Source organism: Allokutzneria oryzae, assembly GCF_042429765.1.
Lineage (GTDB): Bacteria > Actinomycetota > Actinomycetes > Mycobacteriales > Pseudonocardiaceae > Allokutzneria > Allokutzneria oryzae.
The window spans coordinates 467,463-525,133 of the sequence record NZ_JBHLZU010000027.1 but is presented as its reverse complement, the minus strand read 5'-3'; the positions used below and the strand labels follow the sequence as shown (position 1 = coordinate 525,133).

At 71.0% G+C, this 57,671-nt stretch carries 46 protein-coding genes (2 of these 46 cut by a window edge); 13 read left to right on the top strand and 33 right to left on the bottom strand.

What is annotated here, in order from left to right:
• The 13 genes from ACFFQA_RS32715 to ACFFQA_RS32655 all read right to left on the bottom strand — a co-directional run.
• A protein-coding gene (locus tag ACFFQA_RS32715; protein WP_377860681.1) for an SdrD B-like domain-containing protein crosses the window boundary here: on the bottom strand, positions 1-385 show its 5' end (the start). It extends 5,234 nt beyond the left edge of the window; 385 of the gene's 5,619 nt are visible here — the first part of the coding sequence; its start codon is at positions 383-385; the stop codon falls past the left edge of the window.
• Between the two features lie 211 nt (positions 386-596).
• Positions 597-1,817 (bottom strand): lytic transglycosylase domain-containing protein, encoded by a 1,221-nt coding sequence (locus tag ACFFQA_RS32710; RefSeq protein ID WP_377860679.1) that lies wholly within the window; start codon positions 1,815-1,817, stop codon positions 597-599.
• A 202-nt stretch (positions 1,818-2,019) separates the two neighbouring features.
• Positions 2,020-2,712, bottom strand: a complete 693-nt coding sequence (locus tag ACFFQA_RS32705) for a hypothetical protein (RefSeq protein WP_377860677.1) — start codon at positions 2,710-2,712, stop codon at positions 2,020-2,022.
• Positions 2,709-3,953, bottom strand: a complete 1,245-nt coding sequence (locus ACFFQA_RS32700) for a right-handed parallel beta-helix repeat-containing protein (protein ID WP_377860675.1) — start codon at positions 3,951-3,953, stop codon at positions 2,709-2,711. Before ACFFQA_RS32700 ends, ACFFQA_RS32705 begins: the two co-directional genes overlap by 4 nt.
• A 201-nt stretch (positions 3,954-4,154) precedes the next feature.
• Complete coding sequence (locus ACFFQA_RS32695) at positions 4,155-5,588, bottom strand: GH1 family beta-glucosidase (protein ID WP_377860673.1); 1,434 nt, start codon at positions 5,586-5,588, stop codon at positions 4,155-4,157.
• Between the two features lie 10 nt (positions 5,589-5,598).
• The gene (locus ACFFQA_RS32690) at positions 5,599-6,468 is read right to left on the bottom strand and encodes a carbohydrate ABC transporter permease (RefSeq protein WP_377860871.1); all 870 of its coding nucleotides are present in this window, start codon (positions 6,466-6,468) and stop codon (positions 5,599-5,601) included.
• Between the two features lie 10 nt (positions 6,469-6,478).
• On the bottom strand, positions 6,479-7,387 hold the full coding sequence (locus tag ACFFQA_RS32685; RefSeq protein WP_377860671.1) for a carbohydrate ABC transporter permease: 909 nt from the start codon (positions 7,385-7,387) through the stop codon (positions 6,479-6,481).
• Positions 7,387-8,661, bottom strand: a complete 1,275-nt coding sequence (locus ACFFQA_RS32680) for an extracellular solute-binding protein (protein ID WP_377860669.1) — start codon at positions 8,659-8,661, stop codon at positions 7,387-7,389. Before ACFFQA_RS32680 ends, ACFFQA_RS32685 begins: the two co-directional genes overlap by 1 nt.
• Before the next feature lie 124 nt (positions 8,662-8,785).
• On the bottom strand, positions 8,786-10,579 hold the full coding sequence (locus ACFFQA_RS32675) for a DUF5107 domain-containing protein (protein ID WP_377860667.1): 1,794 nt from the start codon (positions 10,577-10,579) through the stop codon (positions 8,786-8,788).
• Positions 10,579-11,415: a carbohydrate ABC transporter permease gene (locus ACFFQA_RS32670; RefSeq protein ID WP_377860665.1), complete on the bottom strand. Its 837-nt coding sequence runs from the start codon at positions 11,413-11,415 to the stop codon at positions 10,579-10,581. The genes ACFFQA_RS32675 and ACFFQA_RS32670 overlap by 1 nt, the downstream gene beginning before the upstream one ends.
• Before the next feature lie 91 nt (positions 11,416-11,506).
• On the bottom strand, positions 11,507-12,451 hold the full coding sequence (locus ACFFQA_RS32665; RefSeq protein ID WP_377860663.1) for a carbohydrate ABC transporter permease: 945 nt from the start codon (positions 12,449-12,451) through the stop codon (positions 11,507-11,509).
• Positions 12,451-13,752, bottom strand: coding sequence for an ABC transporter substrate-binding protein (locus ACFFQA_RS32660; protein ID WP_377860661.1), 1,302 nt, complete (start codon positions 13,750-13,752; stop codon positions 12,451-12,453). Before ACFFQA_RS32660 ends, ACFFQA_RS32665 begins: the two co-directional genes overlap by 1 nt.
• Positions 13,753-13,874: 122 nt before the next feature.
• A complete protein-coding gene (locus ACFFQA_RS32655) occupies positions 13,875-14,660 on the bottom strand; it encodes a DeoR/GlpR family DNA-binding transcription regulator (protein WP_377860659.1) in 786 nt (261 codons plus the stop codon).
• 114 nt (positions 14,661-14,774) lie between these two features.
• On the opposite strand from ACFFQA_RS32655, the gene ACFFQA_RS32650 reads away from it, so the two are divergent.
• From ACFFQA_RS32650 to ACFFQA_RS32635, 4 genes are all read left to right on the top strand, one after another.
• Positions 14,775-15,677, top strand: a complete 903-nt coding sequence (locus ACFFQA_RS32650) for an SIS domain-containing protein (RefSeq protein WP_377860657.1) — start codon at positions 14,775-14,777, stop codon at positions 15,675-15,677.
• A 1-nt stretch (position 15,678) separates the two neighbouring features.
• Positions 15,679-16,518, top strand: a complete 840-nt coding sequence (locus tag ACFFQA_RS32645; RefSeq protein ID WP_377860656.1) for a class II fructose-bisphosphate aldolase — start codon at positions 15,679-15,681, stop codon at positions 16,516-16,518.
• Positions 16,515-17,426: a 1-phosphofructokinase family hexose kinase gene (locus ACFFQA_RS32640; protein ID WP_377860654.1), complete on the top strand. Its 912-nt coding sequence runs from the start codon at positions 16,515-16,517 to the stop codon at positions 17,424-17,426. The genes ACFFQA_RS32645 and ACFFQA_RS32640 overlap by 4 nt, the downstream gene beginning before the upstream one ends.
• Before the next feature lie 111 nt (positions 17,427-17,537).
• Entirely contained in the window at positions 17,538-18,926 is a 1,389-nt protein-coding gene (locus tag ACFFQA_RS32635; protein ID WP_377860652.1) for a Gfo/Idh/MocA family protein, read from the top strand.
• 130 nt (positions 18,927-19,056) lie between these two features.
• Here ACFFQA_RS32635 and ACFFQA_RS32630 read toward each other — a convergent pair whose 3' ends face one another.
• The 4 genes from ACFFQA_RS32630 to ACFFQA_RS32615 form a co-directional block, all read right to left on the bottom strand.
• Positions 19,057-20,643, bottom strand: coding sequence for a S8 family peptidase (locus ACFFQA_RS32630; protein WP_377860650.1), 1,587 nt, complete (start codon positions 20,641-20,643; stop codon positions 19,057-19,059).
• 807 nt (positions 20,644-21,450) lie between these two features.
• Positions 21,451-24,471 (bottom strand): AfsR/SARP family transcriptional regulator, encoded by a 3,021-nt coding sequence (locus tag ACFFQA_RS32625; RefSeq protein ID WP_377860648.1) that lies wholly within the window; start codon positions 24,469-24,471, stop codon positions 21,451-21,453.
• Positions 24,472-24,626: 155 nt separating this feature from the next.
• Positions 24,627-25,322, bottom strand: a complete 696-nt coding sequence (locus ACFFQA_RS32620) for a CHAP domain-containing protein (RefSeq protein ID WP_377860646.1) — start codon at positions 25,320-25,322, stop codon at positions 24,627-24,629.
• 148 nt (positions 25,323-25,470) lie between these two features.
• Positions 25,471-26,685, bottom strand: a complete 1,215-nt coding sequence (locus ACFFQA_RS32615; RefSeq protein WP_377860644.1) for an NAD(P)/FAD-dependent oxidoreductase — start codon at positions 26,683-26,685, stop codon at positions 25,471-25,473.
• 141 nt (positions 26,686-26,826) lie between these two features.
• On the opposite strand from ACFFQA_RS32615, the gene ACFFQA_RS32610 reads away from it, so the two are divergent.
• Both ACFFQA_RS32610 and ACFFQA_RS32605 read left to right on the top strand, forming a co-directional pair.
• On the top strand, positions 26,827-30,639 hold the full coding sequence (locus ACFFQA_RS32610; protein WP_377860642.1) for a type 1 periplasmic-binding domain-containing protein: 3,813 nt from the start codon (positions 26,827-26,829) through the stop codon (positions 30,637-30,639).
• A 216-nt stretch (positions 30,640-30,855) separates the two neighbouring features.
• Positions 30,856-31,875, top strand: a complete 1,020-nt coding sequence (locus ACFFQA_RS32605) for an ArsR/SmtB family transcription factor (RefSeq protein ID WP_377860640.1) — start codon at positions 30,856-30,858, stop codon at positions 31,873-31,875.
• A 95-nt stretch (positions 31,876-31,970) separates the two neighbouring features.
• Here ACFFQA_RS32605 and ACFFQA_RS32600 read toward each other — a convergent pair whose 3' ends face one another.
• Both ACFFQA_RS32600 and ACFFQA_RS32595 read right to left on the bottom strand, forming a co-directional pair.
• The gene (locus ACFFQA_RS32600; protein WP_377860638.1) at positions 31,971-32,651 is read right to left on the bottom strand and encodes an HNH endonuclease family protein; all 681 of its coding nucleotides are present in this window, start codon (positions 32,649-32,651) and stop codon (positions 31,971-31,973) included.
• Positions 32,652-32,741: 90 nt separating this feature from the next.
• On the bottom strand, positions 32,742-33,110 hold the full coding sequence (locus tag ACFFQA_RS32595; RefSeq protein ID WP_377860636.1) for a hypothetical protein: 369 nt from the start codon (positions 33,108-33,110) through the stop codon (positions 32,742-32,744).
• Between the two features lie 280 nt (positions 33,111-33,390).
• Here ACFFQA_RS32595 and ACFFQA_RS32590 point away from each other — a divergent pair, with 280 nt between their 5' ends.
• Complete coding sequence (locus ACFFQA_RS32590) at positions 33,391-34,314, top strand: CHAD domain-containing protein (RefSeq protein WP_377860634.1); 924 nt, start codon at positions 33,391-33,393, stop codon at positions 34,312-34,314.
• Between the two features lie 358 nt (positions 34,315-34,672).
• Here the strand turns inward: ACFFQA_RS32590 and ACFFQA_RS32585 are convergent, their stop codons facing one another.
• Positions 34,673-35,137, bottom strand: coding sequence for a MarR family winged helix-turn-helix transcriptional regulator (locus ACFFQA_RS32585; protein ID WP_377860632.1), 465 nt, complete (start codon positions 35,135-35,137; stop codon positions 34,673-34,675).
• 48 nt (positions 35,138-35,185) lie between these two features.
• Here ACFFQA_RS32585 and ACFFQA_RS32580 point away from each other — a divergent pair, with 48 nt between their 5' ends.
• Positions 35,186-36,280 carry a serine hydrolase domain-containing protein gene (locus ACFFQA_RS32580; protein WP_377860630.1) on the top strand — a complete coding sequence of 365 codons (1,095 nt, stop codon included), beginning with the start codon at positions 35,186-35,188 and terminating at the stop codon, positions 36,278-36,280.
• Here the strand turns inward: ACFFQA_RS32580 and ACFFQA_RS32575 are convergent.
• Genes ACFFQA_RS32575 through ACFFQA_RS32565 form a run of 3 tightly spaced genes read right to left on the bottom strand, consistent with a single transcriptional unit; the run spans position 36,262 to position 39,076 of the window.
• On the bottom strand, positions 36,262-37,128 hold the full coding sequence (locus ACFFQA_RS32575) for a tetrahydrofolate dehydrogenase/cyclohydrolase catalytic domain-containing protein (RefSeq protein WP_377860629.1): 867 nt from the start codon (positions 37,126-37,128) through the stop codon (positions 36,262-36,264). The genes ACFFQA_RS32580 and ACFFQA_RS32575 overlap by 19 nt on opposite strands.
• A gap of 56 nt (positions 37,129-37,184) precedes the next feature.
• On the bottom strand, positions 37,185-37,841 hold the full coding sequence (locus ACFFQA_RS32570; RefSeq protein ID WP_377860627.1) for a response regulator: 657 nt from the start codon (positions 37,839-37,841) through the stop codon (positions 37,185-37,187).
• Positions 37,838-39,076, bottom strand: coding sequence for a sensor histidine kinase (locus tag ACFFQA_RS32565; RefSeq protein WP_377860625.1), 1,239 nt, complete (start codon positions 39,074-39,076; stop codon positions 37,838-37,840). Before ACFFQA_RS32565 ends, ACFFQA_RS32570 begins: the two co-directional genes overlap by 4 nt.
• A 161-nt stretch (positions 39,077-39,237) precedes the next feature.
• On the opposite strand from ACFFQA_RS32565, the gene ACFFQA_RS32560 reads away from it, so the two are divergent.
• The 4 genes from ACFFQA_RS32560 to ACFFQA_RS32545 all read left to right on the top strand — a co-directional run bounded on the left by ACFFQA_RS32560 (position 39,238) and on the right by ACFFQA_RS32545 (position 42,984).
• A complete protein-coding gene (locus ACFFQA_RS32560; RefSeq protein ID WP_377860623.1) occupies positions 39,238-39,693 on the top strand; it encodes a hypothetical protein in 456 nt (151 codons plus the stop codon).
• Between the two features lie 7 nt (positions 39,694-39,700).
• Positions 39,701-40,375 carry an IclR family transcriptional regulator gene (locus ACFFQA_RS32555; RefSeq protein ID WP_377860621.1) on the top strand — a complete coding sequence of 225 codons (675 nt, stop codon included), beginning with the start codon at positions 39,701-39,703 and terminating at the stop codon, positions 40,373-40,375.
• Positions 40,376-40,828: 453 nt separating this feature from the next.
• Positions 40,829-42,040 (top strand): NAD(P)/FAD-dependent oxidoreductase, encoded by a 1,212-nt coding sequence (locus ACFFQA_RS32550; RefSeq protein ID WP_377860619.1) that lies wholly within the window; start codon positions 40,829-40,831, stop codon positions 42,038-42,040.
• An 89-nt stretch (positions 42,041-42,129) separates the two neighbouring features.
• A complete protein-coding gene (locus ACFFQA_RS32545; protein WP_377860617.1) occupies positions 42,130-42,984 on the top strand; it encodes an SDR family oxidoreductase in 855 nt (284 codons plus the stop codon).
• Between the two features lie 29 nt (positions 42,985-43,013).
• Here the strand turns inward: ACFFQA_RS32545 and ACFFQA_RS32540 are convergent, their stop codons facing one another.
• The 3 genes from ACFFQA_RS32540 to ACFFQA_RS32530 all read right to left on the bottom strand — a co-directional run bounded on the left by ACFFQA_RS32540 (position 43,014) and on the right by ACFFQA_RS32530 (position 47,126).
• On the bottom strand, positions 43,014-43,508 hold the full coding sequence (locus ACFFQA_RS32540; protein WP_377860615.1) for a peroxiredoxin family protein: 495 nt from the start codon (positions 43,506-43,508) through the stop codon (positions 43,014-43,016).
• A gap of 56 nt (positions 43,509-43,564) precedes the next feature.
• On the bottom strand, positions 43,565-45,859 hold the full coding sequence (locus tag ACFFQA_RS32535) for a M28 family peptidase (protein ID WP_377860613.1): 2,295 nt from the start codon (positions 45,857-45,859) through the stop codon (positions 43,565-43,567).
• Positions 45,860-45,962: 103 nt separating this feature from the next.
• Positions 45,963-47,126 carry a nucleotide disphospho-sugar-binding domain-containing protein gene (locus ACFFQA_RS32530; RefSeq protein ID WP_377860611.1) on the bottom strand — a complete coding sequence of 388 codons (1,164 nt, stop codon included), beginning with the start codon at positions 47,124-47,126 and terminating at the stop codon, positions 45,963-45,965.
• Between the two features lie 94 nt (positions 47,127-47,220).
• Between ACFFQA_RS32530 and ACFFQA_RS32525 the strand changes: the two genes are divergently transcribed.
• Entirely contained in the window at positions 47,221-48,177 is a 957-nt protein-coding gene (locus ACFFQA_RS32525) for a LysR family transcriptional regulator (RefSeq protein WP_377860609.1), read from the top strand.
• 51 nt (positions 48,178-48,228) lie between these two features.
• Here ACFFQA_RS32525 and ACFFQA_RS32520 read toward each other — a convergent pair whose 3' ends face one another.
• The 7 genes from ACFFQA_RS32520 to ACFFQA_RS32490 all read right to left on the bottom strand — a co-directional run.
• Positions 48,229-50,298: a DUF8729 domain-containing protein gene (locus tag ACFFQA_RS32520; RefSeq protein ID WP_377860607.1), complete on the bottom strand. Its 2,070-nt coding sequence runs from the start codon at positions 50,296-50,298 to the stop codon at positions 48,229-48,231.
• Between the two features lie 342 nt (positions 50,299-50,640).
• Positions 50,641-51,648, bottom strand: coding sequence for a TolB-like translocation protein (locus ACFFQA_RS32515; RefSeq protein WP_377860605.1), 1,008 nt, complete (start codon positions 51,646-51,648; stop codon positions 50,641-50,643).
• Entirely contained in the window at positions 51,648-52,895 is a 1,248-nt protein-coding gene (locus ACFFQA_RS32510) for an MFS transporter (protein ID WP_377860603.1), read from the bottom strand. Before ACFFQA_RS32510 ends, ACFFQA_RS32515 begins: the two co-directional genes overlap by 1 nt.
• 86 nt (positions 52,896-52,981) lie before the next feature.
• The gene (locus ACFFQA_RS32505) at positions 52,982-54,466 is read right to left on the bottom strand and encodes a discoidin domain-containing protein (RefSeq protein WP_377860869.1); all 1,485 of its coding nucleotides are present in this window, start codon (positions 54,464-54,466) and stop codon (positions 52,982-52,984) included.
• A 261-nt stretch (positions 54,467-54,727) separates the two neighbouring features.
• Positions 54,728-55,642 (bottom strand): metallophosphoesterase family protein, encoded by a 915-nt coding sequence (locus tag ACFFQA_RS32500; protein WP_377860601.1) that lies wholly within the window; start codon positions 55,640-55,642, stop codon positions 54,728-54,730.
• A gap of 153 nt (positions 55,643-55,795) precedes the next feature.
• Entirely contained in the window at positions 55,796-56,329 is a 534-nt protein-coding gene (gene idi / locus ACFFQA_RS32495) for an isopentenyl-diphosphate Delta-isomerase (protein ID WP_377860599.1), read from the bottom strand.
• Between the two features lie 230 nt (positions 56,330-56,559).
• Positions 56,560-57,671, bottom strand: the 3' portion of a protein-coding gene (locus tag ACFFQA_RS32490; RefSeq protein ID WP_377860597.1) for an FAD-binding protein. 262 nt of this gene lie beyond the right edge of the window; only the last 1,112 of its 1,374 coding nucleotides appear in the window; its start codon lies beyond the right edge, outside the window; it ends in the stop codon at positions 56,560-56,562.

The window sequence follows — 57,671 nt, the reverse complement described above, 5'->3', positions numbered from 1 at the left end:
CGCCGGAGACGTCGACGAACTCCGTCAGGCTGGACAGGGTGCCGCCCGCGGGGGCGGGCTGGAGGTAGGACATCGAGTCGGGGATCTCGGCCTCGACCCGGTACTTGCCCCCGGAGACCGAGGAGAGGTTGACCGCGACGGTGCCGTTGGCCGCCGTGGTGCCCTTGGCGGTGGCGCCGTCCGGCGCGGTCACGGTCACCGGGATTCCGCCGACGCCGACTTCGAGAGCGGCCTCGTAGGATCCGTTCCCGTTGACGTCACGGACGATGCGAACGCTGAGAGTTCCGTCCCCGGTCCCGGCTTGTCCCGGTGGCGCGTTCACCAGCCCCACCGCGTTACTCGCGACTATGGCAAAAACCAGGGCGATCAGTGTCGACCGTTTCACGCGCATCTCCCGGCCTGATTCTCCTAGATAGTTCAGTCCTTTGTGGACCAGAAGATTATGCATAGGGAGATCGCAATTCGCCGGATCGAAAACCACACCTTCAGGCGGTCATTCCCGCGACTGTTCGCCACGCATAAAAATGATCTTCACCCGGGCGGTTCCCCTCGGAGTGCTGCCCCGCCGGGGTGAGCGGACACGGACGGTGAGGCGGTCAGGAACCCGTCGGCGTCGCCGACCCCGGCCGGGAGGTGGAGCCGGTGGTGGAGCCCCTGGCGGGTGAGGTCGAGGCGCCCGGCGGGGGCGAGGACGGGGTCGGCGTCACCGACGGCTCCGGCGAGGTCGGACGCGGAACCGGGCGCCGGGTTGGCCTGGTCGCGGAGGTGCTCTTCGTGGTGTCCGTGGTCGCAGGCGGGGGCGTGGCGGACACGCACGGGACCGACGTCGCGGTCGGCGGGGGCGTGGTGCTGCCCGTCGGGCTGGTGGTGGTCGTGGGCCGCCGCCGGGTGCTGCTCACGGGCTCGCAGGGCGGCGGGGTGGCCGTGGGGGCAGGGGGTGCCGCGGTGGTCGTCGGCGCGGGCGCGGGCGCGGCGGCGGGCTTGAGCCGCTGGGTCAGCGGCGGCAGCGCGGGCAGCGGCGGGGTCGGCAGCGGGGACACGCCGAGGGAGTACGCCACGGCGAGGCCGAGCACCCGGCTGACGTAGGCGTTGGAGTGGTTGTACCGGAAGATCGCGGTCACCAGCTCCTCCGGTTTGCGCAGGTCGAGACCGCCGGAGCAGAGGTAGCGACCGGCGGAGAGCGCGGCGTCGTAGATGTTGTGCGGGTCGACCTTGCCGTCCCCGTTGCCGTCGGCCCCGTAGCGGGCCCAGGTGCGGGGGATGAACTGCATCGGGCCGACCGCGCGGTCCCACACGGGGTCGCCGTCGAGCCTGCCGCCGTCGGTGTCGGCGATCGCCGCCATGCCGGGCCCGCCGTCCAGCACCGGGCCGAGGATCGGCACCGGGGTGGTGCCGTTGACGTCGACCTGGCCGCGCGCGTGGTTGGACTCGACCTTGCCGATGCCCGCCAGGTAGGACCAGTGCAGTCCGCAGTCGGGCGTGCTCCTCGCCAGGGTCTGGTCGGCGCGGATGTAGGCGTCGAGCACGGGTCCGGCGATGCCCAGCGCCGCGTCCCGCACGGGGTCGTACGGCGCGTCCTCCCAGGGCGGCGACGCGGTGGCGGACTCGGTGAGGTCGGGGCCGTCGCGGAGCGCGTCGACGAGCTGCCGGCTGGCCTCGTCCGCCGTGGGCAGCCTGCCGGTGGCGCCGAGGTCGCCGATGGCCCGGACGAGGTCCCGGCCCAGCAGGGTGTGCGTCACGGACACGGCGCGCACCGGCTCGGTGCTGTGGTGAGTGCGGACGGAACCGAAGGCCAGCGGAACGAGAAGCGCCGTCATCGTGACCGAGAGCGCGACCCGGGCCCCCTTTCGGCCGGATGCGGTTCGCGTCCTGTCCAGATGGAGTGCGTACTGGCCCACAGCCACCCTTTCACTCGAAGGACCGCCACAACAACGGCAACCACGCCAGCATTCACGGCGTTGATGCATTTGTCGCGGTGAACCCCCGAAAAGGGGAACACGACAATTGTGGACCGGGAATTCAGCGGACCAGCGGCGGGAGCGCGGTGATCGGCGCGCCACCCGCGGAGAGGTCGATGACCGCGGGCTCCTGCCGCTCGCCCATCCGCGCCTGGACCCGGTGCAGCCTGCCGTCCCCGTCCACCCAGTACCGCAGCCGCGACGGCCCGCCCTGGGTCGCGGTGCTCGGCTTCGGCCCCTCGAAGACGTCCACCCGCCTGCCGCCCAGCTCCTCCGAACCCACCCATCGCGCCGAGCTCTGCTGGAGCAGCTGGGCGTTCTCCGGCCGGTCCGCGCCGAGGTTGAGCAGCATCCGCAGCACCCCGTCCAGCTCGGACCCGGTGGGCTGGATCGGGCGCAGCCGCCAGCCCTCGGCGGGCGGCGGGTCGATGGGCGCGGCGGAGCGGGTCCCGTTGAACGCCACCGCGGTCGCGCCCCACTGGAGCAGACCGGCGGAGGCGTCGTCGTCGCGTCCCTCGGTGCGCAGCGTGACGTAGCCGACGTGTTCGGCGACGTCGACACGGCCGTCGAGCACCAGCGCGCCGCCCGGCGCGGGCACCCGCGCGTGCACGCCGAGGACCTTCGACTCGTAAGCGGTGTAGCGGAACAGGGCCAGTCGCTCGGCCTCCACTGTGGACAGAGCGCGCGGCTCGGGCTCGCCACCGCAACCGGCGAGGACGACGGCGAGCACGAGGAGTCCCAGTGCCCGCTTCACGGTCGCACTCCGGCCCGGTCGGCGAGCAGGTCCAGCGGCGGCACGCCGTAGCCGCCGAGGTCCCCAGGCCCGGTGCCGGGGACGGGCGGCTCGGTCATGTTCGGCTGGCGCGGCGGTCGGGCCACTGCGCGGAAGGCGATTCCCCTCGGCGCGGCCATGCGCGGCATCGGCGCCCCCGCGCCGGAGAAGCACTCCGCGGGGCCGGGCCGGATCGTGGCGAGCTGGTTCTCCCGGACGCAGTTCGCGCTGCCGGGCGCGCGCGCCGACGCGGCGTAGACCAGGTCGAAGCCGTTGTCCTCCATGACGTTTCCGCTGATGGTGTTGCCGATCGGCGGCAGGTCCTCCGACGAGGAGAGCACGAGCCCGGCCGTGGGGTTGCCGACCACCCGGTTGTGCACGATCTGGTTGCGGATACCGCCGGAGATCCCGATGCCCAGCCCGAAGCCGCCGTCGGCCTGCGCCGGGCTCGCGGACTCGGCGTTGTGCCCGACGAGGTTGCCCATGATCGTGGCTTCCTGTTGCGGCACAAGGGCTTCCTGGTAGTCCGAGTTGGACGTCAATCCGACCCGGTTACCGACGAGCCGGTTGCCGAGCACGTACATCTCACCGGAGGCGTTGGTGCCCTCGTAGCCGACGGCGTTGCGCTCGGCCACGTTGCCGCGCACCACGATGTTGCACGGCTTGCACTGGCCGACGTAGATCCCGGAGTCGGCGCTGCCCGACGCGTAGCTCTGCTCGATCACGCCGTTGCGCGAGTTGAACGCGTAGATCCCGTACAGCGCGTTGTTGCTCGCGGTGACGTGCGAGACGTGGAAACCGTTGAGCGGCGGGAACTTCGCGGTGTCGAGCCGGGTGTAGCCGGTACTGCCGCGGGCGAGCCCACCCGCCTCGTCGGACATCCCGGTGACCAGCACGCCGTTGAGGGTGTGGTCGCGAACGGTGAGGTTCTGCACGGTGACGCCGGGCGCCGTCACCACCACGCCGTTGGCCCTGCGCACCTCGCCGTCGATGACCACGTCGTTGCGGTCGGTGCCGCGCAGGGTGACCTTCGGCGTGCGGATCAGCACGCTCTCCCGGTAGACGCCGGGCGAGACGAGCACCAGGCCGCCCTCGCGCACGGCGGTGACGGCGGCGGAGATGGTGGGGGCGTCGGCGGGGACGCGGACGACGGCCGCGGAGGCGGACGGCGCGCTCGAAGCGCTGGCGCACCCGGCGGCCACCAGCATCACGGTCGCGGCCACCAGCAGGGTACGCGGGGAAGGAGGCTGCACAGCGTCGGGAGCTTAGGCGCGGCCCCCGCCCCAAGCGCTCCACGCCACCGGTTCGAGGACACACCCCACTCATTCGAGCTACCGCCCCCACCCACCCCGGCCATTCGCGGGCTTATGGACCTCTCCAGAGCTCCGAAAGCGTCCATAAGCCCGCGAATGGCGGGTAGCGGGCTAGGAAGGGGGGACGGAGTTGGTGCGCACGATGGTGGAGAAGAGGTGGGCGGTGTCCTTCGGGGTGCGCTTCTGGGTCTCGAAGTCCACGTGCACCAGGCCGAAGCGCTGGCGGTAGCCGAAGGCCCACTCGAAGTTGTCCAGCAGCGACCACGCCAGGTAGCCCCGCACGTTCGCGCCCGCGCTCACCGCGGCGTGCACGGCGCGCAGGTGCTCGACGAGGTACTTGCGGCGGCCGACGTCGTGCACGCGGCCGTCCGCGGTCACCACGTCGTCGAAGGCCGAGCCGTTCTCGGTCACCAGCAGCGGCAGCTCCGGGGCCTGTTCGCTCAGCCACAGCAGCAGGTCCCGCAGCGCGGCGGGCTCCTGCTCCCAGCCGATGCCGGTCAGCGGCCCGCGCGGCGGCAGCATCTCCACCCCGCGCAGCCCCGGCAGGTGGCTGACGGTCTCGTGCGCCGGGTCCGCGGCCGGCTTGACCCGCGTCGGGCTGTAGTAGTTCACCCCGAGCCAGTCCAGCGGGGTGGAGATGACCTCCAGGTCACCGGGCCGCACCACGGCGTCCAGCGCGTCGAGGTGGGCGATGTCGGCGAGCACGTCCGCCGGGTACTCGCCGCGCACCACCGGGTCGAGGAACATCCGGTTCTGCAGCCCGTCCGCCCGGCGCTGCGCCTCGCGATGGGCCTCGTCGTCGTGGTCGATGCGCACCGGGGAGAAGTTGAGCACCAACGAGAACAGGTGGTCGGCGGACGCCTGCGCGCGCATCGCCTGGGTGGCCAGCCCGTGCCCGAGCAGCAGGTGGTGCAGCGCGCGCAGGGCCAGCACCGGGTCGGTGGCGCCGGGCGCGTGCACGCCGCTGAAGTAGCCGAGGTAGGCCGAGCAGAACGGCTCGTTGAGCGTGGTCCACTCGGTGACCCGGTCACCGAGGTGGGAGTGCACGACGGCGGCGTAGTCGGCGAAGCGCTCGGCCGTGTCGCGGACCGTCCAGCCGCCCTTGTCCTCCAGCGCCTGCGGCAGGTCCCAGTGGTAGAGCGTGGGAAGCGGCTGGATCCCCGCCTCCAGCAGCGAGTCGACAAGGCGGTCGTAGAAGCCGAGCCCGGCGCGGTTGACCGTGCTGGAGCCGGTCGGCTGCACGCGCGGCCACGCCACGGAGAACCGGTACGCGGGCAGCCCCAGCTCGCGCATCAGCGCGATGTCCTCGGGGTAGCGGTGGTAGTGGTCGCAGGCGACGTCGCCGGTGTCCCCGCCGAGCACCTTGCCAGGAGTGGTCGAAAAGGTGTCCCAGATGGACGGTCCTCGTCCGTCCACTGTGGACGCACCCTCGATCTGGTACGAGGAGGTGGCGCTGCCCCAGAGGAAGCCGGTGGGGAACCGTAAGGTCCCCTCGCCCGCCTCCCCGGCGGAGGCGTCCTCGCGGACCGGATCGGTCGTGGTCATCGTGATCCCCTCATCCCTTTACCGCGCCCTGCATGATCCCGCCGACCACCTGCCGCGCGAGCAGGAGGAACAGTGCGATGACCGGCAGCACCCCGAGCGAGGTGCCCGCCAGCATCAGCGAGTAGTCGGTGAAGTAGCCACTGGCCAAAGTGGACACCGCGACCTGGACGGTCGGGCTGTCGTTGGGGTCCAGCACGATCAGCGGCCAGAAGAAGTCGTTCCACGCGGTCATGAACGTCAGCATCGCCAGCACCGCGGCCTGCGGCCGGATCGCGGGCAGGCCGACGTGCCAGAAGGTGCCCAGCACCGAGCAGCCGTCCATCCGCGCCGCCTCGACCAGCTCCGGCGGCACGGACTCCTCGCACGCCTGGCGCATCAGGAACACGCCGAGCGCGCTGACCAGGGCCGGGAAGATCACGGCCTGCAGCTGCCCGTACCAGTCGAGCTCGGCCATCATCAGGTACAGCGGGATCACGCCGAGCTGCGTCGGCACCATGGCGGTGCCGACGACGACCAGGAACAGGGTGTTGCGGCCGCGGAAGCGCAGGCGCGCGAAGGCGAACCCGGCCAGCGAGGACAGCAGCACGTTGGACACCGTGACCGAGCCCGCGACGATCAGCGAGTTCTGGATGGCGCCCCAGAAGTCCACGGTGTCGAAGACCCGGGCGATGTTGGCGAACAGGTTGCCGCCCGGCACCAGCGGCGGGGTGGCCTCGCCGAGAGCCGAGTTGTCCTTGCTGGCGATGACGAAGGACCAGTAGAGCGGGAACGTCGAGGCCAGCAGGACCGCCGCGAGGGTCGCGTACACCCAGGCGCTGGGTCCTCGGCCCGCCCCGCGACGGCGGCGCCGGGCGGGCCGAGGGGCCGGGAGCGCTGTCATCACCATGGCTTCACGAGTCCTTCGCGACCGAGCGGCGGGTAATCATGAAGTTCGCCAGCGCGAACACCAGCACGATCACGAACAGCGTCCAGGCGATGGCCGAGGCGTATCCGGCGTCGAACACCCGGAAACCCTTCTCGTAGAGGTACATCGTCAGCGTCTGGTACTGCCGGTCGCTGCCGCCGACGCCCGCGACCCCCTTGGGGTCGAACAGCGCGGGCTCCACGAACAGCTGCATCCCGGCGATGGTCGAGACGACCACGGTGTAGAGGATCGTCGGCCGGATGCTCGGCACGGTGACCGACCAGAACGCCCGCCAGCGCGAGGCCCCGTCCAGCGCGGCCGCCTCGTACTGCTCGCGCGGAACCGACTGCATCGCGGCCAGGTACAGCAGCGCGTTGTAGCCGGTCCAGCGCCACATCACCATCGAGCTCACCGCGACGTGCGAGGAGAAGACCCCGGCCTGCCAGTCGATCCCGTCGATGCCGACCAGCCCGAGCAGCCAGTTCACCATGCCGAAGTCGCGGTCGAAGATCTGGGTGAACACCAGCGCGACCGCGACGACGGAGACCACGTTCGGCAGCAGGATTCCCGCGCGCCACAAGGTGTTCGCCCGCAGCCCCCGGTCCAGCAGCGCGGCCAGGCCGAGCGCGGCGAGCAGCTGCGGAACGGTGGAGAGCAGGAACAGGCTGACGGTGTTGAACAACGCGTTGTAGAACAACGGGTCCGACAGCAGCGCCGCGTAGTTGTCGAGCCCGACGAACCCCTGGTTGCCGTCCGCGAGCTGCCAGTCGTGCAGTGACACCCACGCGGTGTAGAGCAACGGGAACAGCCCGAACGCGCCGAACACCACGAAGAACGGGGCGACCAGCAGGTAGGGCGTGACCCGGATGTCCCACCGGTCCAGGAGTCCGCGCATCACTTCAGCTCAGCCCGGGACTGGCTCAGCGCCTGGGCGAGCGCGTCCTGCGGCTGCTGCTTGCCCTGCTCGACGCGCAGCAGCGCCTCCTGGAACTTGGGCCGCACCACCGAGTCCTGCGTGCCGCGGTAGTTCGGCTTCAGGCTCTCCGCCGAGGCGGCGAAGATCGTGCCGACCGGCGCGTCGGAGAAGTACGCGTTGCTCTTGCCCTGCACGGCCGCGTCCCGCAGCACCGACGGCTGGCTGGGCAGGTTGCCGGTCTTGTCGAAGATCTTCTTCTGCTGCTCCGGCGCGGTCAGCCACTTGGCGACCTCGGCGGCCTCCTTGATGTTCTTGCCCTGCTTGGGAACCATCAGGAACGAGCCACCCCAGTTGCCACCGCCGCCGGGCACCGAGGCCACGTCCCACTTGCCCTTGGCGCCGTCACCCGCGCCCTCGGCGATCTGCGCGAGCGCCCACGCGGGGCACACCTCGGTGGCGAAGGTGCCCTGCTTGAGCCCGACCGTCCACTGCTGGCTGAAGGGCTTCACGCCCGCGGTCCTGCCCTTCGCGGCGAGCCCTCCCGCGAGGTCGAACGCCGCGCGCACCTTCGGGTTGGTGTCGGCGATGTAGGAGTCGTCGGCCTTGGCGAAGAAGCCCTCCCCCGCCTGGTTGAGCATGGCGAGGAAGACCTGCTCGGCGGCGCTGACGAACTTCACCCCGGGCTTGTCCTGGGCGAAGCGGTCGGCGACCTTGGCGTAGTCCTCCCAGGTCGGCCAGAGCTTGCCCACCTCGGAGCGCTCGGTGGGCAGTCCCGCCTGGGCGAAGAGGTCCTTGCGGTAGCACACGGCGAGACTGCCGACGTCGGTGCCGACGCCGAGCACGAACTGGCCGTTGTCGGTGACGCCCTGGTTCCACTTCCAGTCCAGCCACTGGCCGGCGAGGTCCTTGGCGCCGTACTCGGCGAGGTTGACGAACTTGTCCTTGGAGGTGCGGAACTTCGGCAGCCAGCCCTCCTCGACGGCGACCACGTCGGCCGCGCCCTTGCCGCCCGCGAGCTGGGTGGCCAGCTGCGAGTGGTGCGCGTCGAACTCCAGCTTGCGGTTCTCCAGCTTGATGCCGGGATGCGCCTTCTCGTACTCCGCGAACAGGTCCTCGTAGCCGAAGTCGGCGAAGGTCGCGATGGTGATCTTGGTCTGCCCCGACGCCGCTCCACCACCGCACGCGGCGAGCCCGGCGCCGACCACCGCGGCCGTGCACGCGGCCACCGCCAACCGCACTGTCCTGTTGCGCATCCCGTCCTCCTTGACGTGCTCCACGGTCACCGTCCGCCGCCCACCGACACCGGTGCGAGAGCGCTCTCACGATGCAGTGATCCGCGTTACCCGTCAAGAGGCAACATGAAGCGAAACGGATTCGCTACCCGCCGTGCATCCGGAAGTCGTAGTCGATGGGCAGCGGCTCACCAGGGCATGCCCCAGCCCACAGCCGGTCCAGGCTGACCTCGCCTTCGCGCAGGTCGGGCACCTCGATACCGGAGCGCAGCAGCGCGGCGGCGTCCTCCCGCCGCCCGGCGTCGAGGGCGGCTCGGACCCGCAGCAACCGCAGCCGCCCCCGCGCCGCCACCTCGGGCCGCAGCGAGTCGAGCAGCGCGAGCGCGTCCGCCCCGGTTCGCGCGGCGGCCACGGCCTCCACCGCGAGCTGCCACACCCCCGGTGCCTCGGCCAGCGCCCGCGCCAACTGCTCCGGATCACCGCCGTTGACCAGCGCGAGCGCACGCCGGGCCCACGCGGAGCTGCTGTGCTCCAACGACCGCTCGTAGTGCCACCGCGCCTGGCCGAGCCGTCCGTCAGCGTGCGCGATCACGCCGAGGTGGTAGTGCGTCGCCCAGTTCGCGGGCGCGGCGGCCAGGCGTCTCTCCCACGCCGACCCGAGCACGTACGACTCCGGCGCGATCGCGGGATGCGACGCGTCGAGACAACCGTGCCGCAGCAGCTCCAGCCACGGCCGCTGCTCGGCACCGAGAGCCTCCGCCGGAAAGGCCACGCCGCTGACGTGTACGTCTTCGAGCGCGCCCCAGCCGCTGCCGGTCGCGAAGAGCTCCCCCAGCTGCTCGGTCAACGCCTCGTCGAACTCCCGCACTGCCTCGTCGAGCCGCCGAGGCGAACACATCGCGTCGATGGCCCGCTCGGTGTCCTCACCGTCGACCGGCCCGTATGCCTCCACCCACCGGATGCTCGACGCGGCGGCCAGGGGCACGTGCTCGTACTGCGTGCGCGCCAACCCTGCCTGGATCTCGCAGTAAGGGCCGCCGCCGAGCCACTCCTGCCAACGCCTTCCGCCGGCGGAGCTGCCCCAGCAGAACTGCTTGCGTCCCTTCAGCTCCGGGGTCGAGACCTGCCCGAGCCCACGGCCCCTCGCGTCAACGGCGGCGATCCACGGCCGCTCGACCTCGTAGAAGTAGTCCGCCGCCTCCGGTGACCGCGCGGGGAACGTCACGTCCTCAGTCACGTCCACTCTGGACAGATCACCCTCGTACGACGTTCGGAACGCCGTCGTGGCGGGAGCGAGAACGCGAAGATCGGGCGTCTCGCGCACAGCGGTGTTCGACCACCAGTACATCGGAGTGTCCTGAGTGGACGGGTTGTGCACCCGCACTCCGATGAACAGCGCGGCGGAGTCCTCCGGCAGCCACGCGTCGATGGAGAACACGACGCCGCGTACGCGCTCCCACTCCCACATCCGCAACCGGTCCTCGCCAACCCGCGCTGCGAACAACGGGGCACACGTGGTGGGGCTATGACCCCGCGTCCCGATGTTCCACTCGACCCCTCCGGCGAACCACGCGTTGCGCAGCGCCAAGTTGGCGGGCTGGAGCACGTCGGGCACGTGCAGCAGCTCCGCGTGAGTCGCCTTGTCCACAAGGGACCACAACCGCCCTCCCCACTGTGGCAGGAAAGTCGCGCACAGCCTGGAGTTCTCCAGCACGAGTGTGTCTACAGTGGACATCTGTGGAGTGCGACCGTACCCGTCCTGGGTCAAGTACGGCACCATGGTCCGCACCCGCCCGTACCGAATCCCCTCAGCGATGTCCTCGGACAACTCGGCGAGGTCGAACTCGTACGGCGCGTCCGGCAATCCGCCCAGCGGAGGCAAGGGGTTGAGCTCCCCCAACGGCGACACCGCGATGTCGAGCCGCCCGCGCCTGAGCACTACTTCACCGCCCCCACGGTCAACCCCTCGATGATGCGTCTGCCCAGCCACACGTACACGGCGAGCATCGGCAGCACCAGGATGCACACACCCGCGAGCAACGCTCCGTAGTCGGAGCCGGAGTACTGCTGCGTCTGGAGGAAACCGAGCAGCGACAACGACAACGTCTGCTTCTCGCTGTCCTGGACGAACACCAGGGCGATGAACGTCTCGTTCCACAAGCCGATCAGGTTGAGCAGCAACGCGGTCAACAAGCCGTTGCGCGCCAACGGAAGTACGATCTGCGCGAACGTACGGACCGGTCCGGCTCCGTCGATCTCCGCGGCTTCCTCCACCTCCTCCGGCAACGACCCGAAGAACCCGGTCAGCAGGAACACCGTGAACGGCAACGACAGCGCGACGTAGAGGACGAACAACCCGGTCAGGCTGTTCACCAACCCGACGTCCTGCATCAGCACGAACAACGGGATCACGATCACCTGGACCGGGATGCCGATCCCCAGCGCGAAGAACACCGCCATGGCGCCGGAGAGCCTGGTCCTGCTCTTCGCCAGCGCGTACGCGGCGGGCGCGGACACCGCGACCACGACGACGGACGCGGCGGCGACGAGCAGCACGGTGTTGAGCGCGGCCTGCCCGAAGTTGCTCTCCGACCACGCCCGCACGAAGTTCTCGACCTGCCCGAAGGTCTCCACACCCCACGGAGAGTCGAAGATCGCGGTGTGCTCCCGCAGCGCGGACACACCCATCCACAGCAACGCGCCGAGGTTGAACACCACCAGTGCCCACACCGCGACGGTCCCCACCCGCCGCACGGGCCCACTCTCAACCTTCACACCCACGCTCCAAGGCCATAAGCCGACGAATGGACGTGTTCGGAACCCCGGAGAGGTCCATAAGCCCGCGAATGGCCGGTCGGCGGGCGCATCAGAAGGCCACCGCCTCGCGGCGGAGGAGGCGGCGGAGGAGGACCACCAGGACGGTGATGACGGCGAGGGTCACCATCGCGGAGGCGGAGGCGTAGCCGAACTGGTACTGCGGCGTGCGCCCGCCGAAGGTCGAGCCGTAGACGAACAGCGCGCTGTTCCAGACGCTCACCGTGGGCATGTCGTTGGTGTTGCCGCCGAAGGCGTAGATGAACTCGAAGATCTTCAGCGAGGAGATCGTCCAGATCACCGCGGCGGTGGCGACCACGTCCCAGGACAGCGGCAGTGTGACGTGGCGGAACCGTTGCCACGCCGAGGCCCCTGCCAGCGCGCAGTCCTCGTAGAGGTCCGGCGGGATCCGGTCGACACCCGCCATGATCACCGTGGTGTAGAAGCCGGTGTTCACCCAGATCAGACCGATCATGATCACGCCGAACAGGTGGTCGCCGAGCCAGTTCACCCCGGTGCCGCCGGTCAGCGCCGCCCAGGCGGAGTTGACAAGGCCCTCCGGCGTGCGGAACAGGAAGCCCCACAGCACCGACAGCACCAGCGGCGAGATGATGTACGGGAAGAACAGCACCGCGCGCACGAACCGCTTGCCGCGCATGTCCCGCAGCACCATCGTCAGCCCGAAGCTGATCGCGAAGGTGGCGCCGCCGACCACGACGAGGATCAGCAGCGTGTTCACGAACGCCGACAGGAACGTCGAGTCGCTGAACAGGATCTCGTAGTTCTCCAGCCCGCGGGACTCCATCTCGCCGACGCCGTCCCACTTGTGGAAGCTGATCCACAGCGACGCCAGCGCCGGGCCGATGAAGAACACCACGTAGATCACCAAAGCGGGCAACAGGAACGGCCAGAACGTGCGTCGCCGCCGCCGGGCGAGCGCCCCGCCCGCGGCCACCGAGCGGCGCGGACGCCCCAGCGGGACCGCCGTGACGGCCACTAGCGGTTCTTCTTCCAGTAGTTGGCCTGCCGCTCGGCGAGCTGGACCAGGAAACCGTCCACATCGGACTTGCCCTTCACCAGCTGGTCGTTGGCCGGGTAGAACGCCTCGTCGACGTAGCCGGGGTAGTCCGACTCCAACCCGTCCAGCGGGCGGGAGACCGGCAGCTCCGCCGTGGCCTTGGCCAGCCCGGTGAGCTCCGGCGGCGCGGGAAGGGACGGGTTCGGCGTCAGGTTCTTCGCCTCGGTCGCGATCTTGCCGAGGTGTTCGTCCTTGAGGAAGTACGCAATGAACTTCTCGGCGGCCTCGGGGTTCTTGGCACGCTTGGGAATGGTGAAGCCGAGCGTGCCGACCGGGATGTTCTGCCGCGCGCCGGGCAGCGGCACGAACTGGTAGGTGAAGCCCTGCTTCGCCTTGGCCCCGGTCTCACTCGGCGCCCAGCTGCCCATCAACAGGAAGTCAGCCTGCCCCTGGGCCCACTTCTCTTGCACCGCGGGCCATTTGCTGCCGTCGAAGCCCGGAGCGAAGTAGCCCTTCCGCGACAGGTCGCGCACCTCGGTGAGCACAGCGCGCACCTCCGGGGTGTCCCACGCCTTGCCCGTGCGGTCCTTGGCCAGCTCCGAGACGCGGCCGGGACCGAGCGCGCCCTGGAGCACGCCGACGGTCCAGTACGCGTTGTAGTAAGGGATGTCGCCGTCGAGCGCGATCGGGCTGCGGCCCTCGGCCTTGCTCTTGGCGAGCAGCGCGGTGAGCTCCGGCCAGGTCTTCGGCGGGCTGGCGGTGACGGCGGGATGCGCGGTGCCGTCGAACCAGAGCCCGTGGCCGATCACCTCGTACGGCACCAGGAACGGCTTGCCGTCCTTCTTCAGCGTGCCGAGGTACTTGTCGGAGACGACCTGCGAGACCTTCTTGCCGCTGCCCGGGACCTCGGCGGCGAACACGCCGCTGAGGTCGCGGAACGCGTCGGCGCCCACCAGGGTCGCGCGGATCGGGTTCTCCTCCTGGTCCACCAGGTCCGGCAGGTCGCCGCCGCGCAGCGCGGGCGTGACCTTCTTGAGCACCTCGCGCCCCTGCCACTGCACGCTGACCTTGACCCCGGTCTCGGCCTCGAAGGAGCGGACCGCGGCGGCGAGCACCTTGGCCTGCGGCTCGGTCTCCTTCCACATCGACCAGTAGGTCAGGGACCGGTTGTCGCCCCCGCCGCCCGCGGAGCCGCCGCACCCGGCGGCGGTCAGCGCCAGCGCGCCGGTGACCAGGACCGCCAGCACTCGGCGCGGGGATGTCGAAGCACGCAGGGCCATCGTCGCTCCCGGGGTCAGCTGCGCGAAAGGTTGCGCAATTTCGCTCATATTTGCGGCGGAACGCGCAGTAGTCAACACCCGCGAGTCTCGCTTCGAGCACCCCTGAACACCCGGGAGCGGGCTCAGACCCGGATCACCTCGATGCCGCGCTCTTCGAAGCGCCGGACGTCCTCCACCGCCGCTCCCACGTCGGTGACCAGCACGTTCATCTCCTCGACGCCGCAGATCCTGGCGAAGGCCCGAGCGCCGATCTTCGAGGAGTCCGCGACCACCACGACCTTGCGCGCACGCGCGGCGAGCAGGCGGTTGATGCTCGCCTCGCCCTCGTGGTGCGCGGCGGCGCCGAGCACCGGGTCGATGCCGTCCACGCCGAGGAAGGTCACGTCCACCGTGAGCTCGTCGAGGATCTTCGTGCCGAGCGGGCCGATCAGCTCGTAGGACTGCGGGCGGGCGACCCCGCCGGTCACCACCAGCTTGACCTGCGGCCGGACCGCCAGCTCGTTGGCGATGTTGAGCGCGTTGGTGACCACCGTCAGCGCCGTGTCCGAACCGGCCTCGTGCAGGTCCGGGCGGGTCGCGAGCGCGCGGGCCACCTCGGTTGCGGTGGTACCGCCGTTGAGCCCGACCACCGATCCCCTGGTCGCCAGCGCCGCCGCACGGGCGCCGATGCGCTGCTTCTCGTCGGCGTGGCGCACCGACTTGTAGCGCAGTGGCAGGTCGTAGGACACCGCGTGCGCGACCGCGCCGCCCCTGGTCCTGGTCAGCAGCTGCTGACCGGCCAGGTGGTCCAGGTCGCGGCGGATGGTGGCGGCGGAGGCCGACAGCTCCTCCGCGACGTCGTCGACCTCGATACGCCCGCGCTCGGCGAGCAGTTCGAGCAGGGCGTTCAGCCGCTCATACCGGTTCACAGTGGACATGATCGCGCATTCCGCTCTCGACGGTGACGCACCGGTCGTGCACTATGGTGCTTGATTTCCGCCATTTTCGCGCAGTAATGCGCAGACCTTGCTCGGAGGCCGCACGTGACTGAGCCGCCCTTCGTCGTCACCGAGATCGCCAGCCAGCCGGAGTGCTGGCGCCGCGCCGCCGGACTTGCCGGCGGTCTCACCGGTGAGCTTCCCGCCAGCGGCGGGCACGTCGCGGCCGTCGGCTGCGGCACCTCGTGGTTCATCGCCCAGGCGTACGCGTCCCTGCGCGAGGCGGCAGGGCACGGCCCCACCGACGCGTTCGCCGCCTCGGAGTTCCCCACCGGGCGCACCTACGACCGCGTCGTGGCCATCACCAGGTCCGGCACCACGACGGAGGTGCTCGCCCTGCTGCGCGAACTGCGCGGCACGGTGCCGACGCTCGCGCTGACCGCCGACCCTGCGACGCCGGTGATGGACCTCGCCGACGACGTGGTGGTGCTCGACTTCGCCGACGAGCGCTCGGTGGTGCAGACCCGGTTCGCCACGACCGCGCTCGCCCTGCTGCGCGCCAGCATCGGCGAGTCCCTGGACGGCGCGATCGCCGACGCCGAGCGCGCGCTGGCCTTCCCGCTGGCCCCGGAGCTGCTGGAGGCCGAGCAGTTCACCTTCCTCGGCCGCGGCTGGACCTGCGGGCTCGCCCAGGAGGCGGGCCTGAAGATGCGCGAGGCGGCGTGCGCGTGGACCGAGGCGTACCCGGCGATGGAGTACCGGCACGGCCCGATCAGCATCACCGGCCCCCGGCGCGTGGCGTGGATGCTCGGTGAGCCGCCCACAGGGCTGGCCGACGACGTCGCAGCGACTGGCGGGCTGTTCCTGGCCGCCGACGGCGACCCGATGGCCGAACTGGTCAAGATCCAGCGGCTGGCCGTGGCGATCGCGCGGGCCAGGGGGCTCGACCCGGACAACCCGCGCCACCTGACCCGCTCGGTGATCCTGGACGACAAGGCGGCGAGCTGACGTGCCGCTCTCGCCGACCGGCCCCATCGTCGAACCCGCAGCCCGCTCCGGCCGAGGTGTCGGCGCGTTCAACGTCATCCAGCTCGAACACGCCGAGGCACTGGTCACCGGCGCGGAGCGGGCGGGCGCCCCGGTGATCCTCCAGATCAGCCAGAACTGCGTGCGCTACCACGGCGCGCTCGAACCGATCGGCGAGGCGACCCTCGCGCTGGCGCGGCAGGCGCGTGTTCCGGTCGCGGTGCACCTCGACCACGCCGAGGAGGTCGCGCTCGTCCGCGAGGCGGTCGCGCTCGGCTTCTCCAGCGTCATGTTCGACGCGTCCGCACTGGACTACGCGGACAACGTCGCCAGGACACGGGAGGTCGCGGCCTTCTGCCACCGGCATGGCGTGTTCGTGGAGGCCGAGCTCGGCGAGGTCGGCGGCAAGGACGGCGTGCACGCCCCCGGCGCGCGCACCGATCCCGGCCAGGCGCGCGAGTTCGTCGAGGAGACAGCGGTCGACGCGCTCGCGGTGGCCGTCGGCAGCTCGCACGCGATGCTGACCAGGGACGCGTCGCTGGACTTCGAGCTGATCTCGCGGTTGCGCGCGTCGGTGCCGGTTCCGTTGGTGCTGCACGGTTCCTCCGGTGTCCCGGAGGCGGACCTCACCACGGCGGTCGAGCACGGCATGACGAAGGTGAACATCGCCACCCACCTGAACAAGGCGTTCACCGGCGCGGTCCGGGAGTTCCTCACCGCCAACCCATCCACAGTGGACACGCGGAAGTACTTCGCTGCCGGGCGGGAGGCGGTCGCCGCCGAGGCCGCGAAACTGCTCGGCGTGCTCGGCGCGGCACCGTGATCCTCACGGTCACGCTCAACGCGGCACTGGACGTCACCTACACCGTCGAGCGGGTGGTCACCGGTGAGTCCCACCGCGTCCGGGGAGTGACCCAACGGGCGGGCGGCAAGGGGATCAACGTCGCCAGGGTGCTGCGCACACTGGGTTCTCCGGTCCTGGCAACGGGTCTCGCCGGTGGGGACACGGGGCGCTCGTTGCTCGACGAGCTCACCTCGTCCGGTATCCCGCACGAGTTCGTCCCGATCGACGGCGAGTCGCGCAGGACGGTCGCCGTCGTGAGCGCGAACGACGGCGAGGCAACGCTGTTCAACGAGCCGGGGCCGGAGGTCAGCGCGGCGGAGTGGACCGCGTTCGTCGAGCGCTTCCGATCCCTCGCGAGCCGGGCGAGCGTGGTCGTGCTGTCCGGCAGCATGCCGCCGGGCGTCCCAGAGGACGGTTATGCCCATTTGGTGTCCCTTGTGGACGGCAAGACGATCGTGGACGCGTCCGGTCCAGCGCTGCGGCACGCGGTTGCCATGCGTCCCAACGTGATCAAGCCCAATGCCCGCGAACTGGCCGAGACGACCGGCCACAGTGAGCTGGCGCCGGGGATCAGCTCGCTCCTGCGGGACGGCGCCCAGGCGGTGGTCGCTTCGCTGGGCCCGGAAGGGCTGCTGGCAGCGACGGAAGGCGCGTCGTGGCGGCTCGCTCCGCCGGCGCGGCTGGCCGGAAACCCCACGGGCGCGGGCGATGCGTGCGTGGCCGGGCTCGCGGCGGGGTTGCTGGCCGGAGCCGACTGGCCGGCACTGCTCCGGGAGGCGGTGGCCCTGTCGGCTGCGGCCGTGGTGCACCCGGTGGCGGGCGGTGTCGACGCGGACACCTACGCGCAGCTTCGCGCAACCCTGCCCGGAGCCCGGAAAGCGCTCTAGGAAGCCGAAAACTTTTTCGATTCCGCCGAACGAACCCTGGTGATCTCGCACATTGATGTGCAAACCTGCTTGAAACTTGCTCATTCCGCTCATCTTCACTCAGGAGTTGCGATGGAACAGCACGGGGTGTCCAGGCGGTCGATGCTCGGCGGGACGGCGGTCGGGCTCGGCCTCGCGGCCTTCGGCGGCGGGCAGGCCGGAGCGCGCGAGCAGCTGCCCGCCGGGATCGGCGAGGACGAGCGCTCCTGGCCGAAACCCCAGGGGCGCAGCATGATCGGCGTTCCGTTCGAGCCGAGGCAGACGGTGCGGATCGGCATCGTCGGGCTGGGCAACCGGGGCGGCGGCATGCTCCCGCTGTTCCTCGCGGTGCCCGGCGTGAAGATCACCGCGGTCTGCGACACCCGCCAGGAGACCGTGGAGAACGCCGTCAAGGTGGTGCGCGCCGCCGGTCAGCCCGAACCCGCGCGCTACGGCAGGACCGAGCGCGACTACGAGAACATGTTCCGGCGCGAGGACATCGACTTCGTCTACATCGCCACCCCGTGGGAGTGGCACGTGCCGATGTCGATCTCCGCGATGCGCAGCGGCAAGCACGTGGGCGTCGAATGTCCTTTCGCCACAACGGTCAGCGAGCTGTGGGAGCTGGTCGACACCTCAGAGCGCACGCGTCGGCACTGCATCCAGCTGGAGAACTGCTGCTACGGCCAGAACGAACTGCGCGTGCTGCGGATGGCCAACGCGGGGCTGTTCGGCGAGCTGCTGCACGGCGCGGGCGCCTACATCCACGACCTGCGCGAGCTGCTGTTCTCCGACACCTACTACGCCAAGGAGTGGCGGCGCGCCTGGCACACCAAGCTCAACGCCGACCACTACCCCACGCACGGCCTCGGCCCGGTCGCGGCCTACATGGGCATCAACCGGGGCGACCGGATGGTGCGGATCACCTCGATGGCAACGCCCGCGCTCGGCCTCGCGGACTACCGCAAGGACCACGAGGAGCCGGGTGATTCGTCGTGGAAGGAGCGCTACGTCAAGGGCGACACCACGATGAGCCTGATCCAGACGGAGAAGGGCCGCCTGATCCGGCTCCAGCACGACGTGTCCAACCCGTACCCGTACAGCCGACTCAACCAGCTCGCGGGCACCAAGGGCGTCTTCGAGGACTACCCGCCCCGGGTGTACCTGGAGCCGAGGTCCAGCGGGCACACGTGGGGCAAGTTCGACGACTACAAGTCCTACGACCACTGGCTGTGGAAGGACATCGGCCCCGGCCCCGGCGGGCACGGTGGCATGGACTACCTGATGCTCTACCGCACGGTCCAGACGATCCGCCTCGGCCTGGTTCCGGACATCGACGTCTACGACTCAGCCGCCTGGAGCGCTCCCGTGGCGCTGAGCGCCGAGTCACTCAAGCGCAACGGCATGCCGATCCCCTTCCCGGACTTCACCCGAGGCCGCTGGCGCGAGTCCCGCCCCGGCCTCGACTCCCCCAAACCCTGACCCCAACCCGGCCATTCGCGGGCTTATGGACCTCTCAGCGCTCCCGAGGAGGTCCATAAGCCCGCGAATGGCGAAGGGGGTGGCACCCGGCGGAGCCGGTGCCACCCCCTTGCTGTGTGCTGGGATCAGCTCAGAAGCGGAGCGTCCAGGAGTCGATGGTGCCCGAGTCGCCGCGGGCCACGTCCTGCACCCGCAGCTTCCAGGTGCCGTTCTTGGCCTTGTTGCCGACGTTGACCGTGTAGGTCTCGTTGACGTTGTCGGCGCTGTCGTACGCAGCGGAGTTCTTGACCCGGTAGGCCGTGTTGTCCGGCGCGATGACGTCGATCACCAGGTCGCCGCGGTAGGTGTGGGTGATCTTCACCTCGGCCTTGACCGTGGTGGTGTTGCCGTCGCAGCGGGCGACGACCACGGGGCTCTCCACGGTCTTGAGGTCACCGATGGCGACCGGGGCGGTGCTGGCCGCCGCGTCGCAGGTGGGCGGAGGGGTGGTGCCGCCGCCACCGACGAACAGCAGCTTGTTCGGGGAGCCGGCGCCCGGGTTGGTGACCTTGCCGTTGGTGGCGTCGGCGACCAGCTTGTCGCGGACCTGGGCCGGGGTGAAGGTCGGGTTCGCCCCGAGCACCAGGGCCGCGGCACCGGCGACGTGCGGGGACGCCATCGAGGTGCCGCTGATGGTGTTGGTCGCGGAGTCGCTGTCCTTCCACGCCGAGGTGATGCCCACGCCGGGCGCCCAGATGTCCAGGCAGGTACCGAAGTTGGAGAACGTCGCCGACGCGTCGGTGTTCTGCGTCGCGCCGACCGTGATCGCCTCCGGGGTGCGGGCGGGCGAGGTCGTGCACGCGTCCTGCGGACGGCCGAAGATGTCTCCGTTGCCGGCGGCGAGGGCGAACGGGATGCCCTTGGCGATGGCGTTCTTCACCGCGGTGTCCAGCGCGTCGTTCGCGCCGCCGCCGAGGCTCATGTTCGCGACGGCCGGCTTGACCGCGTTCGCCGCTACCCAGTCGACACCGGCGATGACCTGGGCCCAGGTGCCGCTGCCCTGGCAGTTGAGCACGCGGACGCCGACGACCTTGGCGTCCTTGGCGACGCCGTAGCTCGACCCGGCGACGGTGCCCGCGACGTGGGTGCCGTGACCCTGGCAGTCGTCGGTGTTGTCGTCGTTGTCGATGAAGTCGCGGCCGGAGCGGGCGCGGCCACCGAAGTCCTGGTGCGTCTGCCGCACACCGGTGTCGATGATGTAGGCCGTCACGCCCGCGGCGGACGGGTAGGTGTAGGACTTGTCGAGCGGCAGGTCACGCTGGTCGATGCGGTCGAGCCCCCAGGACGGGGGGTTGGCCTGCGTGCCGGAGATGCGCACGGTCTTGTTCTGCTCGACGTAGTCCACGTCGGGGTTCGCGGCCAGCTTCTTGGCCTGCGCCTCGGTCATCTCCACGGAGAAGCCCTGGATCGCGGTCGAGTAGACCAGACCCACCTTGCCCTCGTACTGCTGCGCGAGCGCCCCGGCCTCGGAGTTGACGGCGGCCGCCGTCCGCACCTTGTCCTTGAGCACCACGATGTAGCTGTTGGCCACGGCGTCGACGCCACCGGCGTTGCGCACGGCGCCCTCAGCCGGTGCGGCGGTCGCGGTGGATCCCAATGCCACCAGGCTCATCGCCAAGGTGGCGCCGAGCACCGAAGCCGCGGCGAGCCGCGACCCGGTCCTGTGCTTGCGAGTCATTTCGCGGTCCTCTCTCCTCCATGCACGTCCGGCGACCCCCATTCGGGCCGCCGAGCAAGGAAAAGCGCACGTCCTACCCACCGACAGGGGTTTCTGCCGGCAGGGCCTAGGAAACGGAGTACTGATCACAACGTCCGCGCGAACGTAAGATTGATGTTATGCGCGGTTCACCAAGCCCGTACAGACATGGATTTCAACAGCTTGACTGCGCTATAAGTAAAAGTTTCCCGAAATTCGCCGGGAAATATGTACACAGAGAACTCGGCGACTTTATCGCAGGTGCACACCGGGGTCGATAGGCCAACAAGCGCCCCAGACTGGACCATGCCGCCCACAACGAAGGAAGGGCCGGTTAGACCGAAGCGCTCTGCGACCAAAGCCCCTGCTGAGGGCCCTGATGCCGACAAGGTCCTGAATGCAGACGTTGCCACCTGGGCCGATACCGCGACCTCGCACCGGGCCGCCAACTAGATCATGACACGAACAGCCCACAGCACGCGCGAAACCGGTCATAGCCCGTTCCACACTGTCCTCCAGACGGAACTCACCCGCATCTCGGTGGCACGCCCCGACCGGAATCCGCCCGTTTGTCGTAACGCCACCGAGGCGCGATTCGCGCCGAAACCGGCTTGAGACCCCGGCGAGGCCCGAACGAGATCCGTGCCGAGGCCGGAACGCGGCACCCCACTCGGCACGCTATTCGCGCAGACCGAAACGTTCCCGACAGCCGCACACCCGACCGGCTCAACTCTCCCGAACGTGGGGGCGGAGCCCGGCCCCGGCGGGCTCAGTGGAGCCTGACGCCCGTCACCGGGGGTATGCCCAGCGAACGGGCCAGTCGTCCACCTCGGCGGCCTCCCGGGTACCGAGGCGGCAGAACACCGTCGCCGCGGCATCCCACGCCCGCCGCGCCCGCTCGTGGTCGCCCGAAACCGCATGCGCCGCACCGAGGTCCCGCAGCGTCCGCGCCCGCCACACCGGCAGCCTGATGTCCTCCCAGCCCGCCAGCGCCTGTTCCAGGTACGACAGCGCACGCCCCGGCTCCGCCATCTCGATGTAGCACTCACCCAGCGTCCGCCGCACCAGTGCCACGCCGAAGTTGTCGTGCAGGTCGCGGCACCCGCTCAGGCAGTCCAGCAGCATCGGCTCGGCCTCCTCCGGCCTGCCCTGCCGGATCCGCACCTTCGCCAACGCCTGCGCGGTGTAGCAGACCAGCAGCGCGTCGTCGACGGCGAGCACGATCTCATGGGACCGCGAGCAGTACTCCTCGGCGCTCGCCCAGTCACCGGACGCGCGGTGCACCAGGCCGATTCCCCGCAACGCCAACGCTTCTCCTCGGTCGTTGCCGACGAAGCGGTACATCTGCGCGGCCTGTTCGAGCGTGCGCAGCGCCGCGGTGTCCTCGCCGAGCTCGCGGTAGGAGTAGCCGATGCCGTACAGGGCGTGCGCCACGCCCTCCTCGTCGCCGTGGTCGGCGAGCAGCCTGCGCGCCCGGTTCAGCGCGGGCAGGGCCTCCGAGTGGTCGGCGAACTCGCGGCTGACCATGCCGATCCCGTTGAGCGCCACCGCTTCCCCTCTGCTGTCGCCGACCTCGGCGAACAGGGAGAGCGCCGTGCGGAAGTGCTCGCGCGCGGTCTCGAAGTTGTCGCGCTTGTAGTACATCTGCCCGAGACTGCATTCGAGGGCGGCCTCACCGTGGCGCAGTCCGGCGCGGCGCAGCGCGGCGAGGGCGGCGCGGTGGGTCCGCTCCCAGCCGTCGTAGCGGTTGCGCACCGCGAACCAGGAGAACACCAGCGCCTCGGCGAGACCCGCTGCCAGCTCGGCGAGGTCGAGCTCGGCCGCGCGTTCGACCGCCGTGATCAGCGCCGCCTCCTCCTGTTCGAACCAGATGTCGGTGTCCGCGGTGCGGCTGCGCTTGGAGGGCACCGAGTTCAGGTCGGTCTGGCACAGCCGGGGCACGGCGGGCGGCAGGTTCTCCACCATCGAGTCCACTGTGGACAGCAAGGCGGCGACGGCGCGGCGAACGCCGTTCCTGCGAACGTGCTCGTCGTCCTCCAGCTCCGCGCGCTCGCGGGCGTGGATGCGCACCAGGTCGTGCACGCGGTAGCGCAGCGGCTCGGCCGGTTCGCTGATCACCTCGACCAGCTGCGCGTCCACCAGCCGCTCGAAGATGTCCTCTGCGTCGTCCTCGCCGACGTCGAGCAGCGGTGAGACCAGCCAGCCGGGCAGGTTGGAGTAGCCAAGCGCGCCGAGCAACCGGTACGCGGCGCGGCTGCGCTCGTCCAGCCCGAGGTAGGTCACGGCAAGGCCGGTGCGCACGGCAAGGTCCCCGACGGAGAGCTCGTCCAGCCGCTGCCGTTCGTCGCGCAGCCTGCGCAGCAACCGGGACACCGGCCAGTGCGAGCGCGCGGCGAGCTTCGCGCCGGTGATCCGGATCGCCAGCGGCAGGTAGCCGCACAGCTCGACGACCTCGGTCACCGCGTCCGGCTCGGCGTGCGCGCGGCCGTCGCCGAGGATGCGGGCGAACAGGGTGCGCGCGTCCTCCGGCGGCAGCACGTCCAGGGACACCCTTGTCGCGCCTTCGAGTCCGGTCAGCCGCTGTCCACTCGTGACGATGACCAGGCAGCCCGCACCGCCGGGCAGCAGCGGCCGCACCTGGGTCTCCCCCGCGGCGTCGTCGAGCACCACGAGCACCCGCCGTCCTGCGAGCTCGGCCCGCCACAGCGCCGCGCGTTCCCGCAGTCCCTCCGGGATGCGCTCGCTCGGCACCCGCAGCGCCCGCAGCAGCGTGTCGAGCACGACCTCCGGCGCGGCCGGGCTGTGGTCGGCGGACTGGCCGTGCAGCTCGACGAAGAGCTGGCCGTCGGGATAGCGCTCGGAGAGCCGGTGCGCCGCGCGGATCGCCAGCGCGGTCTTGCCCACCCCGGTCGGACCGTCCAGCCACCACACCCGCAGCGCCCCCGAACCGTCCTGTGTGGACTCGGTGAGCCTGCGCAGCTCGCGCTCGCGGCCGGTGAAGTCGTGCACGTCGCGGGGGAGGTAGTTGCGGGTGGAGCGGTCGTTCCCGTGGTGCGCCTCGCCGCCGTAGTCCCGGTAGCCGCCGGCCCCCGGGCGGCCTTCGAGGATGTCCAGGTGCAGCCGTTGCAGATCCGGCCCCGGCTCGATGCCCAGCTCCTCGGTGACCGCGCGCCGCGCCTCCTGGAACACGCGCAGTGCCTCCGCGCGGCGGCTGCAACGGTAGAGCGCCGTCATCAGCTGGCCGCGCAGCCGTTCTCGCAACGGGTTGTCGGCGACGAGCGCGGGCAGCTCGGTCGCCAGCTCGGCGTGCCTGCCGAGGGTGAGATCGGCGTCGACGCGTGCCTCGATCGCGGCGAGGCGTTCTTCCTCCAAGCCCGGGAAGAACCGCTCGCGCATCCAGTCCGAGCCCACGTCGGCCAGCGCCCGGCCGCGCCACAGGCCCAGCGCCTTGCGCAGCAGCTGCCCGGCCTGCGCCGGGTCGGGCTCCTGCATCGCCGCGGCCACTCGTGAGCGGAACACGTGCAGGTCCACCTGTTCCGGGCGGACCTCCAGCAGGTAGCCCGGCGGGCTGTAGCGCAGCGACACCGACGGCAGCAGCTGGCGCAGGTGCGAGATGTGCACCTGGAGCGCCTTGCGCACGTTCGGCGGCGGCTCGTCCCCCCAGACCGCGTCGATCAGGCGCTCCGCCGGGGTGATCCGGCCCGCGTCGAGCAACAGCATCGCCAGGATCTGGCGGGACTTCGGCGGTGGCGGGTCCAGGCGTGCGCCCGCTTCCCAGACCTCGACCGGGCCGAGAATGCGAAAGTCCACCTTGGCCCCCCGTCCCGGACGGATGATGGCCAATTGTTGGGGGTGTGGCGCCGAATGTCTGCATCCGACTGTCGCAGCCATCACTAGAAAACTTGATACCGATGCCCGAAATGCCGGGCGAGGAGGCTCTCCCCGCCCGGCACGCCCCGGTGGGGTCAGGGGTGGCTGCCGCCGTAGAACGTCTTGGCGCTCAGCGTCCGCTTGACCTGGCGGACCTTGTTGTTCGAGTTCCCCTCGATCAAGGTGACGGAGCTTCCTGAAACCGATTTGACGATTCCGATGTGCGTGCTGGTGCTCGGGCTCGACGGTCCGGTGCCGAACAGCAGGACGTCGCCCTTGGTGGCCTTCTTGAGGTTGGCCTTGCCGTAGGACTTGCCCTTCTTCTTGCCCCACTTGTAGACGTCGCCGGTGAAGGCGTACTGCGGAATGCCCACCCCGGCCTTGCGCCAGACCCAGGTGGCGAACAGCGCGCACCAGGCGACGCACTGCTTGGAGTACTTGGTGCAGTTGCTGCCGTTGGGCTTCTCGCCGGTGCCCTTCTCCTTCTCCGCGATCGAGACGATCTTGTCCTTGAGCGCGGCGGCGGACACGTCCTCCGCCGCGGAGTCGTCGGCGGCGTCCGGCTGGGTGGCGGCGGCGCGCTCGGCCTCCTCCGCCAGGAACTCGCGCAGCTCCTCGCCCGCGAGCGGCGCGCCGTGCTCGTCGAGCACCTCCAAGACGGCGGGCGCGACGGTGTCGGGATCGAACGGCGCGGCTCCCGCCGGCGCGGAGACGGAGCTGACGGCGACCGCCGCGCTCAGCCCCACAGCGGCGAAACCACGAATGACGCGCAGGAAAACCTTGTTCTCCATGGCTGCATCCCCTCATCGAATGCCCAGCGGCGGCAGGGTTTGCCACTGGGGCACCGCCACGGTCTCCCGTGGCCGTCCCACAGTGCTCCCGCCGCCCTAAAAGCCGACAAAGGCGCGGTTAAGGCCCGAGGTCAGAGGGTTTTTCGCGTCACAGCGCCAGCGAGCGCACCAAGGACGGCAGCTCGGCCGAGCGCAGCAGGTCGGCGGAGACCTCGGCGCGCTGGGCGATCAGCGCCTCCAACAGCTGTCCGGAGTCCCACACGTTGACGTTCATCGCTGCGGTGACCCGCCCGCCGGAGAGCCAGAAGGCGATGAACTCCCGCGCGTCGACGTCCCCGCGCACCACCAGCTCGTCGCTGGGCCGCGCCACCCCGCGGAACTCCATGCCCAGGTCGTACTGGTCGGAGAAGAAGAACGGCACCTCGGAGTGGACCACGTTGTGCCCCAGCATGTTCCGCGCGGCGACCGGCCCCTGGCCGTGGGCGTTGGCCCAGTGCTCGACGCGGACCTTCCTGCCCAGCAACGGATGCCGGACGGTCGCGACGTCCCCGGCGGCGTAGATGCCGGGCGATGAGGTCTCCAGGTGCTCGCCAACCACGATTCCATCCTCAATGGACAGTCCGGCCGCGCGGGCGAGCTCCACCCTCGGCCGCACCCCGATGCCGACGACCACCAGGTCGGCCTCGACCAGGCCGCGATCGGTGCGCACGCCGGCCTCCACGATCTCGGTGACGGTCACTCCCGTGTGCAGCTCGACGCCGTTCTCCGCGTGCAGGTCGCGGAACACCTCGCCCATCCGCACGCCGAGCACCGTCTGAAGTGGACTGCCGCGGCGTTCGAGCAGTGCCACCTTCCTGCCGAGCCGCCGCGCGGAGGCGGCGACCTCGGTACCGATCCAGCCGCCGCCGACCACCGCGACCCGCTCCGCACCGTCCACGGCGGAGCGCAGCGCCTCGGCGTCGGCCATGGTGCGCAGGTAGTGCACGCTCGGCCGGTTCGCGCCCGGCACCGCCAGCGGCCGCGCGGTGGCGCCGGTGGCCAGCAGCAGCCGGTCGAAGGCGATGCGCTCGCCGCTGACCAGCACGACGTCCCGGTTCTCCCGGTCGAGCGCGGCGACCCGTTCGCCGACGCGCAGCTCGATGTCGTTGTCGGCGTAGAACTCCGCCGGGTGCACCCACGGGGCGGCGGCACCGCGCTCGCCCCGGAGGAACCCCTTGGACAGCGACGGCCGGTCGTAGGGGCGCCGGTCCTCCTCACCGAGGAGCACGACCCTGCCATCGAAGCCCTCGGCACGCAGGGTCTCGGCGGCCTTCGCGCCCGCGAGCCCCGCCCCCACCACCACGAAGATTCGATCGCCACCCATGGGTGAACACCATGCAGCCAGGACAATCAAACGATCAACTATCTCGGGCCGGAGACACCTGTCAGGGTGACGCCCGGGCCACGCCTGGACCGCCGCGCCGCGGTTACCTTGCGTAAATGGCGGGTTACTAGGGTGGCGGGGGTGACACAGGGGCAGGGAGGCCAGAGATGGGGGCGGCGCACCGTGCTGGAGCCTGAGATCGGTCTGGTCGGCCGGGACGCCACCGCGGCGCTGGTGGAGTCGCTCATCGACCGCAGGACGCGGGTCCCGCTGCCCGTCGTCGTCGCCTTCGGCCCAGGCGGCAGTGGGAAGACGATGCTGCTCGACCACGTCGAGCGGCGGTGCAGGCCCAGCGTCCCGCTGGCGCGGGTGGACCTGGACGAGACCGGCTCGAAGTCCTGCCGCGACGTGCTCGACGTCGTGTTCAACCAGCTGCGCCGGTACTCCCACCCGCAGTTCGGCCGGCTGCGGCTGGCCCGCTACGAGCTGGCGCGGGCGGTGCTCTCCGGCGGTCCGCCCGCCGACACCGACCCGCTGCGCGCCGCGCGCGAGCTCATCGCGGGCAACGCCCGCGCGCTGCCCAAGGTCGCGGACGCGGTCAGCACGGTCGCCGAGGCCAGTCCCGCGCAGTGGCTGGGCAAGCTGCTGGGGCCGGTCACGCGCTGGCTGGTCACGCTGGCCGCCGTCCTGCCCTCCTGGCTGCGGTGGCTGCTCGCCGGGCACCGCCAGGCCGCGGTGCTGCGGTGGTACGAGAAGGAGGCCGGGCAGCACCTGCTGGGCATGAGCCCCGGCTGCAAGGTCGACGCGGTGATCTCCCAGCTGTGGCACCTGGTGGACAGCGAGGAGCGCCGGGACCGGGTGGCGCTGGACCGGTTCCTGGTCGCCGCGTTCACCGCCGACCTGGCGGCGGCCTACCGCTGGCGGCGGCACCGCAAGGTCAACTGCGTGCTGCTGCTCGACGGCGCGGACCTGCTCTCCCCGGTGGAGCTGAACCTGTTCCCGCCCAACCGCCCCGTCCCGCCCGCGCCGCCCGCGGACGTGGTGGAGCTGTTGGCCGAGGCGCGGTTGCGCCATCCGGACCTGCCGCTGCTGGTGATCGCGACCAAACAGTCCACTCCGGACGTCGAGGACGTCCCGCTGCCGCCGGAGCTGGCGGGCGAGTACGGCGGCGAACCGTCCCCTGTGGACACCGCGCGGGCGCTGTACTGGGGCTGGCGCCGCCGCTTCGAGCGGCTCAAGGGGACCGGCAGCGCGTACCTCCCGGTCCGGCTGCGCCCGTTCAGCCAGGAGGAGACCGGGCAGTTCCTCTCCGAGTGGACCCAGCGGCGCGCTGGGACGGTGGAGCGCTCCTCCCTGGTCGCCGAGCTGCACGAGGTCACCCACGGGCACCCGCTGGCCGTGCGGCTGGCGATCCAGGTCGTCGACCGGCGCTACGCCCGCGACCGGGTGGTCCCTCCGGTGCGGTCGGTCTTCGCGCAGCGCATGCCGCGCTCGCAGTCCGACGCCGAGCTCACCGAGACCGTCGGCGAGTACCTGATGCTGCGGTTCCTGCAACGGTTCCGGGACAGCGACCTCTCGCAACGCACGCTCACCAGGCAGCTGCTGGCCCGGCTGGCCGCGCCGCGCAGGCTGGACGTGCAGACCATCCGGCTGCTGGTCCCCGACCGCGACGCCGACGAGATCTGGACCAGCCTGTCCACCTACAGCTTCGTCACGCTCAGCCCGGACTGCGGGCACCTGGAGTTCCACCCGCTGCTGCGCGACCTGCTGGCCGAGGAACTGTTGCGCACCAACGGCAACGTCGACTTCACCCACGACCAGGTGCACCGAGTCCTTCGCGACTACTACGGGCGGCTCGGCAAGCACGCCGACCGGCTCTACCACAGCCTCGCGCTCGGCGACACCCGCGCGGTCGCGCTCTACCTCTCGCCGCGGATCGCGCAGTGGCACGGGCGCTGGGCCGCCGAGCTGGAGGCGATCGCCGAGGCTCCGTACCGCGACGACGTGGACACCCCTCCGCTGCGAGCGGGACTCGGCTGGTTCAAGGGCCCCAGGGTCCGCCGAGTGGAGGAACTGGTCCGGGCCACCTGGCGGTTGCGCTCGCGCACCGGGACCGCCGTGCGCGGCGGAGAGCTCTTCCACGACGTGCTCGACGGATACCGCTCGCTCAACGCCGACGACGACCCCTCGGTGGCCCGGCAGCTCGCCCGATACCGTGCCCTGGTGCATGCCTCGCAGGACGGCAAAGCCGCGAAACCGTTACGACAGCTGCCCGAGTACTGCGCCGGAACCGGCAGACACCCCTACCCCAGGGTGTGGCCGCCAAGACACGCGATCCGCAAGTCGCTCGCGATGACAACCGTTGTGCTGCTTGTGCTCTACGGCGCGGTCTACGTCAGGCACGCGCTCGTGCACTGCGACCGCGAGGGCCCGCTGGCGTTCGGGACCGTGGCTGGCACACTGCTCGACGACAGCGGCGTGTTGTCCAATGTGGACGGTGAGTGCGTCGGGGTCACCAGCGGCTCGGGCACCTTCCTCGCCGACGAGAGCACCGCGGGCGACGACGACCGCGAGGTCGCCGAGCTGACCAGGCTGATCCAGGTCCAGAACGACCAGGTGCTCAAGCAGGCGGGCGGGACGAACGGGCGGCCGTACGTGACCATCGTGGTGGCCACGATGCTCAGCTCCACCGAACGCCCCAAGCGCGACCTGTCCGCCGGCGTCAACGAGCTGCGCGGGGCCTACCTCGCCCAGCGCGACTGGAACCGGTTCGGCACCTCCACCCTCCAGCGCGGGTTCCTCATCCGCCTGCTGCCAGCCAACTTCGGCGGCGACTCCGAGCACGCCGAGTACACCGCCGCGCAGATCCGCAGGCTCGCCGAGTCCGATCCCACCGTGATCGCGGTCAGCGGCATGGGCCAGACCCGCGACGCCACCGTGCGCGCCGCCGAGCTGCTCGGCACCGCGACCGACACCTGGGCCGGCATCCCGATGATGGGCTCGGCGCCGTCGGGCAACACCTTCAGCGGCAAGCCCTACTTCTTCCGCGTCGCCCCGACCAACTCCCGCCAGGCGCAGGTGGCGATCCAGTGGGCGGTGACCGCGCGGCCCTTCCGCGGCCGCCAGCCGTTCCTGGTCTACAACCCCACCGACCGCTACAGCAGGGAGCTCAAGGAGGACTACCAGCGCGAGCTGGAGAAGGAACAGCTCAAGCCGGAACCGGAGCTGCGGCCGGGGATCGAGAAGCCCTACGAGGCGGGCAAGGCGGGGACCGCGAGCACCCTGCACACCAGGGTCCAGGAGATCTGCGAGGAGAACCCGCCGGACCTGCCCGGCCCGATGATCGTCTACTCCGGACGGGCCAACGAGATGCCCACCCTGCTCGACGAGCTCAGCCGCAGCTCCTGCCGGGAGGAGGCGATCGTCCTCGGCGGTGACGACCTGTCCCAGCTGGAGACCGCCGGGTTCCGCGACCTCGCCGGCCGGGAGAACTACGCCGACGAACGGCTGTTCTTCACCACCTTCGGCCCCACGAAGGAAGGCTGGGAACAGCGCGGCAACGGCAAGCTCGACCCCGAGGTGGAACGGTTCTTCGCCGACCACGCGGCCGTGGAGAAGGAACAGCGCGCCCACAACGGCCCGGCGTTTCGATCAGGACCGAATGGTCATGTGATGCTGTCCTACGATGCGGTACACCTGCTGCTGGCCGCCACCGAGCGCGCGCGGACCGATGAGCACGGGGTGCCCAACCGGCATCAGGTCTACCAGGCACTGCGCGAGACCACCGGCACGCTGGTCTATTCCGGGGTGACCGGGAAAGTCGACTTCGGCGCGCCGGACCGGGCCTTGGGCCGTGGTGGGGCCAACCCGAGGGACAAGCTGGTCGTGGTTCAGGAGGTTGTGAAACAGGACGGCCATCTTGTTTCGTCCTACCTCACCAGCCATGGCCGCTGACCCGCTAAGGTCCTCCACCACCAGCACGGCTCTCACCGTGCGTGACCGGATTCCCACTAAGCGGGACGATAGCGATGCGTCACCTGGCTGATATCGAATTCGGCGATTTGATGGAGTATTTCCCACTGGGCAGTTTTCTAGGTATTTATTGACGGTGTCCCCCACCGTCGCGTGGCGCCGGGACACCGGAGAAACCCACCACGCCGCGGAGGGCTCGTGCTACGCATACGCTTCGGACCCGACGATCTGCCGCGGATCCGCTTTCTGGTGTCTCCACTGGTCGAGACCTTGCTCAGCGTCCGGGTGCTGGCCCAGGCCGGCGGCGGCGCGGAGTTCGGCCGCTGGCGGCGCAGGCTGGCGGAGCTGACCAGGTCGGACTCGCTGACCCTGCTCGACCTGGTCCCGCAGGACCAGCCACTGAGCACCGCCCTGGTCACCGCGCTCGGCGAGCGCACGTCCTTCGACCGCGAGCTGCAGGACCTGGCGACGCACTGCGAGCAGCCGCTGCACCGCCACCTGCGGACCATCGACCCGCGCTCGGTCAGCGCGCCCAGCTGGATGTGGCACTCCGGCGGCCGCAGCGGCACCCGCATCCTGCTCACGGTGCTGCGCCGCTACCACGAGACCTGCCTGCAGCCGGACTGGGCGAAGCTGCGCGCGCACCTGGAGGCGGATCTGGCCGACCGGTCAACGGTCCTGATCGCCAACGGAACGGAGCGGCTGCTCAGCGGCCTGCACCCGTCGATCCGCTGGCGCGCACCGGTCCTGGAGCTCGCTGCGGCGCAACGGTCCGAAGTGGACCTCGCGGGCCGCGGGCTCGTGCTGGCCCCCTCGGCGTTCCTGCCGGAGGGACCGCAGCTGATGCGCGACCTCAGCGGGCAGCCGATCCTGGCCTACCCCACCAAGGCGCGGTTCTCGCCGGACGTGCCGTGGTCGGAGGACCCGCTGCGCTCACTGGTCGGCCAGACCAGGGCGGCGATCCTGCGCGGCCTCGGCCAGGGCGGCTCGACCACCCAGATCGCGCAGCGCGTCGGCGTCAGCCTGAGCCGGGTCTCCGAGCACCTCACAGTGCTGCGGCACTGCGGGCTGATCGCGACCGCGCGCCAGGGCCGGTCGATGTGGCACGCGCCCACGGCGCTCGCGCAGCAGCTGCTGAGCACCACCACGACGCCGTCGGTGTCGCGCAGGACGCCGGCGCCCACCGCGCCGCCCGCGCTGGCAATCGCGGCGGACTAGTTTTCGTAACAGCGTTAGAGCGCGCTAACGGGCTAGGAAAAAGGAGACGGGGCGCCCGGTCGGGCGCCCCGTCTCCTTGTGTTCTGCTTGGTGCCCTACTTGCAGGTGGCAAGCATGTCGCGAAGCGCGGACTTCTCCGTGTCGGTCACGTTGAGTCCATAGACCGTCTTCACCGTGATCCAGTCCTTGGCGTAGCCGCACCACGCCTCCCGGGCTGGCGGCTTCCACTGCGACGGGTCCTGGTCGCCCTTGGAGCGGTTGGTCGCCGCGGACACCGCGAGCAGCTGCGGGTTCACCAAGTCGTTGGCGAACTCCTGACGGCGCTGGTCGGTCCAGGTGTCCGCGCCGGTCTTCCACGCGTTGGCCAGCGGCACCGTGTGGTCGATGTCCATGTCGCCGGCGACGGCGAACTCCTTGCCCTCGTAGCGGCTGAGCCACTTGCCTGCGGTCGCCTTGCAGCTGTTGTCGGTGACGACGCTCCTGCCGTCCCGCTTGAGCACCGTCTCCCGGGTGTCGCACTTGTCGCCCTGGCTGATCCAGTGCTTGAACTTCTCCCTGGAGTACCCCTTCATCGGGTGCCAGGCCGCAACGGTGAGCCGCTCCAGGTCGGCGCGGCTGCGCGCGGCGGAGCCATCGGTGGACGCGGCCCCGGTACTGGTGCTGGTCCCCGGTGAGCCACCGGTGGGCTTGGGGTCGTCCATGAACAGCGCGGCGGCCCCGGAGACCACGGCGATCACGGCAAGCACTGCGGCCAGAATCCAGCGCCCTCGGCTCACGCCAGTTCCTCTCACACGACATCAACGAGCGCGCAGATCATGTCGCATCATCGGCGTGCGCGGTCGGCGACCCTCCGTGGTGAGCCGGAATCAAGTCCGGTTCGCGTGGTCCAGCAGCTCGCAGACCCCGTTGCCGACGACGGCCAGCGCGACCAGGCCCGCGGTCGGCAGCACGCCGAGGGTCGCGGTGGTGACGGCGAGCCCCGCCCCGATGGCCACCAGCATCGGCGTGCCGCCGGAGGCGGGCCTGCGGTGCAGCAGCGACCGGAGGGCGCGGACCGCCCTGCGCAGCGCCGGGCGGCGGGGCGCGTGCGGGGTGACGGGTTCGGGGACCAGCGAGAGCCGCGCACGGTCGGAGCGCACCGGGACGGACCGTCGCCGCTGCGCGCGCCGGGCCGGGAGCGGCTGGGGCACGGGGAAGGCGATGTCGTCCAGCAGTGCGGCTGCGTGTGGGCTCAACGTGGTTCCTCATCGACGAGCGGTTGTGCGCGCGGAGCGGACCCGCAAGAGCAGTCCAGTCCGACCAAGTGGATCTTGACAGGCCAAAGCGGACTGCGCCAGAGCATCGATAGGTTGACAGAGAGCGACGAGCCCCCTGCCAGGCACGATTGTGCGCCCCTGGCAAAGATCACCCTTTCGAGTGAGTGCGCTCACCCGGCGAGGCGTGGCATACGGCCTAGCGGCCGTGCAAGGCGGACGCGGCTCGGAGCGCTGAACGAGGTGCTGGTAGTACCGGTACATGACCACGAGCAAGGCGTCCGCGACCCCGACCGTGCCAGATCTGCGGGTGAGGGACGTGGTCGGCGCCTATCTGCGAGACCAGGTCGACGTCGTGCTGTTCCAGGACGACAGGGTGCGCCGCCGCGAGGCGGACGCGCTGCGCAGACTGCGGGTGGGCATCCGCAGGCTGCGCAGCGGGCTGGAGGCGTTCCCGCGCTTCCTCGACCCCGACCACGCGCGGCTGGTGGTCGCGGAGCTGTGCTGGTTCAACACGATGCTCGGCGACGCCCGCGACCTGGAGATGGTGCAGGCGAGGGTCAGCGGCCAGATCGGGATCACCCCGCCCGACCTGCTGCACGGCCCGGTCGCGGCGCGGGCGGACGCGTTCTTCGCGACCAGGCGCGCCGCGCTGCACGAGCGCGTGGTGTCCACGCTGGACAGTGAACGGCACCGCGAGCTGACCAAGGCACTGGAACGCATCTTCGACACCTACTCGCCCGAGGCGGACCTCCCCGCGGACCGGGCGCTGCCGGGCGCGGTGGCCCGCGCGTACCGCCGCCTGGAGTCCACGATGGCGGCGCTCGCCGAGTTCCGGCACCCGGGCCCGGACCGCGACGAGGCCCTGCACGACGTCCGCAAGGCGGCGAAGTGCGCCTGGGACGCGGCCATGGCCACGGCCCCGGTCTGCGGCCGCCCGGCGGCCCGCTTCGGCAAGCAGATGCGCGAGCTCCAGCGCTTCCTGGGCATCCACCAGGACAGCGTGGTCTGCCGCCAGCTCCTGCTCGCGCTGTCCAACGAGGCAGAGGAGCACGGCGAGAGTTCGTTCACCTACGGCCTGTTCTACGCCAGGGAGGAACACCGGGCGCACGACATCGAACACCGCCTCCCCGGCGAATGGCGCGAGCGCACCCGGGGCAAGCACCGCCAGTGGCTGACCCCGTGACACCCGGCGGCCGGTTGCCGTAGCGGGACGAGCACCGACGCCCGACCCGCGTCGCTCACCCCACACGGCTCCGGCCGCCCGGCCAGCCCTTCACCGCACCACCACGCCTTCACCCGCCGGCGCCCGAACCTCCCCCGGCTCCGCACTGCGGCGTGCGCGCAGACGTGGGCTGGCGTGGTCGGGGTTCTCGCGTTTTGTAGGCTTAATGCGAAAGAGAGCGCTTTCATCTCGCATTAAGCCTACAAAACGCGGAAAACGGGGGGCGGGGCGCGCGGGGCGGGCTCCGGGCGAAGGGGCGACCGGTGAGGTGATGTCGCCGCTTGCGGGGCTCCGCCGAACGGGGAATCCGGCGCAACCGTCAGGTGCGGGGGCGGAGGCGGCGGGAGAGGAGTTCGGTGAGGCCGCCGGAGCGCTCGGCCAGCGCGCGCAGCGCCGCTTCGAACGGTCCGGCCGACTCCCCCAGTGCCGCCCGGAGGTCCGCGTTGACCTCCGCTCGCGCGCGCCTGCCCGCCTCGATCAGCTCGCGGCCGCGGTCGGCCAGCTCCACGAGGCGGTTGCGCTGGTCCGCCTGGTCGGTCACGCGGCGGACGTAGCCCGCCCGCTCCATCTCCGCCGTCAGCTTCGAGGCGCCCTGCGGGCTCATGCCGAGCTTCACCGCCAGGTCGCTGACCCGCGCCGGGCCGAGCAGCAGGTGCTGGAAGACGAAGCCGTGGCTGTCCCGGACGTCGGGGAAGCCCCGGTCCGCGAGCGCGGCGCGCACCTGCCGGTCCACCCCCGCCGACAGCGCCGTGAGCAGCAGGACCAGGTCGTTCTCCGGGTTCACGGGACAAGGGTATTTACGCAACCTCAGTTGCGCAACTATGGTTGAGCAATGATCGACGGACAGTGCGACCCGGCCTTCGAGCCGGTGCGGGAGGCGTTCGCGGCGGGATTCGCCGGCGACGAGCTGGGCGCCGCGGTGAGCGTGCGGGTCGACGGGCGAGTGGTCGTGGACCTGTGGGGCGGACGGACCGCGGAAGGGACGCCGTGGGGAGCCGACACTGTGGTCAACCTCTTCTCCGTGACCAAGGGCGTCGTGGCGACCGTCGCGCACCGGCTGGCCGCGCGCGGCGAGCTCGACCTGGACGCGAAGGTCGCCGGGTACTGGCCGGAGTACGCCGCGCACGGCAAGGGCGGCACCACCGTTCGCGACCTGCTCGGCCACCGCGCCGGGATGCCCGCGCTGCGCGAGGAGCAGCCGCCGGGCTCGCTCTACGACTGGAGTGCGCTCACCACCGCGCTCGCCGAGGAGCCGCCGTGGTGGGAACCCGGTAGCCGTCACGGCTACCACGCGGTGACCTACGGGTTCCTGGTCGGCGAGGTGCTGCGCCGGGTGAGCGGGAAGTCCGTGCGGGAGCTGGTGGTCCGCGAGCTCGGCGTGGACGTCCACATCGGACTCCCGGAGTCCGAGCGGCACCGGCTCAGCGGCGTGGTGCTGGGCGCACAGCCCACCGAGCCGTCACCGGCGCTGGCCGCGCTGGCCGACCGGGACTCCATGACCCACAAGGCTTTCGCCAATCCCCCCGACCTCACCTCCGCCGACTTGACCGGCACGAGCTGGCTCGACGCCGAGGTTCCCGCGGCGAACGGGCACGGGACCGCGCGGGCGCTCGCGGAGCTGTACGCGGGCACGCTGGGCACATCCTTCGTGCGCCAGGCCATCGAGCCCGTCAGCGACGGGGCGGACGAGGTGCTGTTCGGGCATTCGCGGTTCGCCAGCGGCTACATGCTGCCCAGTCCGATGCGGCCGTTCTCGCCGGGGGCGAGCGCGTTCGGGCACCCCGGCGCCGGTGGGGCGCTCGCCTTCGGCGACGTCGACGCGGGGCTGGCGTTCGGGTACACGCCGAACAGGCTGCGGACCTCGGTCTCCGGCAGCGACCCGCGCTGGGACCGGCTGGTCGGCGCCGTCTACTCCTGCCTGAGCTGAGCCGCAGCGGCCGTGACCACGTGGCGCAGGACGACCGTGGGCACCAGTGCTCCGACGGTGAGCGCACCGATGAAGGTGCCAGCGGTCCCGTCCATCTCCTTCGCCTCGGCGTCACCGGCGGCGCCGGAGATCAGGCCGCCGAACTCCGTGCCGCCGTCCGGGGTCTCGCCGGTGCGGTCGAGGCCGACGCTCACCACGGTCGCCCCCGGTCTGACGTGCTTGGCGGTGATCAGGCCGCCCTCGCCGACCGCGGAGACCAGCACGTCGGCCCCTGCCGTGACCGCCGCGAGGTCCGGGGTCCTGCGGTGCGCGAGCGTCACCGTGGCGTCGGCGGCCCGGAGGTGGATCGCCATCGGCAGTCCCGCCGTCGCCGCCCCGGCCACCACGACGGCCCGCGTTCCCGCGAGCGGGATCTCCGCGTGGCGCAACAGTTTCATGACCGCGACCGGGACCGCGGGGGAGAAAGCGGGCACCCCCTGGGAGAGCCTGCCCAGCGACACCGGGTTGGCGCACTCGACGTCCTTGGCCGGGTCGATGCGCTCACCGAGCCCCTCCGCGCCGAGGAACCCCTCGGCGAGGCTCAGCCCGTGCACCCCGGGGTCGGCGGAGAGCTCGGTGAGCCGGGCCGCGAGGTCGGCGGCGGGGGTGTCGATGGGAAGCGGGTACGTGCGGACGTCGATGCCGAGCTCATCGCCGTCCCAGCTCAGCTGCTCGCCGTAGAGCACCCCGGCCGGGTCCTCCTGGGGGACGAGCACCGCCAGCAGCGGCCGGACGGGCAGCGCGGCAGCCGCGTCGGCGACCTCGGCGTAAAGCGCCTCGGCCACCGGAGCGCCGTCGATCACCCGCATGGTGCACCCTCTCCCCGACCGTGCCCGAAAGTACATGCACGGTCATGGATATCAGGTCACGAGACGCTCACGAAGCCGCTTTCGTAGGCGAGGATCACAGCCTGGGTGCGGTCGCGGGCGCGCAGCTTCGCCAGCACGTTGCCCACGTGGGTCTTCACCGTCTCCACCCCGACCACCAGCTCCGCCGCGATCTCGGCGTTGGTCAGACCTTTCGCCACCAGCCGAAGCACCTCGCTCTCCCGTTCGGTGAGCTGGGCCGAGACGAGGGAGTCCCCGCGCCCGCCCGCGCGCCGCCCGGCGAGGGAGCGGATCGCGTTGGGGAACACCAGCGAGTCCCCGCTGGCGACCGTGCGCACCGCCTGCACGATCTCGGCGGGCCGGGCCCGTTTGAGCAGGAAGCCGCTTGCGCCGGCGCGCAAGGCTTCGTAGACGTAGTCGTCGTTCTCGAAGGTCGTGACCACCAGGATCTTCGGCGGCTCGGCCATGGTCGCCAGCAGGTGGCGGGTCGCCTGGATGCCGTCGACGGCGGGCATCCGCACGTCCATCAGCACCACGTCCGGACGCAGCGACCGCACCAGCGAGACCACCTCGGCCCCGTCCGCTGCCTCCCCGACCACCTCCAGGTCCTCCTCGGCACCCAGGATCGCCCGCAGCCCGGTGCGGATCAGGTCCTCGTCGTCGACGAGCACGACAGTGGTCTTCGGAGCGGTCATCTCAGTCTTTCCCCCAACGGCAGGGTCACATCGACCCGCCACAGTCCATTGTGTTCCCCGGCGGAGAACCGTCCACCCAGGACGGTCACCCGCTCCCGCATCCCGGCCAGTCCCCTGCCGCCGCCGCGCGAGGCCCCTGCCGAGGCGACCGGATTGGTCACCGCCAGCTCCAAGCACCCGTCCAGCGCCGCGATCCGCACCCGCACGTCCACCTCGCCCGCGTGCCGCAGCGCGTTGGTCAGGCACTCCTGCACGATCCGGTAGGCCTCCCTGGACACCGCGGGCCGCACACGGCCGATGTCGCCGACGAGCTCGGCATCGACCCCCGGTTTGTCCAGCAGCGAACGGACATCGGCCAGCGTCCGCTGCGGAGTGGTCGCCGCCGCGCGCTCGTCCCGCAGCAGCCCGAGCACGTGGTCGAGATCTTCGAGCGCGGCGCGGCCCGCGTCCTCGATCGCCACCAACGCCTTGCGCACGAACTCCGGGTCGTTGTCCAGCACCAGCCGCGCCGCGCCCGCCTGCACCGTGGTGATCGTGAGCGCGTGACCGACGGAGTCGTGCAGCTCCCGCGCGAGCCGGTTGCGCTCGGCGAGCTGCTCGGTGCGGCGTTCCAGCTTGGCGATGCGCTCCTCCTGCGAGGGGCCCAGCAACGCAGGCGCGAGTCTGCGCATCAGCACGCCCAGCCAGAAGATCACGTACAGCGCGGCGGCGAGGAGCCCGAGCCCCGTCGGTACTCCCCACCACGCGGCGGCGCCGGTGGGCAGCTCAACAACCCCGTTGTCGGAGAAGATGATGCGTTGCTCGGGAACCAGTGGCGCGATCAGCATGGCGGCGCCGAACGTGGGCACCAGCAACGTGATCAGCGCGACCACCCCGCCCGCGAGCAGGTGCACCAGGAACCAGCCCGCCGTGCGCCAGCGGGTGCGCCAAGAACGCCCGTCCTCGGCGGAGTAGTCCGGCAGCGGCACGCCGAGCAGCGCGCGCACGGCGACGATCTCCACCATCCGCACAGCCGGGATGAAGCCCGTGACCACTGGCGGGACCGCAACGGCGAGCACCATCACCAGTGCCTTGACCGGCTGCCACGGGAACCATCCACCGAGCACCGTGCCGATGCCGAGGTCGAGACCGGTGAAGGACAGCAGCAGCGCGCCACCCGGTAGCAGCAGGATCCATGACCGGAAGGTGAACCGGCTGACCAGCGGGCTCAGCACGCGTCGAAGGACTCCGGTCACGGTGTCGATCCTGGCAGACCGCGCGACGCGCCGTCTCCCTCTCGCGGGGGAGGTGATCGGCACCATGGCGGGAGCCGCGCCGCACCTCCGTGGCAGCAGGCTCGGTCGTGGTGATCGGCCTGGGCTTCGAGGGGTGCCCAGGCCGGACCGGGAGGAGGAGTGTGACGGGAGAGCCGGATCTGCGTGGTCCACTCGCGACGATCGCCAGCCAGGGCGCTGTCGCGCTCGCGCTCCTCTACGCGAGCCTGCGGGCGTACTGGGCGTTGGGTGGCCAGACGCTGCGGGACTCGGTCGGAGTCACCGAACACGTGCTGAGCGACCCATGGCTCTCCCCGTGGGGTCTCGTGGTCGCCGCGGTGGTGGCCGCGCTGCTGCCGCTCGGCCTCGCCAGGAGGTGGCGAGCGCTCCAGGTTCCGGCGTGGATCGTCGTGCTGGTGCTGGCGTTGCGGGGGTTCTCGGGTCTGTTGCTGCTGTACCCGCTGCGCGACCTGGTCCCGCCGATGAGCGGAGCGGCCGATCTGGCGTTGGCGGTGTACTCGCCCGTCTTCCTGTTGTGGGCCTTCCTGCTGGGCACCGTCGCGGTGCTGGCGCGGACGGATGCCGCAAACGAGAGATAATCGGCGCATGCCGCAGGAGATCGCCCAGACCCTCGACCGCGGGCTCCAGGTCCTCCAGCTGCTCGGGGCCGAAGCCGGCGGGCTTTCCGCGACCGACGTCGCCGCGCGGCTCGGCGTGCACCGCTCCATCGCCGCCCGGTTGCTGGCCACCCTGCTCAACCGGGGCTTCGCCGCGCGGCGCGGGGACGGGCGCTACGTGCTGGGCACCGCGCTGGTCAGCCTGGCCGGACTGGTCTCGGCCGACCTCGTCGGCGCGGCGACCCCGCTGCTGGCCGAGGCCGCCGAGCGGCTCGGGCTGACCGCCGTGCTGCACGTCGCCGACGGCGCCGAGTCGGTGGCGCTGGCCTCGATCGAGCCCCGGCACGCCGACTTCCACGTCGGCATCCGGCCGGGCAGCCGCGCGCCGCTGACCGTGGCCGCGAGCGGGCTGGCGATCCTGTCCGGGCGGCCCGCGGTGGCCGGGGAGCGCGCCGAGGTCACCGAGGCGCGGCGGTGCGGCTTCGCGGTGACCACCGGCGAGCTGCTGCCCGGCTTCACCGGCATCGCCGCCCCGGTTCTCGTCGGCGGCCCCGTCGAGGCCAGCGTCGGCATGATCGTGCCCGTCTCCAGGGCGAGCGAGCGGTCGGGAATGGCCCGCGAGGTCGTCGCGCTGGCCGCGCTGGTCGCCGCCGCTGTGCGCTGACGCGCCGGAGGAAGAAAGCAGCTACACCGGCGTTCTCCATTCCGCCATCTCGATTCTTGGAACCAGCGGGCATTCGGCCGTGACGCCGGGCGCGCTGGAGCCGACGAGCTATTTCGCGTCCAACCGGGGACCCCGGGCAGCCGGACAGCGCGGCCGGACTGTCGCCTTGCCTGTCCGGGACTGTCCCGGACAGGCAAGGACCTTGTCCTCACTGCGCCCCGTCAGCAGGATCGCCTGAGGCCGGGGACGGCCACCCTGTTCACACCTTCCCGGAACGCTCTGCGACACATTCCGGGAATCTTTGACGAACCGCACTCCTCATTCCCCACGGACCCGTCGCCATATTCGACGGCCCCGTTCCCACGCTTCCCGGACGGCGGTCCGGACGATTCCTCCCCCTGTCGTCCGGACCGCTGCCGATGCGGAGCACGCCTCCTCACGAAGGGATCACTCGTGCCACCGACCCGGCACCGGTCGCCCCTGACCGCGCACACCACCGACGCTCCCCCCGCCGTCACTGACGTCGTGATCATCGGCGGCGGCCTCTTCGGCGCGGCCTGCGCGTACTGGCTGGCGCGGGCGGGCAGGCGGGTCACCGTGCTGGAGGCGGGCAGCCTCGCCTGCGGGGCCAGCGGCTCGGGCGCGGGCCTGGTGGTGCCGACGACACCGGAGCCCTTCGAGCAGGCGACGCACCGGCTCGGCACGCGGACGGCGAGGCTGGTGCTGCGCATCGCGGAGAAGGGCTTCTCCTTGCTGCGCAAGGCGAGCGAGTCCGACGGAATCGAGTGCCTGCTGCGGGACAACGGGCACATCCAGCTCGCCGTCGGCGGCACCCAGCTCGACCGGCTCGCCGCGCACGAGCGGGCGCTGGCGGCCGAGGGCGTGCGGACCGAGTGGCTCAGCCCGCGAGACCTGCGCTCCTCGGTCAGCACCCAGATCGCGGGCGACGTGCGCTGCGGCCTGCTGCTGCCGGGCGGCGTCGTCGACCCGACGCTGCTGGTGCTCGCGCTGACCAGGGCGGCGATGGACAACGGCGCCACGGTGCACACCGGCACGGCGGTGATCGAAGTCAGGCAGGCGGCCAAGGGTGTGCGGGTGATGACCACGCGCGGGATGGTGCGGGCCGAGGCGGCGGTGGTCGCGGTCAACGCGTGGGCCGGCCACCTGGTGCCCGAGCTGAAGCAGGTGGTCACACCGGCCCAGGCGCAGGTGCTGGCCACCGACGTGCTGCCGCCGGTGTTCGCCACCGGCATGTCGGCGGCGGTCAGCCCGGACGGCGAGTACTGGCAGCAGACCAGGGACGGCCGGGTGATCCTCGGCGGCTGCCGGGTGGCGGACGGCCCCAACGGGGTCTCCGCGCTCGACCGCGAGCCGGAGGACGCGGCGCACTCGGGGCTGCTCGGCGTGCTGCCCAGGCTGTTCCCCGCACTCGGCCCGATCCGGGCGATGCAGCGCAGGGCCGCCCCGATCGCCCGCACCGCCGACCACCTCCCGGTCGTGCACCGCGCCGACGAGAACATCTGGGCGGCGGGCGGCTTCAACACGCATGGCACGCCGCTGGCGATGGCGCTCTCGCGGGCGCTGGCCCTCGCGGTGCCGTCGGGCTGGGCCCCCGCGGAGCTGGCCCCGTTCGCGCTCACCCGGCCCAGCCTCCAGGCCGCCTGACCTCGCGGCGAAACGCTGCCACGGGTTGTCAGGTTTCACCCGGAGCATCTGTCGTCGTCAAGCGAAGAACGCGACGGAGGAAATGGGACATGCGACTGGACGGCAAGATCGCCGTGGTGACCGGGGCGAGCAGGGGCGCGGGCCGCGGCATCGCCGCCGTGCTCGGTGAGCGTGGGGCCACTGTGTACGTGACCGGGCGCTCCAGCAGGGACAACGGCAGTCCGACCGGCCGCCCGGAGACCGTCGAGGACGCCGCGGAGGAGGTCACCGCGCGCGGCGGCCGGGGCATCGCGGTGCGCTGCGACCACACCGACGACGACCAGGTCAGGGCGTTGTTCGAGCGGGTGCGCGCGGAGTCGGGGCGGCTGGACATCCTGGCGTCCAACGCCTGGGGCGGCTACGAGAAGCAGGTGCGGCAGCAGAAGGCGTGGGAGCTGGACCCCGCGCACCTGGACCTGATGCTCGACGCGGGGCTGCGCGCGCACATGGTGACCGTGCAGCTGGCCGCGCCGTTGCTCACCGAGACGCGCGGCGGCCTCGTCGCGTTGACCACGTGGGCGGTCAGCGACGACTACGCCAAGAACCAGAACCTCTACTACGACGTGGTGAAGACGGCGATCAACCGGATGCCGGTGGGGCTGGCCGAGGACTTCGCGCCGTACGGGGTGACCGCGCTGGCGGTGTCGCCGGGCTGGATGCTCACCGAGGCGATGCGCGAGTTCATCACCGAGGAGCAGGCGAAGCTGACCGAGTCCCCTGAGTTCGTCGGGCGCGCGGTGGCGGCGCTGGCGGCGGACCCGGACCCGTCGCGGCACTCGGGCACGGTGCGCACGGTGGTGGAGCTGGCTGACGACTACGGGTTCACCGACCTCAACGGCCGCCCGTCGAGCCTGTGGTGGGACTCCTACCTCAAGGGCGTGAACCTCGCGGAGGAGGTGGGGTAGGCCGAGGCCCCGTCGAAGCGGTTCGCCCTTCAGCCGAGGGTGATCGCCTCAACCGCCGCGAGCGCGTCGGCGGGCTCCATCGTGGTGCCGTGGTCCACGCCCACGTGCCGAGCCCGCACGACGCCCTGGCGGTCGAGCACGAAGGTGGCAGGGACGGGCTCGCCGGACAGCTCCCGGCGCAGCCCGAAGTCGGCGAACACCCGTTGTTCGACATCGCCGAGCACGTCGAGCGACCGCCGGTGCTCGTCCTCTGTGGACAGTGTGGGGACCGGCGGCCGGGGGCTGATGGTGATCAGTGCCGCGCCGAACTCGGCGAGCTCCGGCAACGCGCGCAGGTAGGCGCGCAGCCGCACGGCGCAGCAGGAGCACCCCTCGCTCCGGCAGAAGATCAGCACGACCGGACCGGTCCGCAGCCGCTCGGCCAGCCGGACCAGGCGGCCCCGCGCGTCGGGCAGCGTGAAGTCCGGGACGCGCGCCCCGAGCGGCAGGCCGATGTCGGCGAGCGGGAAGACCTCAGCGACCATGCCCACTCCTGACCGATTATCGGTTACGGCGTTCGACTATCAGTCGAATAGTACGGTCAGCGCGGGGCGAGGTCCATCCGCTGCGTCCGCGACACCACGGTCAGGTTGCCGGGGCGCGCGGAGAAGACCACGTCCTCCGGCATCGGCCGGAGCTCCGGGACGGAGGGCAACCCGTAGCGGTGGCCGACCAGCCGCAGCGGCAGCTGCCCGCTGCCCCGCACCCGCAGCTCCACCTCGATGCCATCGGCCGGAACGCCGATGAAGCTGAACCCCCAGTTCCACGGGTCGCGGGAGAGCAGGCTCCTGGTGAGCTTGCCCATCCGCACGTCCTGCACGGTCGCGTCGAGGATCGTGTGCTCAGCGGTCTCCGCGTAAACCGAGACCCGTTGCGCGCCACCGGAAAGCACCTGAAGCCGGAGCACCGCCGCGTCCTGTCCGTTGTCCCGGTAGGACCGCAGGACGGTGACGCGCGGCGCCTCGACCGCCGCGAGCGAGGCCCGTCCGCCCTTGTAGGACAGGAGCGAACCGGGAGTCGCGTCCTCGGCGAGCACGGCCAGCTCGGCGTCCTCCGTTCCGCCGACGTGGCGAGCGGTCCACGGCAGCGGGTCGGGGTCGTAGCTGATCCAGAACGCCTTGCCGACATCGGCCTCCATCGCGTAGATCAGGCTCGTCTGCCGGGGGTTGTCGTGGTCGACGCGGTCCAGCACGGAGCCCGCGACCACCAGCGCCACGGCGAGCACGGCGGCACCGATCGGCAGCAGCGTCGGGCGGCGCGGCCGGAGGAGGTCCAGCAGCGGCAGCGCGGTGGCCGCGAGCACCCCCGCGGCGACGAGGGGCGGACCGGCGAACGCCAGTCCCCGCGAGGTGAAGTCGACCAGCGGGACCATCACCACCGCGGCGGGCAGCGAGGCCGCCGCGAAGGCCATCCGCGACCAGAACGGATCGTTTCCGCCCCAACGGAAAGCGGCCAGCACCGCGACACAGCCGAAGATCAGCGGCAACGTCGTCACGTACGCCGCGCCCGTGACCAGGAACGCGCACACCGACGACAGCACGGTCAGCCAGGCCCAGACCCCGAGCACGACCTCCTCGGTGGACCACCACCGACGGACCCGCAGGTACCAGACCACCGTGAGAACCAGGCTCAGCACGAGCAGCCCGGCCTGGTAGAGCTCCGGGTGGTAGGTGGTCCCGGTGCCGATGTGGGCGTAGTCGGGCTTGATCCGCTTGAGCAGCAACCACGCCAGGTGCGCGAGCGCGTTGGTCACCACGACCGGCAGGACGAAGGTGCTCGCGGCGAGGCCGATCGCCCCCAGTCGGGCACCGCGCCGCCGCGCGGCGACCCACACCACCGCGACGAAGAGCACCGCGGCGAGCACCGCGAGCGGGACCACCAGCCAGTTCGGGTAGCTCAGCAGCGCGCCGAGCGCGGTGAAGTACGTCGACGCACCGCGCCGGTACTCGGCGAAGTCCTTGTCGCCCAACGACTTGGCCAGCGAGAGCGCCTTGTCGCCGTGGTCCTGGACGCTGCCGGGGCTCACCGCGGCGAGGGTGTCCGCGCCGGTGTGGTTGCGGGCGGTGTCCTCGGTGATGGCGAAGCTCAGCCCGGGGAAGTTCGCGCGGCGGAACACCGCGAAGTCCGACTCCTCCGGCGCGATCCGGCGCAGCGGCGCGGTGAACGACCACGCCAACGGTCTGTCCACTTCGGACAGACTGGGCAGCAGCCAGGAGCTCGCCCGCCCGGTCTCGACCAGGGTGGACGGGCCGGAGGTGCCCTTGGCGTCGAAGTTGAGCACCACGGTGCGCCTCGGGTCGAGCAGGTTCGCCGCGGTGAACGCCTGCGCGCCGAGCTGTCCGGCCTCCTTGCCGTCGGTGAACAGGATGTCGACGTCGTTGCGCGGCCGGGGACCGCTCAGCAGCGCCCGTGCCGCCTCCAGGATCGCGGCCACTCCGGCTCCGCCGTCGGCCGCGCCCGGTCCCTTCGGCGTGGAGTCGTAGTGCGCCACCAGCAACACGGTTCCCGTGCTGGCCCGCCCGGCGATCCGGGCGTGCACGTTGCGCACCTCGCCGAAGTTCGTCTGCCGGTTGGTGGTGGCGCGCTGGACCGTCGGCTCGACGCCCAGCGAGCGCAGTTGCCCCAGCAAGTACTCGCGCACGTCCGTGTGCTCCTGCGAGCCGATCGGATGCGGGCGGGAGCTGATCGCGGCGAGGTGCGCCATGGCCCGCTCGGCGGAGAACGCGGTCGGCGCGGCGCTCGCGGGCACCGGCGCGGGCGGGCTGATCCCCATGAGCGACACCGTCACCAGTGCGGCGAGCACCACGGCGAAGCCCGCGGCGAGCCCTCGACGCACGGTCCGGCCTCGATCTTCAGGGCCGCCCATATCCCCCTACCCGTTCGCGAACACCACTGACGACGACGGTAGCGGTACCGCGGAAGCCGTGCTGTGGGGACCGTCAGCTCGCGGCTTCGGACAACTTCGGTGAACCGGCGAGCGACACCAGCCGCGTGGCGATCTCCGAGGGCGTGGGCAGCGCGCGCAGCTCACCGCACACGGCGGTCGCGTTCACCGCGAGCGCGCGGTCGGCGATCAACCGCTCCAGCAGGTCGGCGTCGACGTTGGCCGGCTCGGCGACCAGCGCGACCCCACGCCGCCGCAGGACCTCGGCGGAGACGAAGTGGTCAGCCCCTCGGGGCAGCACGAGCTGCGGCAGCCCGGCGTCCAGCGCGGCGAGCGCGCTCGCGGCCCCGCCGTGGTGCACGACGGCCGAAGACGCCCGCAGCAGCAACGACAACGGAGTGGCCCCGCCGACGCGCACGTTGCCGGGCAGGCCTCCCATCATGTTCGCCTCGTCACCCGGCATCACCAGGACCAGCTCGACGTCGAGACGTTCGGCCGCGACGAGCAGCCGCCCCACCTCGCCGAGCCCGCTCAGCGCGGGCAGCGCGGTGCCGACCGCGACCGCGATCCGGGGCCGGGAAGGCGGCTCCAGCAACCACTCCGGCAGCAGCCCGCCACCGTCGTTCGGCACGGGGCGCATCGGCCAGCCGCCGATCCCGCCCATGCTGGGCGGGACGACGCTGAGCACCGCCGATGGCGGGGCGAGCGCGCGGACGCCGTAGTGCTGCGGGGACGCGTTCATGGCCGAGACGACGAGACGGCTGGTGTTCACGGAGTCGGTGAGGTTCACGCCGTGCTCCACCCATGGCACCCCGACCACGGCGGCGGCGAGCGGTCCGGCGCCCTGAGCGGCCGTGCACACCACGAGGTCCGGGGCGAACCGCTCGGCCACCCGCACCGCCGCGGGGGCCATCACCTCGGCGAGCTCGGCCCGCACCCGGCACAGCGGGTCGAGGTCGGCGGGAATCCGCGCGGAGGTGGTGACGTGGCGCAGCAACGGATCGGAGCGCAGCCGCCGCACCACCGCGCCGAGGTCTGCCTCCGGGGCCAGGTCCACCGCGGGCAGCCCGCACGCGGCCAGCACCGCCGGCCCGCCGTCGCGGCCGTGCCCGGCGGCGGCCACCAGCACCTCGTGCCCGGCCGCCCGCAGCGCCACCGCCGTGGAGACCAGGGGCAGCACCTGGTCCGCCCCCGCCGACGCCGCGAACATCACCCGCATGGGCCGCCCCCTCCCCGTGGATGATCGCCAGTTCACCCACAGTGCCTGCCAGGGACCGATGACGGGTAATCCCAGACGGCAATAGGATTGCCTGATGGAGCTGGATATCCGGCACCTGCGGGTGATCTGCGCGATCGCGGACGCGGGCAGCGTGACCAAGGCAGCCACCTCGCTCGGCCTGTCCCAGCCCTCCCTGACCGGTCAGCTGCAGCGGATCGAGACGCTGCTGGGCGGCAAGCTCTTCCTGCGCGGTCCCGAGGGCACCGTGCCCACTGACCTGGGCGCGTTCGTGATCTCCAGGGCCCGCGCCGTGCTGCCCGCGATCGACCAGCTGCGGGCGGACGCGATCCGCCGCGCCGGTGCACACCAGGAGCTGCGCGTGCTGCGCTACGGCGCGGCGCCCGGCCCGCTGATGGTGGGACTGCTCGGCAGGCTGCGCGAGCTGCTGACCGGCGCTGAGGTCACCCTGCGCACGGAGACCTCCTCGGCGACGCTGGTCGACCTGGTGGCCTCCGGCAGGCTGGAGCTGGCGGCGATGCTGGAGTACCCCGACCACGAGGTCGCGCCGAACCCGGAGGTGGAGCGCGGGATCGTGGCCACCGAGCCGAGCTTCGCCCTGCTCTCCAGCGGCCACCCGCTCGCGGCGCGCGCGGAGCTCTCGCTCGCCGACCTCGCCGACGAGGACTGGGTGATCCCGCCGCCGGGCGACCGCTTCCGCGAGTACTTCGGCTTGGCCTGCCAGCAGGCGGGTTTCCGGCCGAAGGTCAGCCACGAGACGGAGGCGTCGGGCGCCCGCGACCTGATGATGGCGGGCCAGGCGGTGGCGATCGGCCAGGCGACCTTCCGCGAGACGCCCGGCGTCGTGGCCCGCCCGCTGAAGGACACCCCGATGCGCCTGCGGCACGTCCTGGTCTGGAACCGCAACGGCTCACTCACCCCGCTGGCCGACCAGCTCCTCGCGGCGGCGCGGGCGGCCTACGACGAGGCGGTGCACCGCAGCCCGGACTACCAGGTCTGGCTGGCCAAGCACGGCCCGCTTCCCTTGTCCTGAACCGGAAGAAGGGGCGCCCCGGAGTGGGGCGCCCCTTCTCGTCGTGGTGGGTCAGGAGGTGGTCTTCGCGGTGACGACGAGTGCGAAGTCCGCGTCGGTCTCCGGGGTCTCCTTGTGGCCGTCCGCGTTGATCGCGTCGGCGGAGACCTCGATCTTCCAGGTGCCCGCGGCCGGCTTCTCGATCAGCACGTTCTCCACGTTGTTGAGCGTGTCCGCCGAGCCGCCCGGCGTGGAGAAGTTCCCGGCGCGCAGGCCGTTGTTGCCCCAGTAGACGGTGCCGTCGGGCGCGGTGACCTTCAGCGTGAGGTCGTTGACCAGGGTCTTGGCCGCCGTCGGGGCCGCCTCCGGGTCGCTGTAGGCCAGGGTGGCCTTCAGCGGCTGGCTGCCGTCCGTGGTGACCTCGTAGGTCTTGGACTTGCCGACCGTGAGCACCTCGGTCTCGTTGACCAGCACGGGCAGCTTCCACCCGTTCGCCTTGGCCTGCTCGTACATGTTGCCGACGCTGGCCGTGCCCCAGCCCTGGTGCACGCGGGTGAGGTCGTGGTTCTCGCCGGAGAACGGGTACTGGTTGGCGGTGTTGATCAGCAGCGCCTTCATGGTCGCCGCGTGCGGGCGGCTGTCGAAGACGTCGCGCTTCTTGCCGGGGCCGCCGTCGAAGACGCCGTCGGCCCACATCTGGAACGCCAGGCCCGCGGTGCCGCAGGTGATCGGCGTCGCGCCGCTGGTCCCGCCGAAGGACGGGGTGTAGCTGGTGTCGCTCGTCGACGAGGTGGTGTCGATGTTGTCGTAGTAGTGCGACACGTCCGGCTTGATCCGGCCGTCGGCGGCGGGACCGATGCTCGCGCTGCGGTTCCACTGGTCGTCGGAGCGGTCAAGGGTGTTCTTGTGGTTCTGGCCGCCGACGGAGAGCACGTTCTTCGCCCACGCCTCCGGCCGCGACTGCTGCGTGCCCGCGTTGCTCTGCGAGTTGCAGATGAACATGTCGGTGTCGAAGATCGTCTTGTCGAACGCCGAGGAGACCGCGGTGTAGGCCGTGGTCAGGCTGCTGCCCCAGCTGTTGCTCTGGAACACCGCGCGGTACTTGCCAGCGGGGTCCACCAGCTCCTGGGTGTGCTTGTAGCGGTCGGGCTGCTGGTAGGCCGCGTAGATGCCCTGGCCTTCGGGGAGCAGGCCGCGGTGCTTGGCCGAGACACCGGAGGCGAAGATCTCGCCGTAGGTGGACGTGCCGTGGCTCGGGCTGCTGCCGTTGGCGGTGTGCATGATCGGCGGGTTCTTCTGGAACTCCTGGTGCGTGGTGCGCAGACCGGAGTCCATCACCTCGCCCCGCACGCCCTCGCCCTTGTAGCCACCGGCGGTCTCGATGGTCGTCGCGCCGACGTCCTGGCGCGCGATGTCCATGTCGGTGCCGATCTCGGTGGTCTTCTCCGCGGCCAGCACCTCGGCGCGCTTGGCGACGGTGAGCAGCTGGTCGTGGGTCAGCGTCGCCTCGACGTGCTGGCGGCTGGCGGAGGCCACCTCGACCTTGCCGCCGAGCTTGCCGATCTCGGCGACCAGGGCCTGCTGGTCGGCGGCGTCGGAGTCGACCAGGGTCAGCAGGTAGCGCTGCTGCGGGATGCGCTGCTTGGCGCGCACCGACTCGTTCAGGCCGGGCGAGAGCTTGTCGCCCGGCTGGTAGGCGCCGACCCAGCGGACGTAGCCGAGCTCGGCGACCTTCTCGCTGGTGGCGCGGTCCATCCGGACGACGTAGGCGTAGTCCGGGATGAACGCGCCGATGCGGGCGCCGAGGCCGCGCAGCTCCTTGCGCTGGGAGTCCAGCGGGGCCGCGGTGAACTGCACCAGGTAGGCACCGGTCTCGGCGGCGCTGAGCTCTCCGGTGGGGGCGTTGCGCGCGGCGCTGGCCGACTTCGGGTCGAACGTGCGGTTGACCAGCTGGATCTTCTTGGCCGTCGGCAGCTGGCGGCTCCAGGTCTTGCCGCCGTCGAGGCTGACCGAGAAGGAGTTGTCGCCGACAAGGCGGATCTGCTCGCCGGCGGTCTGGCCGTTGGCGCTGACCACACCGAGCGAGAGGAGCACCGAGGTCGCGGTGGCCGCGACCATCAACGCGCGACGGGAACGCCGCATGGAGAACCTCCTACGGGGAATTGCAGCAGGGACCCGCGAACCGGAGGCGATTCGCAAGCGCAATCCGACAGTAATGAGCCGGAATACCCGATTCACCCAACGCAAGTAGGTGCTCACGACGACCTTCGGCCTGAGCCAGAACGACCAGGCGCTCTCACCCGTTCAGTCCAACGCAAAATCTCTGACCTGCGCAGACGCCGGGAGTTCTGAATCAATACAGCGCAGAGCTAACGCGCACTCGACATCAATGATGCTGATTCACAGCGGGAAAAATGGCAAAAACTCATACCGGCCGCATGCGCACGCATAGCCTTTTTCGGTCTCCCATAACGCGGACAAAGGTCAACTGACCGACGGCGAGGAGCCTCCGGCGACCAGCAGCCTGGGCGCCCCGGTGCCGTCGGCGGGCACCGCCCACACGTCGCTGCCGCCGCGGTCGTTGGGCAGCGAGTAGGACACCGTGCGCGCGTCCAGCCAGACCGCCTGGTCGTCGACGCTGCGGGTCTCCGCGAGCGGGGTCTCGGTCATCGTCGCCAGGTCGAGCACGTACTCCCGCCACGGCCGCGCGGCGTCGGTGGAGACCCGCTTCTTGAACGCCAGCCTGGTCCCGTCCGGCGACAGCGAGGGGCACTCCGCGTTCTCGCGCAGCGTCCGCACCTCCCACGCGTCGTAGTCACCGACCACGAGGTGGGTCTGGCTGCCGGTCGCCACGGTCGCGTAGAAGCGCTTGTTGTCCTGGGCGAAGGTGACACCCCAGTAGTTGACGTCCTCGGCGTGGCGCCGCTCCCCCGCGACCGTCAGCGGGATGTCCTCGATGTTGGAGTACAGCTGGTCCCCGGCGCGGTCCATGATCGCGGTTCGGGTGGAGAACGTGCCGCCCTGGGCGTAGGAGTCGCCGGTGACGAAGGTCGTCCAGGACGCCATCCGCCCGTCGGCGGACAGCTTGGCGCGGTTGGGGATGCCCGCGACGTCCACGCGCCGGACCTCGCGCAGCTCCCGGTCGACGAACACCGCCACGGCGCTGGGCAGGGGGCCGGGCGCGGACGCCAGGCACAGTCCGCCCCCGGCGTTGACGAAGAACCGCTCACAGCTCAGGCCGCTGACCCGGCGCGGCCCGGTCGGGTCCGCGAGCGAGACGGACGCGACCTTGCCGTGGTCGGGGCCGGGCGCGGTGTTGCGGAACACCAGCCGCCCTGGTTCGTCCAGCCGCACCCCGCCGGAGCGGTCCACGAGGACCGAGGTGTCCGCCTGCTGCCGCTCGGGGCTGGACCCCATGGCGTGCACGGTGTAGGTGATCGCCGCGCCCGCCAGCACGACGGTCCCCAGGACCGCGATCACAACCCTCTTCATCACTTCGCAGTCCTCCTCAAGGGATGAGCCAGAACGGCGGCGAAGGTGGCGACAGCCAGCGCGGTCAACGCGAGGATGACCGCGGTGTCCATGCCCCACAACGTCCACGCCGCGCCGAACAACACCGACGAGAGCAGCTTCGCCAGCGCCTGACCGGTCTGGAGCAACGCCATCCCGCTCGTCTTGAGCTCCGAGGGCAGCAGCGGCCCGGCCGCCGCCATGAGCACTCCGTCAGTGCACGCGTAGAAGATCCCGTGCGCCGCCAGGCTCGCGACCAGCAACAGCGTCCCGCTCGCGGCGCCCACGAGCAGCACGTAGGCGACGAGCAGCGCGACATGCCCGGCCAGGAACACCTTCCACCGGCCGAAGCGGTCCGCCAGCTGCCCCATCGGCACTGCCAGCAACAGGTACACCCCGGCCGTACCGAGCGGCAGGATCGCGAAGTACTCCGGCGCGATGTCCAACCGCTTCTGCAACAAGAGGTAGACGAAAGCGTCGCCCACCGTGACGAGGCCGAGCACCACCGCCCACAGGCAGATCCGCCGGAAAGCGTTGTCGCGCAACAAACCGAACGCGGCACGCATCGACACCGCGCGCCCCGAGGTCATCGGCTGACGCTGGTCGCTGACGAACAACACGAGCAGCAGGACGCCGAGCACCGCGAAGCAGAAGCTCACGAAGAACACGGTGTCGTAGCCGCCGGTCACCGCCCACAGCAGCAGGAAAGCCATGAGCGGCCCCAGAAAGGCGCCCACGGTGTCCATCGCGCGGTGGACACCGAACGCCCTGCCGAGCGTGTCCGGCGTGCTGCTCAAGGAGATCAGCGCGTCGCGCGGCGCGGTCCGCAGCCCTTTGCCGGTCCGGTCCGCGGCGAGCACCAACCCGAGCGCGGTGGCCGATCCCGCCGACACGATCAACCCGATCTTCGCCAGGGCCGAGACGCCGTATCCCACACCGGCGACGAGCTTCCTGCTCTGCCTGCGGTCGGCGATGTTGCCCCCGAGCACCCTGACGAACGCGGTGACCCCGGAGTACAACCCGTCCAGGATGCCGAACTGGAGCGGCGAGAAACCCAGTCCCAGCACCAGGTACAGCGGCAACACCGCCGTCACCATCTCCGAGGAGATATCGGTGACGAGGCTGACCGCGCCCAGCGCGAGCACGTTGCCCGCGACCCTGCGCCGCCCGCCCCCGTCCTCCGGCATTGCGGCCGCGGCGTCAGCGGACCGCGTCGATGCGATGTACACCGCTCCTCCTCGTCGTTGCGGGTCTTGCTGCCGGACCGGGCGCGTCCACGCGTCCTAGCGTCCACTGTGGACGCGCCCGGTGAGGTTCAGCGGCAGGTGTAGGGACCGGCCTTGTCCAGCAGCTTGCCGTCGGTGCCGATGATCTCCCAGGAGTAGGTCTTCCCGGAGAGCACCAGCTTCATCACGCCGTGCTTGGAGAAGGACTTCTCAACGCCCTCGCGCGGCTTGATCTGGTTGTAGAGGCTGTCGCCGCCGATACCCACGATCGCGGAGCGGACCCCGTTGGCCTCATCGACCTTTCCCTGCGAGTTCAACGGCTTCAGCCGCTCGTAGTGGTGGTCGTGGCCGCCGAAGACGACATCCGCCCGCGCCTTGACGAACTCGTCCCAGAACGGCGCGATGCTCTTGTTGTCGCCGTACTCACCGGAGTTGAAGCGCGGGTGGTGCCAGTAGCCGCCGACGCACGCCTTCTTGTTCGCCGCGAGGTCCTGCTTCAGCCAGGCCAGCTGCTCGTCCTTGATCCCGTCGGTGATCGGGTCGGAGTCCAGCGCCACGAAGTGGAAGTCACCGACGTCGAAGCTGTAGTACGGCTTGCCCTGCGGCGTCGCGGCGGGACCGAAGTACGCCTTGTAGCCGTTGAGCTTGTCGTACCACTCGTGGTTCCCCGGCGTGGGCTTGATGATCGACTTGAACTTGCCCCACGTCTTGTCGAAGTACGTGCGGAACTCCTCGATCGTGCCGTTGTCGTACTGGTTGTCGCCGACCGTCAGCACGTACTGGGGGTTGATGCCCTCCACCAGCTTCGCGGTCTTGCTGTGCTCCGAAGGCAGCTCGCGCTTGGCGATGTCACCGGCGACCACGAGCACGATGCCGCCGGGGCCACCACCGGCCTGGGTGCTCGCGCGCACCTCGGCGCTCTGCGCGGAGAGGTTGCCCGCCGCGTCGCGCGCCCGCACGGTGTAGGTGAACGCGGTGGCCGACGCGAGACCGGTGTCGGTGAAGGTGGCTCCGGCGGCGGTGCCGATCACGTTGCCGTTGCGCAGGATCTCGTAGCCGGTCACACCGACGTTGTCCCGCGCGGGGTCCCACGCGAGGCTGATGCTGTCCGAAGTGGACGATGTCGTCCGCAGCCCGGCCGGAGTGCTCGGCGGTTCGATGTCACCGCCGCCGGTGCGCGAGCCGTAGACCTCCAGCTCGAACAACGAGTAGCCGTAGACGGTCGCCCGCTTGGTGCCGAGGACCCGGACGTAGCGGGCTGAGGCGGCCAGCCCGCTGATCTCGTCGGTGCCGCCGTCGCTCGCGGTGACCGCCTTCGCCTCCTGCCAGCTCTGGCCGTCGGCGGAGGTCTGGATCTGGTAGTCCGCGGCGTGGGCGGCCTCCCACACCAGCCGCACCCTGCTGACCGTCGCGGGGCCGCCGAGGTCGACGGCGATCCACTGTGGATCGACTCCCTCGGCACTCGCCCAGCGGGTGGTGGCGTCGCCGTCCACGGCGAGCCCGCCAGCGAAGCTGGCGTTCTCCACAGAGGACGTCGTGGTGGGTTTGTTGTGGGACAACAAGGTTTCCGCCATGCGCTGCTCGGAGCCGGACGCGACGAGCGGCTGCGCCAGCAAGGCCAGCAGCGCCACCGGCGCGACCACGCGCCGGAGGCGCCAACGGGGATCTCGGTTCACGTGTTCTCCTCGGCGTGCCTGTCGACGACGACCGGCGCGGGCGGCGGCGATGCCGGCATCGGCGAGAAGGGATTAATCGTTAGGAAACTTCCCTAACTGATCGCGAGGTTAGCGAGTGACGCCGCGCACAGTCAACACTTCGGAATCGAGGGAGAACGTTCAGTGACAGGTGTAAGGACCTGCGGAGTCCAGCACCGTGCCGTCGAGCCCGAGGTGCTGCCACGAGTAGGTCGTGTCGGTGATCTGCAGCTTCAGCACACCGTGCTTGCTGTACGCCTTCTCCGTGATGGGCCTGGCCTGCACCGGGTACAGGCTCGCGCCGCCGCTGCCGACGACCACCGAACGGATTCCCTTGGCCTCGTCCACCTGGCGGTTGGGGTTCAGAGGCTTGAACCGCTCGTAGTCGTGGTCGTGCCCGCCGAAGACGAGGTCCGCGCCCGCCGCGTAGAGCGTGCGCCAGAACGGCTCCGCCACTTTCTGGTCACCGTGGCTGGCGCTGCTGACGAACGGGTGGTGCCAGTACGCGGCGACGCAGCCCTTGGTGTTGCGCTTGAGGTCCTCGGTGAGCCACTTGCCCTGCTCCGAGGACTCCGCGGTGGCGATGTTCGAGTCCAGCGCGACGAAGTGCCAGTTGCCGATGTCGTAGCTGTAGTAGGTCTTGCCCTGCGGCGTGGCGATGGAGCCGAAGTACTCCTTGTAGCCGCGTGCCTTGTCGTTGTACTCGTGGTTTCCCGGCGAGGGCTTGGTGATCGGCTTGAACTTGCCCCACGAGGTGTCGTAGTACTTCTGGTACTGCTCGATGGTCCCCGACTTGTACTGGTTGTCCCCGGCCGTCAGCACGGCGACGGGGTTCATGTCCGTGACCAGCTTCGCGGTTTTCGGGTGCACGCAAGAGGAGCTGCTCGCCAGACAGGTGTCGGCGATGTCGCCAGCGACGGCGATGACGGTCGGGGCCGCCTCGGAGGATGGGGTGGACGGCGAGGCGGCGGGGGACGCGGACGCACCGACCAGGGGCTGCGCGAACAGGGTCAGCACCAGCAGGGCGAGCGGGGCGCGGGAACGGCGAAGGGGCACGGGAGACTCCAGTCCGTGTGCTCGTGGTGGGACGGCAGGGGAATCCGCACCAAGTTTTGGCCCACGCCGAACCCGCCACAACCCTTCTTTCGACCCACTCCCCTTCTGCCACAACGAGGTTCTTGATGCCGTCGTCGAGCGGAAACGTGATGTTCAGCTGGTGCTACGCGTCCGTTCGATCAGCTCGATCACGCCGGGCACCCAGGGCGCGTAGCGCTCCGGCCGCGCCGCGGCGTCGGTGACCAGATCGGCGTAGGGCAGCCACGCCAGCTCCTCGATCTCCGTGCGGTCCGGGGTCAGCGGGACCGACGAGTCGAGCTCACCCAGCAGGACGTGGTCGAACTCGTGCTCTGCCGCGCCGTGGCCGTCCAGCGCCTGGTAGACGAACGTGCCCACCTCGCGCAGCTGCCCGACGTGCAGGCCCATCTCCTCGTCCAGCCGCTTGGCCGCGGACTCGGCGACGTCCTCGCCCGCCGCCGGATGGCTGCAGCAGGTGTTGGCCCACAGACCGGGGAACCGGGACTTCGACAGCGCCCTGCGCTGCAACAGGACCCGGTCCCGCGCATCGAAAAGCATGATCGAGAACGCCCGGTGCAGGCGGCCGGGCGGCTGGTGCGCCTCCTCGACCGAGCACTCGCCCAGCGTCGTTCCCCGCGCGTCGACCAGCTCGACGATCCTGCGGACCATGGTGCGGACTCCCATCGAACGGCACGAAGGCCCGAAGCATCGACTCCGGACGGTGATTACGAAAAACTCAACGTAGCCACGCCACGGCCGGCCGTCCAGCACGAGGTTGATCACATGCCGCGGATGCCCGAGTTTCCGGAAGCGCCCGAAACGTCCGGAAACACGGTGTCCCGGCCGGCTGGCTGCCGGCCGGGACACCGCCCCACCGTCCCCCCGGGATCTCCCGCCCGCTACGCGGCGGGCGGGATGTTGTGGTTGAAGCGGAAGACGTTGTGCGGGTCGTACATGCCCTTTATCCGCCGCAGCCGCTGGTAGTGGTCGTCGCGGTAGGAGCGCCGCACCCGGTCGGGGTCGGTGTTGGCCGGCCCCAGGAAGTTCAGCGTGGTCCGCTCGCTGGCGAACGGCGCCAGCCTGCGGCCGAGCCTGCTGTAGTACCGCTGCGCGGCGGCGACCTCGTCGGCGACCGGCGTGTGCATCGAGGAGTACAGCGCGAACTCCGCGCCCCACAGCCCGAGCCCGGCCTCGGCGTCGGCCGGCCGGTTCCCCCCGCCGATGTGCCGCACCTCCAGCTGCCCGTAGGGCGCCCTGCTCTCCGGACCGGCGACGGCCAGCAGCTCCTCGCACGCGGACTCCGACAGCTCGCCGAGCAGCACCCCGAAGCTCACGTGCGGGGTCGGTTCCAGCTGCGGCATGGCGATCTCGGAGATCCGCCCGTACGGCAGGGGACCGTAGGTGTCCAGCAGCGCCCCCGGCAGCGTGCGCAGCGGTTTGACCAGCGTCTCCGCCTCCTGCCGCTCACCGATGTGGCACGCCCGCGCCCCGATCACCCACCGCCCCCGCAGCTGCTCGGGCACCCCCGGTCCCGAGGCGAAGCGCACCAGCGAGACCGCGGAGCTGACCTCGGCCGGCAGCTCCCGCACCCACTCGCGGTAGACCTCCAGCACCTGTCCGGCCTGTTCGATGGGGTAGTAGACGCCGCCGCCGTAAACCTCGGTCACCGGGTAGAGCACTAGCCGCAGGCCGGTCACCACGCCGAAGTTCCCGCCGCCCCCACGCAGCGCCCACAACAGCTCGGGATGCCGCGACTCACCGGTCTCCACGAGCTCCCCGTCGGCGAGCACCACCCGCGCTCCCACAACGCTGGAGGCGCTCACCCCGTACCGCCGCATCAGCCAGCCCATGCCGCCGCCGAGCGTGCTGCCGACCGCACCGTCGTGCGAGGCGAAGCCCGACAGCGGCGCGAGCCCGTACGGCTGCGCGGCGTCGATCACGTCCTGCCACCGGGCCCCCGCCTGCACCCACGCGGTCTCGGTCACCGGGTCGACCTCGACCCCCCGCATCT

What these genes read in the sequence shown, in the direction of transcription:
- ACFFQA_RS32710 (WP_377860679.1), bottom strand. Translation starts at nt 1,817, where the DNA reads ATGACGGCGCTTCTCGTTCCGCTGGCCTTCGGTTCCGTCCGCACTCAC.
- ACFFQA_RS32695 (WP_377860673.1), bottom strand. Translation starts at nt 5,588, where the DNA reads ATGACCACGACCGATCCGGTCCGCGAGGACGCCTCCGCCGGGGAGGCG.
- ACFFQA_RS32690 (WP_377860871.1), bottom strand. Translation starts at nt 6,468, where the DNA reads ATGACAGCGCTCCCGGCCCCTCGGCCCGCCCGGCGCCGCCGTCGCGGG.
- ACFFQA_RS32685 (WP_377860671.1), bottom strand. Translation starts at nt 7,387, where the DNA reads ATGCGCGGACTCCTGGACCGGTGGGACATCCGGGTCACGCCCTACCTG.
- ACFFQA_RS32680 (WP_377860669.1), bottom strand. Translation starts at nt 8,661, where the DNA reads ATGCGCAACAGGACAGTGCGGTTGGCGGTGGCCGCGTGCACGGCCGCG.
- ACFFQA_RS32660 (WP_377860661.1), bottom strand. Translation starts at nt 13,752, where the DNA reads ATGGCCCTGCGTGCTTCGACATCCCCGCGCCGAGTGCTGGCGGTCCTG.
- ACFFQA_RS32635 (WP_377860652.1), top strand. Translation starts at nt 17,538, where the DNA reads ATGGAACAGCACGGGGTGTCCAGGCGGTCGATGCTCGGCGGGACGGCG.
- ACFFQA_RS32630 (WP_377860650.1), bottom strand. Translation starts at nt 20,643, where the DNA reads ATGACTCGCAAGCACAGGACCGGGTCGCGGCTCGCCGCGGCTTCGGTG.
- ACFFQA_RS32620 (WP_377860646.1), bottom strand. Translation starts at nt 25,322, where the DNA reads ATGGAGAACAAGGTTTTCCTGCGCGTCATTCGTGGTTTCGCCGCTGTG.
- ACFFQA_RS32615 (WP_377860644.1), bottom strand. Translation starts at nt 26,685, where the DNA reads ATGGGTGGCGATCGAATCTTCGTGGTGGTGGGGGCGGGGCTCGCGGGC.
- ACFFQA_RS32590 (WP_377860634.1), top strand. Translation starts at nt 33,391, where the DNA reads ATGACCACGAGCAAGGCGTCCGCGACCCCGACCGTGCCAGATCTGCGG.
- ACFFQA_RS32580 (WP_377860630.1), top strand. Translation starts at nt 35,186, where the DNA reads ATGATCGACGGACAGTGCGACCCGGCCTTCGAGCCGGTGCGGGAGGCG.
- ACFFQA_RS32575 (WP_377860629.1), bottom strand. Translation starts at nt 37,128, where the DNA reads ATGCGGGTGATCGACGGCGCTCCGGTGGCCGAGGCGCTTTACGCCGAG.
- ACFFQA_RS32570 (WP_377860627.1), bottom strand. Translation starts at nt 37,841, where the DNA reads ATGACCGCTCCGAAGACCACTGTCGTGCTCGTCGACGACGAGGACCTG.
- ACFFQA_RS32555 (WP_377860621.1), top strand. Translation starts at nt 39,701, where the DNA reads ATGCCGCAGGAGATCGCCCAGACCCTCGACCGCGGGCTCCAGGTCCTC.
- ACFFQA_RS32545 (WP_377860617.1), top strand. Translation starts at nt 42,130, where the DNA reads ATGCGACTGGACGGCAAGATCGCCGTGGTGACCGGGGCGAGCAGGGGC.
- ACFFQA_RS32540 (WP_377860615.1), bottom strand. Translation starts at nt 43,508, where the DNA reads ATGGTCGCTGAGGTCTTCCCGCTCGCCGACATCGGCCTGCCGCTCGGG.
- ACFFQA_RS32530 (WP_377860611.1), bottom strand. Translation starts at nt 47,126, where the DNA reads ATGCGGGTGATGTTCGCGGCGTCGGCGGGGGCGGACCAGGTGCTGCCC.
- ACFFQA_RS32525 (WP_377860609.1), top strand. Translation starts at nt 47,221, where the DNA reads ATGGAGCTGGATATCCGGCACCTGCGGGTGATCTGCGCGATCGCGGAC.
- ACFFQA_RS32520 (WP_377860607.1), bottom strand. Translation starts at nt 50,298, where the DNA reads ATGCGGCGTTCCCGTCGCGCGTTGATGGTCGCGGCCACCGCGACCTCG.
- ACFFQA_RS32515 (WP_377860605.1), bottom strand. Translation starts at nt 51,648, where the DNA reads ATGAAGAGGGTTGTGATCGCGGTCCTGGGGACCGTCGTGCTGGCGGGC.
- ACFFQA_RS32505 (WP_377860869.1), bottom strand. Translation starts at nt 54,466, where the DNA reads ATGGCGGAAACCTTGTTGTCCCACAACAAACCCACCACGACGTCCTCT.
- idi (WP_377860599.1), bottom strand. Translation starts at nt 56,329, where the DNA reads ATGGTCCGCAGGATCGTCGAGCTGGTCGACGCGCGGGGAACGACGCTG.